Raw genomic sequence first — 41,666 nt, 5'->3', positions numbered from 1 at the left:
GACAGTTGGTCGACCATGCCGTTGAAGACCGAGGCGATCTCGCCGAGCAGGCCGTCGGCGTCCTCGGGCAGGCGGGTGCGGAAGTCGCCGTCCCGGACCGCTGTCAGCCCGCCGAGCAGCTGACGCAACTCCGACTCGCCCACCTCAGCGGGACCTCGGGCACGCTTGGCGCGTCCACCCGAACGTACGGTGCCGACCGTGGGGTCGCTCATGTCGTGTTCCTCGTTCCGTGCTCGCCCGGCATGGAAGAACTTCAACTCTGGGTAGCGGAAGAGTAGCCGCCTGCGCCCAGGCGCGCGCTAGCCCCGAAGTTAGCCAAGAATGCCCTTGCGCGTCGCCGCTCACCCGGAACGTTCGGCGGCGGCCCTGGCCGCGGCCACCGCGTCGGCGACGGTGTCGTGCACCGGGACGTGCGTCAGCACCCCGGTGATCTCCAGCAACCGGGCGGGCAGGGGCTGCACCCCCGCCAGGCGCACCGTGCCGGACCTCCCGAGCCGGTCGGTGGAGAAGGCCAGCAGGACGTGCAGGCCCGAGCTGTCCATGAACGGCACCTGGGCCAGGTCGAGCACGGCCTGCCGGCCGGGCTCCGGCCGTTCCCCGAGAAAGCTCTCGAACTGGGCGCGGTTGGTGGCGTCGAGCTCTCCGCACACGACGATCACGGTCACGCCGGGCTGCTCCCGGCACAGCAGCGTCAGGGGTGGCATCGCCGCCGCTCACCGCGCCCGCGGACAGGACGGGGCCTGCGGGGAAGGCACGCCGTCCGGCGCCTGGCCGGCACCGGCCCCGGTGAGGGCCGGGTACATCGAGAAGCCGCGTCCCGCGGGGGGCGGAGCAGTCACCCAAGCAGAATAACCTCCCGGGGTCGCCTGGGACATCCCGCCGTTCGCAGCGCGACCGGCGGGACGGCGGCGGGCGGCCGTAGGGCCTGCCCGGGGCCCGCGCGCGGTGTCAGTCGCGGCGTCAGTGGCGGTGTCAGTGGCCGTGGCCGTGGCCGACGAACGCGCCCGCCGGTCTGCCCGGAGGGACGAGCCCGAGCGAGATCACGGCCGCCGCTCCGGCGACGACCGCGCACAGCACGAGCCCCGAGGTGAAGCCGGACACGCCGGCCCCCTGCCCCAGGCTGGACGCGGCCACCGTGGACACCACCGCCACCCCGATCGAGCCGCCCAGCTCGTGGAAGGTGTTGATGACGCCGGACGCGACACCGTTCTCACCGGGCGGGACGTTGGCCATCGTGGTCGTCGTGGCGGTCACGAAGGCCGGCCCGATCCCCAGGGCGGCCAGTACGAACCCCGGCAGCAGGGTGGCGTACGCGCCGGCCTCGGGGGAGACCCGCGTCATCAGCGCCGCCCCCGCGGCGGTCAGCACGAACGCCGCCACCGCCACCGGACGACCGCCGATCTTCCCGGTCAGACGCCCGCCGAGGTGCGCGCCGAACGTGATGGCGACGGCGACGGGCAGGAACGTCAGGCCGGTCTTCAGGGGGCTGAAGCCCAGGACGTGCTGGAGATAGAGGGAGCTGAGGAAGAACAGGCCCAGCATCAGCCCGGTGGCGACGAGCATGACGAACGCGCCCGAGACGACCGGTCGCCTGGCCAGGGTCTCGATCCGCATGAGCGGGGCCCGTACGGACCGTTCGACCAGCACGAACGCGACGTAGGACACGGCGGCCCCGGCCAGCGGCAGCACGGTCCCCGTGGCGCCCCAGCCGCCGTCGCCGGCGGAGACGAGGCCGTAGATCAGCAGGGCGGTGGCCAGGGTGACGAGTAACGCGCCCCCGACGTCGACCCGCCCACGCCCTGCCCCGGCCTCAGCCGTCGAGCCGTGCGGGCCGTGCGCGGCGCGGCCCTCAAGGGCGGCCGGTACGACGGAGGGGACGGCCGCGAGGACCAGCAGGCCGATGGGCACGTTCACGAAGAACACCCACGTCCAGCCGGGGCCGTCGGTCAGGACGCCGCCGAGGAGCACGCCCAAGGCGGCGCCCGTACCGCCGATCGCGGCCCAGACGGCGAGCGCGCGTGCCCGGCGCTCGCCCTGGAAGACGGTCGTGATGACGGCCAGGGCGGCGGGGGAGAGCAGCGCCGCGCCCACCCCCTGTACGGCCCGTCCCGCGATGAGCGTGCCGCCGTCGTCGGCCAGGCCGCAGACCAGCGAGGCCGCGGTGAACAGCGCCAGCCCGGCCAGGAGCGTACGGCGGGGGCCGATCGCGTCGGCGAGCCTCCCGCCGAGGACCATGAGGCCGCCGAAACACAGCGTGTACGTGGTCACCACCCAGGTGAGCGCCTCACGTCCCAGCGCGAGATCGGTGCCGATGGTGGGCAGGGCCACCTGGACGACGGTGATGTCGATGATCAGCATGAACTGGGCCAGGCACAACAACACCAGCACCGCCCAACCCTTGCTGCGAACCGCGACGGGATCCCGCGTCCCAACGTGCTGACTCATCCCTCAACTCCTTAACTTGAACAATGGTGTTCAAGTTAAGCACAATAAAACGGTACGCCGGTAGGGTGTCGCCGGATCGGGGGCATGGCGAAGCGCGGCGTTCAGGAGGTGAGGTGACGCGCGGCGTTCAGGGCGCGCAGGGGGAGGTGGGAGGCGTCAGGACGCTTGGGTGGAGGTGAGGAGGGAGAGCATGGTGCGGGTCAGGACGGGCTCGACCTCCTCCGGGGACAGGCGGCCGGCCTCTCGTTCCTGGGCGGCGCTGTGGATGATGGCGAAGAACGTCGTCACCAGCCACTCCAGCGGCAGGTCCGTACGGAAGTCGCCGTCGTCCTGGCCGCGGGAGATGAGGCGCTCCACCCGTCGCAGCGGGCGGCTGTGGTGCTCGCGGATACGTTCGGTGGGCAGCACGCGGTCGGCGGCCAGGAACAGCCGGCGGTGCCGGTCGAGGATCTCCCACGACGATCGCAGCAGCCGGGTCATCGCCTCCGGGGCGGGAGCGGTGTCGAGGGTGTCGTCCTCAAGTACGGCGTCCGCCATGCCGACGGCGTGGTCGAGGACGGCGTCCACCAGGGCCTCGCGGGAGGGGAAGTGGCCGTACAGGGTGACGCGGCCGACCCCGGCGGCCTTGGCGATGTCGGCCACGCTCGCACCCGGGTCGTCGCTCAGCAGCCGCGTCCCGGCTTCCAGGATGGCGGCGATGTTGCGTTCGGCGTCGGCCCGGCGGGCAGGCACCGGCTGTCGGGCGGCGGTCGTCCCCATGCACCCCAGCCTACGACGCCCGCACTCGAAGATCGCCCGCACCCTCGGCGAACCACGGTCAGAGGGTGAGGGTGTGGTCAAGGAGGGATTGGAGGGTGACGGCGCCCGCAACGCGGCCCGCCTCCACGATCGCGACCAGGGGGCTGCGGGTGCGGGCCATGAGGGCGGCCAGTTCGAGCACGGTCGCCTTCGGGTCCGCCACCGGCAGCTCGCGCGGCTGCTCGGGAAGGCATTCGCGGACGGTACGCGTGCCGAGCCTGCGGAGGAACAGGTCGGCGTGGGCCTCGTCGACCACCCGGGCCAGCGCGGGATCGTCCTGGCAGTAGGCCGGTACGGCCAGCCGGAGCACCTGGGTGCCGGGGAGGATGCTGTGCGGGCGGCCGTCGCCGCCGATCACGATGAGGCCGGGGAGGTCGCGTTCGGCCAGCAGGCGGGCGGCGTCGAGCGCCGACGTGTCGAGCGAGACCGTCGGGAAGTCCGTCATGAGATCGCGTGCGCGCATGGTGTCCGTCCTCCGCGCGCCAGCCTAGCCAACACCCCCGCTTCCTGAGCGACCGGCGGCCCGCGCATGCCACGGGCCGGGTCAGGAAGGGAGGTGGAGGTGGGTGGGGGGTACGTGGTCGGTCAGCCAGACGTTGTTGGCGCTGCGGAGGAAGCGGTGGCCGGTGGCGTGCAGGTCTCCGGCGGCGACCACCAGCACCACCGGTACGCCCCGGCGCGCGCCCACCCGTACGGCGGTTTCCCGGTCGGGGGACAGGTGCACGTGGTGGCGGCCCATCGGCCGCAGGCCCTCGCGCCGGATCGCGGCCACGAAGCGGCCCACGGTCCCGTGGTAGAGGTACGCGGGCGGCTCCACGGCGGGCAGGCCGAGCTCCACCGGTACGGAGTGACCCTGGCTGGCGCGGATCCTGCCGTCCTCGAGCGCGTAGCGGCGTTTGTCGTTGGCCGCCACGACCTGGCGCAACTCGTCCGGGGTGATCGGGAAGCCGTGCGCGGAGGCGGCGGCGAGCAGGTCGTCGACGGGCACCCAGCCGGCGGCGTCGAGGGTGAGGCCGATGCGGCCCGGGTCGTGGCGCAGGTGCCTGGCCAGGTACTTGGAGACGCGGATCATGCGTTGTTCGTCCATCTGTGCCCCCATTGTGGCAGCGGCGGGCGCGCGGAGTCAGCTGGTTTGCGCCCGTACGAGGTCGTCGCCGACGCCCGTACGGCTGTAGAGGACCGAGCGCCCGGCCCGGACGCGGCCGACGAGGCCGGCGTCGAGCAGGACCTTGAGGTGGCGGCCCACCGAGCCCAGGCCCTGGCCGGTGAGCGCGACGAGCTGCGTGGTGCTCTTCGGGGCCTCCAGCAGCACCAGCACGCCCGCCCGCGCCTCGCCCAGCAGCCTGCCCAGCGCCTCCGGCGCCGCCGGCGGGCCCACGTCGGCCAGCGGCCCCGAGCACGGGTAGACGATCGCGCAGCGGCGGGAGCCGTGCCAGCTCACCCAGCCCTGCCGCGGCGTGACCGGGACGAACATCAGCCGGGCGCCCGGCAGGTCCCGAGGCGGGTTGTCGGAGGCGTTGATCTGCAGCCGGCCGTCCCCGAGCCAGCGCAGGCCGGGACGCATGCCGTCCAGGGCCGCCGCCCATCCGCCCCGGCCCAGCCGCGCGGTACGGGCCACGACGTCGGCCTCCGCGATCCGGCGGCGCCGCGCCCAGGTGGGCCGCACCGTCTCCCGCCACACCCACTCCAGCCGGGCGGCCATGCGTTCGGGCAGGTCGCGGCGGTGCAGCACGGCGGGGACGGGCCCGCCCAGCGACTCGGTCAGATCCTCGCGCGCCTGATCGGGCGGGGTCTCGCGCACGCTCGCCACCTCCTCCTCGAAGGCGGCCTCGCCCTCCCCCTCGGGCGTGGGCGTGAGGAACGTCGCGTTCCACGTACGGCCCAGCGCGGCCCGGACGAGCAGCGCCGTGATCGGGTCGGCGGCCTGCCCGGCCCGGTAGGCGGGCAGGTGGGCGGCCAGCCACGCGCCCTCGCCGGGATGGGCGGCCGTGCCGCGGTCCAGCGTCTTCAGCGCGGCGATCGTCTCGGCCAGCGGCGACAGGACGAACCGGCCGCCCGCGAGCGTGTCGGCGTCCACCTGCCAGAAACCCATGCCACCGCCCTGATCCCACCCGTTGTTCCGCCGGTACGCGAAGTCTCGCCCGTTGTTTCGCCGGTACGCGAAACAGTAACGCCCGTCGTCGCCGGTCGCGAAGACTGCCGTCCCATGCGCACATACCGGGACCTGTTCGGCAGGTCCGGATTCACCCCGCTGTTCCTGGTCTCGTCCGGGCAGGTGGCGGGGCAGACGGTGAGCGGGCTCGCCCTCGGCACCCTCGTCTACGCGGGCACCGGGTCGCCGCTGCTGTCCGGGCTGGCCATGTTCGGCCCGGCCCTGTCCCAGGCGATCGGCGCGGCGACCCTGCTGTCGGCGGCCGACCGGCTGCCGCCGCGCGCCGCGCTGACCGGGCTCTCGCTGGTGTCCGCGCTCGCCGCCGCCATCCTGGCCGTCCCCGGGCTGCCCGTGTGGGGGATGCTCGTCATCGTGCTGGCCCTCGGCGCGCTCTCCTCGCTCGGCGGCGGCGTCCGCTACGGGCTGCTGAACGAGCTGCTCGACCAGGACGGCTACCTGCTCGGCCGGTCGGTGCTCAACATGTCCTCAGGGATCGTGCAGATCGCCGGGTTCGGCGCGGGCGGCGTACTGGTGACCGTCCTGTCGCCGCGCGGGACGCTGCTCGCCGCGGCGGCCATCCACCTGGCCACCGCGCTGGCCGGGCTCGGCCTCGGCCGGCGGCGCCCGCGCGCGGCCGGGCGGCCCTCGCCCGCCGAGACCTGGCGCGACAACGCCCGCCTGTGGTCCTCCCGCCCGCGCCGGCACGTCTACCTGGCGCTCTGGCTGCCCAACGGCCTGATCGTCGGCTGCGAGTCGCTGTTCGTGCCCCTCGCGCCCGAACGGGCCGGGCTGCTGTTCGCCTGCGCGGCCGCGGGCATGCTCGCCGGGGACGTGCTGGCCGGGCGGTTCGTGCCGCCGCACTGGCGGGCGCGGCTGGTCACGCCGCTGCACCTGCTGCTCGCGCTGCCGTACCTGGCCTTCGTGGTGTACCCGTCGCCGGTGCTGATCGCGCTCGCCTCGGCCGGGTACGCCGCGACCCTGCTGCTCCAGGACCGGCTCATGGCGCTCACGCCCCCCGAGCTGAGCGGGCACGCGCTCGGGCTGCACTCCGCCGGCATGATCACCACGCAGGGCCTGGCCGCCGTGCTCGCCGGCGCCCTGGCCGAACGTACCTCGCCCGCCGTCTCCATGGCCGTGCTGGCCGCGGCGTCGGCGGCGACCACCCTGGCGCTGGTTCCCCGCCTGCGGGCCGCCCGTGTCGCAACCGCCCGGAATGCTCCGGCGAAGCTACCGTTGACCAGGGGAAATCGCCGGGGGAAGGACAGCTCATGACGCAGACGGACGACTTCGTGCTCGACGTCACCAGGATCCGCGAGCAGGTACGCCAGAAGATGGACGAGGGGCCGATCACCCAGACCTTCGGCCACGACCCGCAGAAGATCATCGAAGTCCTCAACGACGTGATCGCCACCGAGGTGGTGTGCTGGCTCAGGTACACCCGGCACGCCATCTCCGCCAAGGGCATCGACCGCGCGCAGGTGGCGGCCGAGTTCACCGAGCACGCCAAGGAGGAGCTCGACCACGCGCTGCGCGCCGCCGAACGCGTCAGCCAGCTCGGCGGCGAACCGGACTTCGACCCCGCCAAGCTCGTCCAGCGCTCCCACACCGACTACCAGGTGCCCGCCGACACCGACCTGAAGGCGCTGCTGGAGGCCAACCTGTGGGCCGAGCGCATCGTCATCTCCACCTACCAGGAGATCATCCGCTGGCTCGGCGAGGGCGACCCCACCACCCGCCGGCTCATGGAGTCGATCCTGGAAGAGGAGGAGGAGCACGCCGACGACCTCACCGACCTGCTCGGGGTCTAGAACCACGCTTGGGCCGCCGTTGGGCGGCCCGTGAGGCGGCCGGGGTAAGTGCCCGGCATGAAGAGCCTGGTCAACACGCCCGTCACGCACACTCCGCCGTACCGGGAGATCGACGTCGAGACGCTGCGCGGCCGCCTCGCCGAGGCGGTTGACGGCGAGGTGCGGTTCGACGCCGGCAGCCGCGCCGCCTACGCCAGGGACGCCTCCAACTACCGGCAGGTCCCGATCGGCGTCGTCGTGCCGCGCGACCTGGACGCCGGGGTCGCGGCGGTGGCCGTGTGCCGGGCGAGGGACGTCCCCGTGCTCTCGCGCGGCGGCGGCACCAGCCTGGCCGGGCAGTGTTGCAACGCGGCCGTGGTGATCGACTGGTCCAAGTACTGCGGCGCGGTCGAGTCCGTGGACGCCGCCGGCCGCCGGATCGTCGTCCAGGCGGGGGCCGGGCTCGACCAGGTCGATCACGAGCTGGAGCCGTACGGGCTGATGGTCGGGCCCAAGCCGTCCAGCCATGCGGCCTGCACGATCGGCGGCATGATCGGCAACAACTCGTGCGGGGCCTCCGCCCAGGCGTACGGGAAGATGTCGGAGTCGGTGCTCCGGCTGGAGATCCTCACCTACGACGGCGTGCGCGCCTGGGTGGGGCCCACCGGCGACGCCGAGTACGACCGCATCCAGGCCCAGGGCGGCCGCCTGGCCGAGATCTACCGCCAGGTGCGCGAGCTGCGCGACGAGACCATGGAACTGGTCCGCACCCGCTACCCCAAGCTGGAACGCCGCGTCTCCGGCTACAACCTGGACCAGCTCCTGCCCGAGAACGGCTTCGACCTGGCCCGCGCGCTGACCGGCAGCGAGGGCACGCTGGTGACCGTGCTGCGCGCCGAGCTGCGCGTCGTGCCGCGCCCGGCCGCCAGGGCCCTGGCCGTACTGGGCTTCCAGGACGTCTTCACCGCCGCCGACGCCGTCCCCGCCGTGGCCGCGCACGCGCCGCTCGCGCTGGAGGCCATGGACGAGACCATGTACCGGCTCGCCCGGCGGGAACACCCCGACGACCCGGCGCTTCGCGACCTGCCCGAGGGCGGCGGCTGGCTGCTGGTGCAGTTCGGCGGCGACACGCCCGAGCAGGCGCGCGAGCGGGCCGAGACGATGATGCGCGAGGTGGGGGAGCGGGCCGAGGCGCCCACGCCCACGCACGCCTTCCTCGGCGACCCGGCCAGGGAGGACCGGATGTGGCGGTGGCGCGAGTCGGGGCTCGGCGTGGAGGCGTACCCGCCGACCGGGCGCCAGACGTACGAGGGCTGGTCGGACGCGGCCGTGCCGCCCGAGCGGCTGGGCGGCTACCTGCGCGACTACGAGCGGCTGCTGCGCGAGCACGACTACCAGGAGTCCGCCCTGTACGGCCACTTCGGCCAGGGCTGCGTGCACGGCCGCCTCCCGCTCGACCTGCACACCGACGACGGCGTCGCCAAGTACCGCGCCTTCGCCCGCGAGGCCGCCGAGCTGGTGGCCTCCTTCGGCGGCTCGCTGTCCGGCGAGCACGGCGACGGCCAGGCGCTGGCCGAGCTGCTGCCCGTCATGTTCGGCGAGGAGGTCGTGGCGGTGTTCGGCCGCTTCAAGGCCATCTTCGACCCGCGGAACCGGATGAACCCCGGCAAGGTCGTCCACCCCCGTCACCTGGACCAGGACCTGGCACAGCGCCGCTTCTACCCGCACGAGCCGCGGCACACGTTCTTCCAGTACCCCGACGACCACGGGCGGTTCGGGCACGCCGCCACCCGCTGCGTCGGCACCGGCAAATGCCGCAAGCACCCCTTCGAGGGCGGCGTGATGTGCCCGAGCTACCGGGTGACCCGCGAGGAGGAGCACTCCACGCGCGGGCGCGCCCGCCTGCTGGAGGAGATGGTACGCGGCGACGTCATCACCGACGGCTGGCGTTCCACCGCCGTGCGCGACGCGCTCGACCTGTGCCTGAGCTGCAAGGGCTGCCGCTCCGAATGCCCGGTGAACGTGGACATGGCCACCTACAAGGCCGAGTTCCTGGCCCACCACTACCGGGGCCGGATCCGGCCGCGCGCCCACTACTCGATGGGCTGGCTGCCGCTGTGGGCCGCGCTCGCCTCCGCCGCCGGCGGCCTGGTCAACTCCCTCACCGCCGCGCCCGGCCTGTCGCGGCTGGTCAAGGCCGTGGCGGGGATCACGCCGGAACGCGACCTGCCGAGGTTCGCCCGCGAGCGGTTCACCGACTGGTTCAGGCGGCGTCCCGCCGGCGGGCCCGGCACGCGGGGGCGGGTGGTGTTGTGGGCCGACACGTTCACCGACCACTTCGACCCGCACATCGGGCGGGCCGCCGTGGACGTGCTCGAAGCGGCCGGGTTCGAGGTGATCGTGCCGCCGGTGACGTTGTGTTGCGGGCTGACCTGGATCAGCACCGGGCAGCTCGGCGTGGCGCGGCGGGTGCTCGCGCGTACCGTGGGGGCGCTCGTGCCGTGGGCCGAGGCCGGGGTGCCGGTGGTCGGGCTGGAGCCGAGCTGCGCCGCCGTGTTCCGCGCCGACGGGCCCGAGCTGCTCAACACCGCCGAGACCCGGCTGCTGGCGGATCGCTTCCTGACCCTGGCCGAGCTGCTGGAGACCCGCGCGTCCGACTGGCGGCCCTGCTCGGTCGGCGGCCAGGCGATCGCGCAGGTGCACTGCCACCAGAGCGCGATCATGGGGTACGACGCCGACCGGGCCGTGCTCGACCGGTTCGGCATCCGGACCAGCGTGCTCGACTCCGGCTGCTGCGGCCAGGCCGGCAACTTCGGCTTCGAACGCGGGCACCACGAGGTGTCGGCGGCCTGCGCCGAGCAGGGCCTCTGGCCGGCCGTACGGTCGGCGGAGCCGGATGACGAGCTGCTGGCCGACGGCTTCTCCTGCCGGACCCAGATCGCCGCCGCCGGCACCGGACGCCAGGGCCGCCACCTCGCCGAACTCCTCGTCACCGCCCTGGTCCGCCCGGAGTGACCCCGAAGGGACCCCGGAGTGGCCCGCCCGGGGTCAGGTGGCCAGGCTCTGGGCGAGGCGCCGGGGCAGGCCGGAGTTGCGGGGGAGGCCGACGCGGCGCACCGCCAGCTCCAGCGCCTCCCGCTGCCCCACCAGCACGACCCACGCCTTGGCCCGGGTCACCAGCGTGTACAGCAGCTTGCGCCGCAACATGATCCCCCCGGCCTCGGCCACGATCGGCGCCACCACGAACGGGTATTCGCTGCCCTGCGACCGGTGCACGCTGATCGCGTAGGCGTGCGTGAGGTCGTCGAGCTCGCCGAAGCCGTACTGGACGGTCTCGCCGTCGTCGGTGCGGACCTCGACCACGCGGTCCTGCGGCAACACGGCGGTGACCGTGGCGGTCTCGCCGTTGAAGACGCCCTTGTCGTAGTTGTTGCGGATGGGCATGACCCGGTCGCCCACCCGGAACACCGACGCCCCCGACCAGTGCTCGGGCTTGTCGTCGGCCGCCGGGTTGAGGCGGTCCTGGAGCAGCCGGCCCAGCGTCACCGCGCCCGTCTCGCCCTTGCGCATCGGGCACAACACCTGCACCTGGCCGGGCGGGACACCCTGCTTGCGGGGGATCGCCTCCATCGCCAGATGGGCCACCCGCTCGCCGACCCGCGCCGGGTCGTCGAGCTCCTCGAACCAGAACCCGCCCCGGCCCGGCGTCGCCGGCACACGACCGGCCCTGATGAGGTGGGCGGCCTCGACGATGCCGCTGCCGCCCGCCTGGCGGAAGACGTGGGTGAGCCGCACGCGGGGGATCGCCTCCACGCGCAGCAGGTCGGCCAGCACGTCGCCGGCCCCGATGCTGGGGAGCTGGTCGCTGTCGCCGATGAGCAGCAGATGGCTGCCCGGCGGGACGGCCGCCGTGAGCCGCGTGGCCAGGTGGAGGTCGAGCATCGACGCCTCGTCGACCACGATCAGGTCGGCCTGCGCGGGGGCCTCCTCGAACAGCGTCGAGGCGTCGGGGTCGGGCCGGTGGGCGAGCATGCGGTGGATGGTCATCGCGGGCAGCCCGGTCAGCTCCGACAGGCGTTTGGCCGCCTTGCCGGTGGGCGCGGTGAGCGTGACCGAGCCGCCCGACGCCCGCACGACGGCCGCCACGGCCCTCACCGTGTGGCTCTTGCCGCAGCCGGGCCCGCCGGTGATGATCGACACGGTGCTGGTCAGCGCCATGTTGACGGCCGCGCGCTGGTCGTCGTGGAGGCTTTCGTCCTCGCGGAAGGACCGCAGCGGCAACGTCGAACGGGCCCGCACGAGCCTGGTGAGCTGCTCGGTGAGCTGCTGCTCGCGGGCGTGGACGTGTTTGGCGAACGCCACCGCCCGCCCCGGCTGGGCCTCGTCGGCCTCGACCACCACCCGCCGGTCGGCCACCAGGGCGTCGAGCATCGGCTCGACCACGGCGGGATCGAGCTCGATCAGCTCGGCCGCCCGCGCCACCAGATGGGGCACCGGCACGAAGCAGTGGCCGTCGCGGATCGCGGCCGACTCCAGCCGGTCGATCAGCGCCGCCTTGATGCGCTGCGGGCTGCGCTCGGGCACCCCGCGCTGCAGCGCGATGCGGTCGGCGACGCGGAACGCGATGCCCCTGACCCGGCCGATCAGCCGGTAGGGGTCGGTGGCCAGGACCGCCTCGGCCTCCCCGCCGAACACCTGGTGGATCTTGGCCGCCAGCAGCGGGCTGACGCCGAGCCCCTGCAACGTCACCATCAGCGCGGCGATGGCCCGCTGTTCCTGCCACGCCTGGACGATCTGCGCCTGCCGCAGCGGCCCGATGTTGACGACCTCGGTGAGCCGCTCCGGCTCGGCGTCGATGACCTTGAGCGTCTCCTCGCCGAAGTGGTCGACGATCGCGTACGCCAGCCGCGGCCCGATGCCCCGGATCAGCCCCGACCCCAGGTAGACGCGGATCGCCCGGACCGTCGCCGGCACCACCCGTTCGCACCCGGCCACCGCGAAGCGCCTGCCGTGGCGCGCGTGGTGGCTCCAGTCGCCGGTCAGCCGCAACGTCTCGCCCGGCTGCGCGCCCGACAACGCCCGGCCCGTGGCCACGAAGTCGGGCACGCCCTCGGCGCTCATGCGCGCGACGGTGTATTCGTCGTCCCTGACGTAGACGAGCTGCTCGACCGAGGCCTCCACAGCAGCGATCAAACCATCTGCCACCGACACTCCGTCACATGGCGCTGGGATACGTCTCCGGCTCGACGTCGTCCCACGGCTCGGCGTGCAGCGGGTGCAGGGCCTCGGTCACGTCCAGCCAGATGAAGGCGTCGTAGCGGTCGCCGAGCACGGTGGGCACGTAGTTGCCCCGCTGCTCGCGTTCCGGCCGGTACACCACGCCGATCGCGCGGTGCCCGAGCGGCTCGTCGTACCAGCGCGGCCGCGGGCGCCGGGGCGTCACGAACAGGCCGCGCTCGCCGGCGAGGGCGTCGTGCAGCAGCGCCTCCAGTGACCCGGGCCGGGCCGGCGGGATCGGCATGACGTGCGCCCGCGCGCCCCAGTTCGCCGCGGCCACGACCGTCCCGCGGTAGCCGCCGAAGCCCACCAGGACGACGTCCTCGCCGTGCCGTTCGCGGGCGAGCTGCCCGAGGCTGGTCATGCCGGCGGCGGCCATGTCGGTGGCGCGGGCGTCGCCGACGTGCGTGTTGTGCGCCCACACCACGCCCTTGGCCTCGTGGAAGGCGGCCAGCCGGTCCAGGGTGTCGGCCATGTGCACGTCCCTGATGTTCCACGAGGCGGGGCCGCCGCGGACCATCGCGCGGTAGTAGCTCTCGGCGCCGGCCACGACCTCGGCGTTCTGCCGGGCCCCGAAGCCGCCCTCGTCGTCCGGGGCGCTCTCCACGACGGCCCGCAACATCCGTACGACCTCCTCCTCGCAGGAGTCGGGGACCAGGCGGGTCTCCAGGCCGTACCGCCGCGGGTCGTGGCCGTAGGACTCGAAGCAGTACAGGGCCTCCATCACCGTCTCCATCCGGCCGGGCAGACGGGCGGCGGCGTAGCGGCGCACCGCGCGCAGGGACTCCCACAGGCTGTAGACGTCGAGGCCGTGGAAACCGCAGCGCTCCCCGGGCGGCAGCGCGGCGTTCCAGCGGCGCAGCCAGCGGCAGAACTCCGCGACCTCCTCGTTGGCCCACATGAACGCGGGCCAGCGCTGGTAGGCGTACAGGGCGTCGAAGGGATCCTCGCCGTCGCCGGTGACGGCGCGGTTGACGCGCTCGCAGTCGGGCCAGTCGCCCTCGACGGCGACGAACCCGAAGCCCTTCTCGGCGATCAGGCGGCGGGTGAGCGCGGCCCGCCAGGTGTAGAAGTCGTGCGTGCCGTGACTGGCCTCGCCGATCAGCACGAGCGTGGCCTCGCCGACGCGGTCGAGCACCGGGTCGAGGTCCTGCTCGCCCGACAGCCGCAGGGCCGAGCGGGTGACGTCATTCATCGCCGTCCTCCTCTGGTGGCCCGAGGACGCCCAGACATTCGCGGGCGAGCTGGAGTTCCTCGCGTACCTGGACGACCAGTACGGGCACGGCGGCGCCGTCCCCGCTGACCGGGCCGTCGTCGTGCCGGTTGCCGAGCTCGGGCGGCTCGACGCCGAGCAGCCCGAGCCGGCGGCAGACCGCCTCCCGCACCTCGGGCTGGTCCCAGCCGATCTCGCCGGTGAACACCAGCGCGTCGATCCTGGGCAGTGACGTGGCGGCGGCGGCGATCTCCCGGGCGACCCGGTGGCAGAACACCTCAAGGGCGAGGGCGGCCTCGGCGTCGCCGGCGCGTTCGGCCTCGACCAGGTCGCGGGTGTCGCCCGAGCGGCCGCCGGACAGGCCGAGCAGCCCGGAACGGCGTTGCAGGCCCTCGTCCAGCTCGTCCGCCGACAGGTGGCCCTGCGACAGCAGCCACATCAGCATGCCGGGATCGACGCTGCCCGAACGCCTGCTCATGGGCACGCCGTCCAGTGGGGTGAACCCCATCGAGGTGTCCAGGCTGCGCCCGCCCGACACCGCGCACACCGAGGAGCCGCCGCCCAGGTGGGTCAGCACCAGCTCCAGCTCGGCGAGCGGCCGGCCGATCAGCTCGGCCACCCGGTCGGCGGTCCAGGCGTAGGACAGGCCGTGGAAGCCGTAGCGGCGCAGGCCGTACCGGTCGCGCCACTCGCGCGGCAGGGCGTAGACGGCGGCGGCGTCGGGCAGGCCGGCGTGGAAGGCGGTGTCGGGGCAGAGCACGTGCGGCACGGCGGGAAGCTGCTCGCGGGCCGCCTCCAGCAGCGCCAGCGCGGGCGGCAGGTGCAGCGGCGCCAGGCTCACGACGCCGCGCAGCGCCTCGGCCGTCTCGTCGTCGGCGACCGTGGGCACGCGTACGACGTCACCGCCGTGCACCAGCCGGTGCGCCGCCGCGCGCACGTCACGGTCGAAGTGGCCCCCCAGGAACGCCGCCAGCTCCTCGCGCGCCGAACCGGGGTCGGCGGCCCGCTCGGCGTGCGCGCTGTCGAGCACGCAGCCCCCCTGGACGAGGTCGAGGCGCAGGCTCGACGAGCCCGCGTTGACGGTGAGCACCGCCTCGGACTCCGTCACCTGCTCGTCGAACGCTCGTCCCATGCACCCCTCCGTGGCCCGGCTCGCGGCCCGGCTCCCCTTCCCGGCTACCCGGCGCCCGCGCGCCGACACCTGGAGGCGCGTCGGCTTTACCCCACGATGTCCGAGGCCGGGATTGTCCCCCGGGGCAGCCGGGTAGGCGAGCGCCTATGGACATCACCCTGCAGGTGAACGGCGTGCCGCACACCCTGGCCGTCGACCCCAGGATCTCCCTGCTCGACCTGCTGCGTGAGCGGCTCGGCCTGACCGGCTCCAAGAAGGGCTGCGACCACGGCCAGTGCGGCGCGTGCACGGTGCTGATCGACGGCCGCCGGGCCAACGCCTGCCTGGCGCTGGCCGTCGCGGCCGACGGTTGCGAGATCACCACGGTCGAGGGGCTGGCCAGGGGCGAGGAACTGCATCCGCTGCAGGCCGCGTTCATCGAGCACGACGCCTTCCAGTGCGGCTACTGCACGCCGGGCCAGCTCTGCTCGGCCTTCGGCATGCTGGGCGAGCCGGGGCCGAGCGCCGTCACCGCCGACCTCCTCCTCGACCCCGATCTGACGCCCGAGGAGATCAGGGAACGCATGAGCGGCAACCTGTGCAGGTGCGGCGCCTACCCCAACATCGTCACCGCGATCGGCGAGGTGGCGTCGTGAAGCCGTTCGAGTACGCCCGCGCCCGGAGCGCGTCGGACGCGGTCGGCAGGTTCGGCCCCGGCGCCATGTACCTGGGCGGCGGCACCAACCTGGTCGACCTCATGCGGCTCGGCGTGGCCGGTCCCGACCGGCTCGTCGACGTCAGCCGCCTGCCGCTGGACACGATCGCGCCCGTGGGCGACCGGCTGCGGATCGGCGCGGCCGTGCGCAACAGCGACCTGGCGGCCGACCCGTACGTCCGCACCCGCTACCCGATGCTCGCCCGCGCCGTGCTGACCGGCGCCTCCGGCCAGGTCAGGAACATGGCCACGACGGCCGGCAACCTGCTGCAACGCACCCGCTGCCCCTACTTCCAGGACGTGACCAGGCCGTGCAACAAACGCGAGCCCGGCACCGGCTGCCCCGCGATCGAGGGCGACCACACCAACCTGGCGGTCCTGGGCGCCTCGGACGCCTGCGTGGCCACCCACCCCTCCGACATGGCCGTGGCGCTGGCCGCGCTCGACGCCGAGGTGCACGTCACCGGCGCGTCGGGGGACCGGATCATCCCCATGCCCGGCCTGCACCGCCTGCCCGGCGACGAGCCCGAGCGCGACACCGTGCTCGACCCCGGCATGCTGATCACCGCCGTCGAGCTGCCCCCGCCGCCGCCGGGCGCCTCCCTGTACCGCAAGGTCCGCGAGCGGGCCTCGTTCGCGTTCGCGCTGGTGTCCGTCGCCGCCGTGCTCGACGTACGCGGGGACGGCGTGGTGGCCGGGTGCCGCATCGCGCTCGGCGGCGTGGCCCACGCGCCCTGGCGGGCCGAGCGGGCCGAACGCGCGCTGATCGGCGGTCCGGCGACCGGCGAGGCGTACCTGCGGGCCGCCGAGGCCGAGCTGGAGCAGGCCAGGCCGCTGCCGCGCAACGCGTTCAAGCTGCCGCTGGCCCGCAACCTGATCGTCCGCACGCTTGAGGAGCTCACGCCGTGAACCGCATCGAGGGGCGCGTCAAGGTCACGGGGCTGGCCACGTACGCCGCCGAGTACCCGGTCGAGGACGTCGCCTACTGCTACCCGGTGCAGTCCACGATCGCCAGGGGACGGGTGACGCGGGTGGACGCCGGCGCGGCGCTGGCCATGCCGGGCGTGCTCGCCGTGTTGTCGGTCGACGACCCGCCCGGCCTGACCGGCGACGCCGACGCCGAGCTGGCCCTGTTCGGCTCCCGGGACGTCGTCTACCGGGGCCAGCTCGTGGCCGCCGTCGTCGCCGGGACCTACGACGAGGCCCGCGCCGCCGCCGACGCCGTCCGCGTCGACTACGAGGCGCAGGCCCACGACGTACGGCTGCGCGCCGACCACCCCGGCCTCTACCGCCCGGAGGTCGTCAACCCGAACCTGCCCCCCGACACCGAGAAGGGCGACGTGGAGGCCGGGCTGGCCGCCGCCGCGGCCACCGTGGACGTGACGTACACGACGCCGCCCCTGCACAACAACCCGATGGAGCCGCACGCCGCCGTGGCCCTGTGGGCCGAGGACGGCCGGCTGCTCGTCTACGACTCCACCCAGGGCACCAGCGGCGACCGGGACGCCATCGCCAAGACCTTCGGCCTGCCACCCGAGCAGGTGCGCGTGGTGTCCAGGCACGTCGGCGGCGGCTTCGGCTCCAAGGGCACCACCAGGCCGAACGCCGTGCTCGCCGCCCTGGCCGCCAGGGCCGCGGGCCGCCCGGTCAAGGTCGCCTTCACCCGGCAGCAGATGTTCGACCTCACCGGCTACCGCACCCCCACCATCCAGCGCCTGCGGCTCGGCGCGGACGCCGACGGCCGGCTCACCGCCGTCGAGCACGTGGGATACGTCCAGAGCGGCAGACTCGTCGAGTTCGCCGAGCAGACCGCCACACCCGGCCGCGTCATGTACGCCACGCCCGCCCTGCGCACCGCCCACCGGCTCGTCCGCCTCGACGTCGCCACCCCGTCCTGGATGCGCGCCCCCGGCGAGTGCCCCGGCATGTACGCCCTGGAGTCGGCGATGGACGAGCTGGCCGAGGCGGCCGGGATCGACCCCGTCGAACTGCGCATCGTCAACGAGCCCACGTCCGAGCCGGACAGCGGGCTGCCGTTCAGCTCCCGCAGCCTGGTCACCTGCCTGCGCGAGGGCGCGCGGCGCTTCGACTGGGACCGCCGCGACCCGGCGCCGGGCCTCAGGCGCGAGGGAGAGTGGCTGGTCGGCACCGGCGTGGCCGCCTCCACCTACCCGGCCAGACGCGGTCCTTCGCGGGCCACCGTGACCGTGGACGAGGACGGCGACTTCGTCGTCCGGGTGGCCGCCGCCGACATCGGCACCGGCGCCCGTACCGTGCTCACCAGGATCGCGGCCGACTGCCTCGGTGTCGCCCCCGACCGAGTGCACGTCGAGCTCGGCGACAGCGACCTGCCCGACGCGCCCGTCGCCGGCGGGTCCATGGGCACGGCGTCGTGGGGCTCGGCCGTCGTACGGGCCTGCGAGGCGCTGCGGGCCGACGGCGGGCAGGGCACGGCCGACACCACCGAGGAGGTCAGGTCGGACGAGGAGCTGGCCCGGCACGCCTTCGGCGCCCAGTTCGCCGAGGTCAGGGTCAGCTCCGTGACCGGCGAGATCCGGGTCTCGCGGCTGCTCGGCGTGTTCGCCGCCGGACGCATCCTGGACGCCAAGCTGGCCAGGTCGCAGTTCATCGGCGGGATGACCATGGGCATGGGGATGGCGCTGATGGAGGAGACGCTGACCGACGACGAGTTCGGCGGCTTCCTGCGGCGCGACCTGGCCCAGTACCACGTGCCGGCCTGCGCCGACGTCCCGGCGGTCGAGGCGGTCTGGATCGACGAGCAGGACGGCCTGCTCAACCCGATGGGCTCCAAGGGCATCGGCGAGATCGGCATCGTGGGCACCGCCGCGGCGATCGGCAACGCCGTTCACCACGCCACCGGCAGGCGGGTCCGTGACCTGCCCATCACGCCCGCCAAGATCCTCGTCTGACTCCCGGGATCGAGGTTTCGACCGGCCTCCGCCAAGGAAGAGGAGAACATCCACCGAGGAGGCCGAGTGAAACGCGAGTCGCACGAGGAACGCGCCGACCGCAACTTCGTCGAACTGCTCCAGGGCGCCCGCGTCGCGGTGACGGGGGTGCAGGTGCTGTTCGCGTTCCTGCTGACCGTGCCCTTCTCGCCGGGGTTCGTCAAGCTGGACCAGCCGGACCGCTGGTTGTACTTCGCCGCGCTGGTCAGCGCCGCGATCGCGTCGATCTGCTACATCGCGCCGACCGCGCAGCACCGCGTGCTGTTCCGGCAGGGCCACAAGGAGACCCTGGTACGCCGGTCCAACCTCTACGGCCTGTTAGGGGCGCTCGCCCTGGTCGTGTCCATGACCACGGCCACCATGCTCGTGATCGACTACCTGTTCCACTCCACCCTGGCCCTGGTCACCGCGGGCATCCTGGCCGCACTGGCCGCCTGGACCTGGTTCGGCCAGCCCGCCCTCGACCGCGCCGGCGATCAGTCCTCCTCCTCCGGCGGCAACTCGGTCTCGTCCCGGGGCGAGTCCCGCGAGTAGGCCGCCCGCCCCACCATGTACGCCGCCACCGACACGGTGATCACCTGCGACGCCCCCACGATCAGCAGCGGGCCGGCGTTCCACCAGGTGGGCCGGTGCAGCCACATCGCGGCCAGCACCAGCAGCACGCCGAGCACCTGCGGCTTGGTGCCGGCGTGCATGCGGTCGAGCGTCGTACGGAAGCGCACCAGGCCCGCGCCCGCCGACAGCGCCAGGACGGCCCCCACAACCAGGCAGACCGCCGCCGCGACGTCCATCCCGCTCACCGCGACCGCCCCGGGAAGAACCGGGCCAGCGACACCGACCCGACGAACCCCAGCAGCGACAGCACCTGAAGCACCGGCAGGTCCGAATAGTCGTCCGTGACCACTGCGAACAGCCCCACCCCGCACATCGCCAGCGACGTCAGCACGTCCAGGGCGACCGCCCGGTCCAGCATCGAGGGCCCGCGGCCCACCCGCCACAACGCCGCCGCCGCCCCGCACCCCAGCAGCCCGACCGTCACCAGGTACACCGCCGTCACCGCAGCTCCTCCCGGTCCGCGCGGGTCCCGAACGCGGCCACGATCCGCGACTCCAGCCCGGCCACGTCCCGCCGCACCGCGTCGGGGACACCCTCTCCGGCCATGCCGAGAACGTGCAGCATCAGCTCTTTCCTGTCCATGTACGCCTCCACCACCAGGCTCCCGGGCACCGTGGACAGCGCCACCATGATCATCACGGTCATCGACTCCGAGGACGTGCGCAGCCGTACCCGGACCAGCCACGTGGGCGGATCGCCGGGCCGTACCACCCACTGCACCACCCGTACGGTCGACAGGAACAGGTCCCAGCCGAACCACACCAGGAACCGCACCAGCGGCAGCGGACGCACCCTGATCCCGGGATCGAGGACGGGCAGCGGCAGCAGCCAGGTCACCACCAGCGCTGTCGCCAGCCCGCCCAGCACGTTCCCCACGGACAGCTCGCCCCACAGCGTCACCCACACCAGCGTCAGCCACGCCACCAGCGGCAGCGGCACCCGGCGGCCGAACAGCCGCGGCGCGAGCAGCCTCTCGCTCACCGCCGTGTCCCCAGCACCGCGGTGATGTAGGTCTGGCGCAGGCTCAGCTCCGCGGCCACCCGCTGCGTCAGCGCCGCCAGCGGCCCGGCCAGCACCGTGAACGACAACCCGAGCGCCACCAGCGCCGCCGTCGCGCCCAGCAGCACGGGCGGCAGCGCGGTCGTGGTCACCACCGGCTCCTCACCCGTCTCCTCCTCGCTCTCCAGCACCTGGCCCAGCCGGTCCTCCCGGGGCTCGCGCCAGAACGCCTTGCCCCACGTCTTGGCGATCGCGTACAGCGTGAGCAGGCTCGTGAGCAGGCTGCCCGCCACCAGCACGAGCGCCGCCGGCCCGCCCTTGGCCAGCCCGGCCTGCACCAGCAGCAGCTTGCCCAGGAAGCCCGACATCGGCGGGATGCCCGACAGGTTCATCGCGGGCACGAAGAACAGCACCCCGAGCACCGGCGCGGTCTTCATCAGGCCGCCGAGCCGGCTCACCGACGTGGTGCCGGTGCGCCGCTCGATCAGCCCGGTCACCAGGAACAGGCTCGTCTGCACGGTGATGTGGTGGACGATGTAGAACACCGCGCCCGCCAGGCCCGCCACCGTCGACAGCCCCACCCCGAACACCATGTACCCGATGTGGCTGACCAGCGTGAAGGACAACATGCGCTTGATGTCGGTCTGCGCCACCGCCCCCAGCACCCCGGCCAGCATCGTGGCCAGCGCCGCCCACATCAGCAGCGTGGAGACCGGCCCGCCGGGGAACAGCAGCGCCTCCAGCCGGATGATCGAGTACACGCCGACCTTCGTGAGCAGCCCGGCGAACACGGCCGTGGCCGGGGCGGGCGCGGTCGGGTAGGAGTCCGGCAACCACGCCGACACCGGGAAGATCGCCGCCTTGATCGCGAACGCCAGCAGCAGCGTCAGCTCGACCAGCAGCTTGACCGGCTCCGGCAGCGTGCCGAACCGCTCGGCGAGCTGCGCCAGCGACAACGTGCCCGTCGCGCCGTAGGCGACCGCCAGCGCGATCAGGAACAACATCGAGGACGCCAGCGCCATCAGCGTGTACGTCGCCCCCGCCCGCGTCCGGGACTCGGTCCCGCCGAACGTGAGCAAAACGGACGAACCGCTCAGCAACATCTCGAATGCCACGAACAGGTTGAACAGGTCACCGGCCAGGAACGCGTCCGCCACGCCCGCCACCATCACCAGGAACGCCGGATGGAAGATCGCCATCGGCGCGTCGTGCTCCGCCTCGTCGTGGGCGCTGGCGATCGAGTACACCATCACACAGAGCGTCACCGCCGACGACACCACCAGCACCAGTGTCGAGAGCCGGTCGGCCACCAGGCAGATCCCGATCGGCGAGCGCCAGCCGCCCAGCTCGGTCACCAGCGGGCCGTGCGCGTCGGCGTGCGCGAGCAGCAACACCGACACCGCCAGCGAGATCCCCAGCGTGGTCACGCTGATGGCCGACTGCAGATGCCGCAGCCGGCCGCCGATCGCCAGCTTGATCCCGGCCGCCAGCAGCGGCAGCAGCACCGGCACGCACACGAGCCCGCGCAGCTCGACCAGGTCACCCATGCGCCCGCCCCGTACCGGCCACTAGTCGTCGCCCTTCAGCTCGGGATCGTGCGCGAGCGCCTGACGGGCCCGCTCCGCGCGCAGGGCCGAGCGCATCTGCCTGCGGGCGTCGCGCTGCCTGGCCCTGATCCGCTGCCGCAGCTCCTTCTCTCGGTCCTCCTGCTCGGCCCGCCGCCGGGTGTGCTCGCGCCGCAGCTCCTCGATGCGTTCCACGTTGCCCCCGGCCGGGGGCTCCTCGCGCAGCGCGGCCTCCTCGAAGCCGCGTTGCAGTTCCTCCTCCGACAGCCCCTCGGCCATCCCGTCGCGCATCCACCCCTCCAGCTCGGTGTGCACGCGGGCGATGCGCCGTTCCAGGTCGCCCTCCTCCAGCCGCTCCCGCTCGGCCTGCTCGGCCTCCAGCCGGGCCAGCTCGGCCCGCTGCTCCACGACCAGCCGCCGGTAGTCGTCCTGCCGGGCGCGCAGCGCGTGGCTCAGCTCGCCGCGCCTGGCCCGCAGCCGTACGCGCCGGTCCTCGGTGTCGTCCTGCACCTCGTCGCTGCCGGTGAGCTGCCACGTCCGGTGCACCATGGCCAGCACGAACGACGTCACGCCCAAAGTGATCACGATGGCGGTGAGCACCATCGCCTGCGGCAGCGGATCTGCCATGTCCCGCACCGGCGTGACGCCCAGGATCGGCGGGCCGCCCGCGTCGCCCCCGGCGGTGACGATCAGCAGGTTCACGCCGTTGCCCAGCACGACGACACCGGCCAGCACCCGTACCAGGCTCCGCTCCAGCAGCAGCGTCACGCCCGTCGTGATCAGCACGCAGCAGCACAGGAACGGCACCAGGGAGATCGTCACGAGCCCTCCTCGGCCTCGACCTGCCGGTCCAGCTCGGCGCCGAGCCCGCGCAGCACGTCCTGGACCATGCCGGTGACCGAGACGTACACGCCGAGGTCGAACAGCAGACCCGTGGACACGTGCAGGCTGCCGACCAGCGGAACGTGCACGTCGGCCGACAACATCTCCAGCGCCGCCCGTCCGAACAGCAACCCGGCCAGGGCGGTGGCGGTCGACATCGTCAGCCCGACGCCCATCAGCACGCCCGCGTGGACGGGGACCGCCGCGGCCAGCTCGCACCGGCCGCCGGCCAGGTAGCGCACGGTGATCGCCAGCCCGGCCACGATGCCGCCCGCGAACCCGCCGCCGACCCCGCTGTGCCCGATGAACAGCAGGAACACCGACAACACCAGCACCGTGTGGAAGGTCAGCCTGGCCGCCACCTCGAAGGCGACCGCCCGCTGCCCGCGCGGCAGCGTCGAGGCCAGCCAGCGCGTACGCTCGGCGGGCACCCGCCCGCGGTCGTCCCGCTCGATCTCGTACGTCCTGCGCCGCAGGAACACCAGGCTCGTCACGCCCAGCGTCAGCACGACCAGCACCGTGCTCTCGCCCATCGTGTCCCAGGCCCGGATGTCGAGGATGATCGCGCTGACGATGTTGCGCGCCCCGGCCGCGCGCGCCGCGGCCGGCATCAGCGACCCGACGGCCCACGTGCTGCGCGCGCTCATGGCCAGCATGCCCGCCCCGGTCACCACCACCCCCACGGCCAGCCCGAGCGCGAGCCGGAACAGGCGCGGCAACCGGGCCCTGACCGGCCTCACCGGCAGCCGCCGCAACACCAGGGCGAACACCACCAGGCTCAGCGTCTCGGCCAGGAACTGGGTCAGCGCCAGGTCGGGCGAGCCGTGCGCGAGGAACAGCAGCGCGGTGCCGTACCCGATGAGGCCGATCAGCACGGCCAGCAGGATGTAGGCGCGGGCGAACAGCGCCAGCGCCGCCGCCGCGGTGATCAGGACGGCGAGCACCGGCTGCTCCACGCGGTCCCAGGCGACGACGGGCACGTCCAGGCGGGGCAGGCCGCCGTAGAGGACGGCGAACAGGCCGACGCCGGTCGTGGCGGCCAGCGTGAGCAGCAGGTAGTCGGGCAGCGAACCGCGCTGGAGGAAGCCGGTGGCCTGGATGGCGAAGCGGTCCAGGCGGCGCACCGCCGACCAGAAGATCTGCGTCGAGTCCAGCACGTGCAGCGCCGTCCCCGCCCTGGCCACCGGCTCCCTGGCCAGGAACAGCAGCACGCCGCCGGCCAGCGCCACGGCCGACAGCAGCAGCGCGGGCGAGAACCCGGCCCAGATCGCCAGGTGCGTGTCGTGCCCCGGATCGCGGAAGGTGCCGGTGTAGCCCGACATCGCGCCGCCGAACCAGGGGGCGAAGGGCGCCAGCACGAGGCCGAGCACCGCCAGCAGCGCGGGGGGCGCGAACGTGGCCGCCGCCGGCCGGTGAGTCGGCGTGGCCGCCAGCCCCGGCTTGGCGGCGAAGGCCCCCCACAGGAACCGCAGCGTGTACGCCGCCGTCAGCGCCGACCCCGCCACCACCCCCGCCAGCACGACCGGCTCGCCCATCAGCGCCTCCAGCGCCGCCTCCTTCCCGGCGAACCCGGCGAACGGCGGCAACCCCGCCATCGACGCGCCCGCCAGCACCGCGACCGCGCACACCCACGGCATCGACCGGCCGACCCCGCTCAGCTCCCGCAGATCGCGTGTGCCCGCCGAATGGTCGACGACGCCCACGACGAGGAACATCGCGGCCTTGAACAGCGCGTGCGCGGCCAGCATGCCGGTCCCGGCCAGGGCCGCGCCGCCGTTCCCCGAGCCGAACAAGGTGATCAGGAAGCCGAGCTGGCTGACCGTGCCGTAGGCCAGCAGCCGTTTCAGGTCCGTCTCGCGCAGCGCCCGCCAGCCGCCCAGCAACATGGTCAGCACCCCGAGCGGCACCGCGACCGCCCGCCACAGCGGCACGTCCCCGAACGCCGGGCCGAGCCTGGCCACCAGGTACACCCCGGCCTTGACCATGGCCGCCGCGTGCAGGTACGCCGAGACCGGCGTCGGCGCCGCCATCGCGGCCGGCAACCACGTGCTGAAGGGGAAGATCGCCGACTTCGCCAGCGCCCCGGTCAGGACCAGTACGAGCCCGGCGGCCAGCGGCCCCGGCTGCGGCGGCCGGGCGATGACCGCCGAGATCTGGAACGTGCCCGCCGCCTGCCCGACCAGCACGAACCCGGCCAGCATCGCCAGCCCGCCCAGCGTGGTCACCACGAGGGCCTTCATCGCCGCCCGCCGGCTGGCCCGGCTCTCGGGGTGGTAGCCGATCAGCAGGTAGGAGAAGACGGTGGTCAGCTCCCAGAACACGTACAGCAGGAACAGGTTGTCGGCGGTCACCAGCCCCAGCATCGACCCGGCGAAGGCGGTCATCGCGCCGCCGTAGCGGCCGAGGCCGTCGTCGCCGGCCGGCACGTAGCGCGCGCTGTAGACCAGGACCAGCACGCCGACGCCGGTGACCAGCGTCATCATCAGCACGGTCAGCGTGTCGGCCCGGAAGGACAGCTCCAGCCCGAGCGCGGGCGCCCACCGGGTGTCCTCCCGCGCCGGCAGCCCCCGCACCGCCAGCCACACCGTGTACACGAAACCGGCGCCGGGTGCCAGGGCCAGCAGCAGGAGGGAGTTCCGGCCCATGCGCGCGGCCAGCCAGGGAGCGCAGACCGCCGCGAGCGCGTGCAGGATCAGCAGCGACTCCATGGGCTCCTCGGGCGGGAATTTCCGGCTACGTCCGCCCAATCTCTCCCGCCCGGTGGCCCGGGCCGCGCAGGCACGTCCGGGGTTGACCCGAACGTCACCAGTCCCTCACCCGCGCATGAGCGGGTGAGGGACCGGGCGCGCCTCAGACCTTCGCGCAGGCGCCGGGACCCGGCGCCCGCGCCGTGATCACGTACCGGTCGATCTGGCGGTCGAGGCAGGACGAACCGGCCTTGTACGCCGTGTGCCCGTCGCCGTCGTGGGTCAGCAGCACGCCGTTCTCCAGCTGCCCGGCCAGCCGCCTGGCCAGCTCGTACGGCGTGGCCGGGTCGCGCGTCGTGCCCACCACCACGATCGGCGGCGACCCGTGGGCGCGCACCTTCTTGGTGAAGCGCTTGCCCTTGACCGGCCAGTACGCGCACCGCTGCTCGGGATGGTCCAGGCAGTTGACCGCCGCCAGCGCCTCGGTGCTGTTGTCGTAGCTGCCGTCGGGACGGCGTCCGTGGTTGACGTCGGCGAGGGCGAGCATCGCGGTGCCGTCGCCCCTGAAGGCGAGGGTGAGCGCCTGGCGCAGGTAGGGCCAGCTGTCCTTGGCGTACATGGCCTGGTTGACGCCGGCCCGCAGGATGGCCTCGTTGACCTGCCTGCTGTCACCGTCGTTGCGCAGCGGCGCCCGGTCGGCCCGCCGGTAGAGCGCCTCCAGCCGCTTGGCCGCGGCGGCGACGGTGTGCTTGGGGAAGGGGCAGTCCTTGGCCCTGAAGCAGTCACGCAGGAACGACTCGCGCGCCACCTGGAACCCGCGCTCCTGCGCCGCGCCGAACTCGGCCAGCGTCTGGCCGGGGTCCTCGGCGCCGTCGAGCACCATGGCCCGGATCCTGGTGGGGAACAGGTCGGCGTAGCGGGCGCCGAGGTAGGTGCCGTAGGAGAAGCCGAAGTAGGTCAGGCGCGCGTCGCCGAGCGCGGCCCGCATCACGTCCAGGTCGCGGGCGACCTCGCCGGTGCCGACGTGCGCGAGGAGCTGCTTGCCGGAGTTGGCCGCGCAGCCCTGGGCGAAGATCTTCGTCCACGCCTTGGCCCGCCTGATCTCGGCGGCGTTGTCGGGGGTGGGGTCGGCGGCGAAGTAGGCGTCCAGGCCGAGGGGGGACAGGCAGCGTACCGGGGCCGAGGCGCCCACGCCGCGCGGGTCGAAGCTGACCACGTCGAAGTGCTGCCGCACGGCGGCGGACATGACGTTCTTGTCGGCCTTCAACAGGGTCGCGCCGGCGCCGCCGGGACCGCCGAAGTTCAGCACGATCGAGCCGGTCCTGCGGCCGGTGGCGGGCAGCCGTACCATCGCGATCCTGATCTGCCGGCCGCCGGGCTTGGCATAGTCCAGCGGGACGGTTAACTTCGCGCACTGGAACCCGCTGCCGCACCCCGACCAGGCCAGGCGCTGACCGTAATAGGCGTCGAGCCCGGCCGGCGTGGCCGCCCGCGCGGCGCCGGACAGTCCGGCGGCGGCGATCAGACCTGCGAGTACGGGCGAAATAATGGTGATTAAACGTCGCATAACCACAAGCTGACCGGCATGCCTTGCGAGCCCCTTTAAGCACGGTGGAACAGATCACTTGCAAGGGGCGCCCCGGGGTCAGCCGCCTTCGGAGACCCGGCGCTCGACCTCCTCGACCAGCCGGTCGAGCGAACGGCCGAGCAGCTCGCGCACCTCGCCGGCCCTGGCCCCGGAGTCGGGCTCGTCGAGCAGGGACAGATGCACGGTCACCTCGCTCGTACCGGCCGCCGAGTCGGACACCTGCAACCAGCCCGCGTAGTCGGGGTGGTCGCGGCCGCCCCACTCCACCCGGAGCTGCTCCTCCTGGGCGCGGAACAGCCCTTCGTGCCGGCCGCTCCCCGGGATCAGCTCGCCGCCCGCCTCGACCGTGCCCGCCCCGCCGTCGCCGACCCACAACCCCTGCGGCAGCCACCGGTCCATCAGATCGACGTCGGACGCGACCCCGAACACGATCATGCTGTCGGCCGGCATCGCGCGCGTCGCCTCGATCTCCGCCATCACACGCCCCCGAATCCCCCCGAATGCCGCCGTGTCGGGCGCGGACCGAGCCGCCTGCCGCGGGCAGCCGAACGCGGCGACCATACCCGTGGCATCTGCTCGCAAACCGGCCCCCGCGGGGCCCGTCTCTCCGGCTACGGTGGCTCCGGTGAAAGCGCGGTGAGAGGGGAGAGCGGGGCGATGGCGGAGCTGCCACGAGTGCCGCCGGAGATGTTCCGGTTCGCCACCACAGAGCGGGCAGACCTGCACACGGCCCTCCTCCACGTCCTCGGCACGGCCGCCGAGCGGCTGGAGCCCGAGCTGACGGCCGGCGAGCTGCGCGTCCGGCTGCGCGCGTCCGGCTGGTACGCCCCCGTCGCCGACCACGACCTCACCACCGCGCTCGAGCAGCTCGCCGGCTGGCGGCTGCTCGACGTGATCTTCAACCACGCCGCCGGCTTCGCGACCGCCGAGGAGTACGAACGCCGGAACCTGCGCTACACGCTGACCGCCCGCGGCGAGGCCGCCTTCGCCGGACTGCGGCACGCGACGCGGACCCTGACCTCGGCGGACGCGCTGCACACCGCCGTGCACACCGACGTGCTCGACGCCGTCGCCGACCGGCTGGAGGAGCTGGACGCCCTGCTGGCCGACCCCGACCCCGGCCGCGACCGGCGGGTGTTCACCTGCCTGCGGGAGCTGGAGAGCCACCTCGACGGGCTGCGGCACGACACCGTACGCCTCAACGGCGGCCTGCGCCGGCTGCTGCGCGCCGAGAGCTCGGACCTTGGCACGTTCCACGAGACCGGTACGGCCACCGTCGCCTACCTCCAGGAGTTCGTCACCGGACTGGACCAGCGCGGCGAGACCATCGCGCGGGCGCTGCGCGGCGTGGCCGGGCGCGGCGTCGGCGTCCTGCACACCCGCGCCCTGGCCGGCGCCGACCTGCCACGGCTCCCCGGCGCCGACCTCGTCACCCCCTGGCTGGCCGCCCGCACCGCCGCCTGGGACGAGCTACGCCTGTGGTTCGATCCCGACCCGGCGAGCGGCGCCGAACCCCGGCTGCGGCGGCTGCGCGAGGCCGCCCGCGCGGCCATCGTCTCCCTGCTCGAGCTCCTCGACCGCGTCACCTGCGCGGGCCGCCCCTCCTCCGGCGCCGCCGCCGACTTCCGCGCGCTGGCCCGCTGGTTCGCCACCACGCCGGGCGAGGACGACGCCCACCGGCTCTGGGACGCCGCCTTCGGGCTCGGCCCGGCCCGCCACGCCCACCTCGGGCACGCCGACGCCGAGCTCGTCCCGGCGGGGGCGTCCTGGGCCGAGGCCGGGCCGGTCGCGGTCTCGGCGCTGCTGCGTTCGCGCGGCACGACCGAGCGCATGGGCCGTACCGGGCGGGTGCGCGACGTGGCGGCCCTGCGCGCCGAGCGCCGGGCGCGGGCGGAGAAGGAACGCGCCGGGCTGGAGGCCGCCTGGGAGGCGCTGGCCACCACCGGCGCGCTGCGCCTGTCCCGGCTCGGCGCGCTCGACCACGACACCTTCGGCAGGCTGCTCGACCTGCTGGGCCGCGCCCTCGCCGCGCCCCCCGACGCCACCGGCCTGCGGCGGGCCGTCACCTCCGACGGCCGCGTCGAGGTCGTGCTGCGCGCCCCGGACGACGGCGCCGTCGCGGTGCTGCGCACGTCCGAGGGCTGGTTCCGCGGCCCCGACTACCTGCTCGACGTGCGTTCCAAGGGCGGGCACGACCACCGGAGGGCCGAGGGGACATGAGCAGCCTGGCCAACCAGCTCGTCCGGGCGGAGAAGGAGGAGATCGCCCGCGCGATCAGGACCCTCCTCGCCCGGCCGTTCCTGTCGGCGCACGACGAGCCCGCCGCCTTCGCGGTGATCGGGAAACGGCGGGAGCCGCTGACCCGGTGGTTCGACTACTTCTGCGGCTGGCGGCTGGTCGTGGAGCCGCGCGAGGGCTACGCGCGCCTGGTCAAGGTCGGGTCGCGGCCGACGGCCACCCGCCCGGCCCGCCGCCGCCGTGCCGGTGGGGCGCCGTTCGACCGCCGCCGGTACACGCTGCTGTGCCTGTGCGCGGCCGAGCTGCTCGCCTCGCCGGTCACCACGATCGGCATGCTGGCCCGGCGGGTGGTCCAGGCGGCGGCGGTCGAGCCGGGGGTGCCCGCGTTCGACCCGGTCAGCGCCGACGAGCGGGCCGCCTTCGTCGACGCGCTCAAACTGCTCGAACAGCACGGCGCGATCACCGCCGCCGACGGCGACACCGACGCCTACCTCGGCGACGAGGACGCCAAGGTGCTCTACCGCGTGGACACCACCCGCGTGGTCCGGCTCCTCGCCGCCCCCGTCCCGCCCTCCCGCCTCCCCGCCCCGACCGGCGCGACCGATCCGACCGACCTGACCGTGGAGGCCCGGTACGGCGGCGGCGAGCCGACCGAGACCCAGCGCGCTCTGTGGGCCCGCCACTCCCTGCTGCGCCGCCTGCTCGACGAGCCCGTCGTCTACCGCGACGAGCTGACCCCCGCCCAGGCCGCCTACGCCGACTCGCCGGCCGGCCGCCGGATGATCCGCAGGGCCGCCGAGGAGGCCGGGTTCGTGCTGGAGGAGCGCGCCGAGGGCCTCCTGCTCGTCGATCCCGAGGCGACCGCCACCGACACGCGGTTCCCCGACGACGGCAGCCACGCCAAGGTCGCCGCCCTGCTCCTGCTCGACCTGCTGGTCACCGCCGGTCCGCTGGCCGCCGGCCGGCTCGACGAGGAGGCCGCCGAGCTGCTGCGGCGCTTCCCCCGGTGGGCCGGGGCGTACCGGTCGGACGGGGGCGCGCCCAGGCTGGCCGCCGACGCGCTGGAGGTTCTCGCCATGTTCGGGCTGGCCCGCCGTACCGGCGACCGGGTGGCCGCCCTGCCCGCCGGAGCCCGCTACCGGGTCGATCGCGGCCCGGCCGACACGGAGGACGCATGACCCTCACCGAGCTCACGCCCGCCCCCGCCGCCCCGGGCATGGAACGGCGCTGGACCCCCGTACGCGCCGGGATCCTCAACGTGTGGCGCTACTACGACGAGGTGTTCGAGTTCCACCGGGGCAGGCTGCTGCTGCGCGGGCCCAACGGCAGCGGCAAGTCCAAGGTGCTCGAACTCCTGCTGCCGTACGTGCTGGACGCCAGCCTGAAGCCGAGCCGGCTGTCCACGTTCGGCGGCACCGAGCGGACCATGCACTGGAACCTCATGGGCGACGGCGCCACCGGCCTCACCCGCGTCGGCTACGTGTGGCTGGAGTTCCGGCACGCCGACGGCCGCTGGTTCACCTGCGGCGCCCGGCTCCAGGCCACCGCCCACACCAAGAACGTCACCGCCGCCTACTTCACCACCGGCTCCCGGATCGGCCTGCCCGGCGGCGTCCGGCTCGCCGGCGACGGCGGCCAGCCGCTGACCAGGGCCCAGCTCGGCGACGAGCTCGGCGAGGACGGGACGGTCCACGAGTCCGCCGACGCCTACCGCGAGGTCGTCCGCCACACCCTCTACGCCGCGCTCAACGAGCAGCGCTACGACTGCCTGCTCACCGCGCTGCGCCAGCTCCGCACCCCCAAGCTCTCCGAACGCCTCGACCCCGGACTGCTGTCCGACCTGCTGTCCAGCGCCCTGCCGCCGCTCGGCGAGGGCGAGATCCACGAGATCGCCGAAGGGTTCGAACGGCTCGACCGCCGCCGTGAGGAGCTGCGCCTGCTCGACCGCGACGTCGAGGAGGCCGACCGGCTCGCCGCCGCCCAGCGCGGCTACGCCCAGAAGTTGCTGCGCGCCGCCGCGGCGGCCGTCCTGTCCGCCGGTCAGGCCGTGGACACCCTCGCCGCCGAGGCCAAGGCCAAGCGCGAGGCGCTCCGGCAGGCCGACGACGAGCTGGCCGTCGCGGCCGTACGGCTGTCGGAGGAGGAGGCGCAGGAGCTGGCCCTGGCCGCGCAGCTCGACGGGCTCAAGGAGAGCCAGGCGTACCGGTCGGAGGGCGACCTGCACCGGCTGCGCACGCAGGCGCGGGAGGCGCACGAGTCGGCGGCGCGGCTGCGCGACCAGGCCGGGGCGGCCACCCGGGCCGCGTCGGCCAGGCAGGAGTCGTCGCTGCGCGCGGCGGCCGCCGCCCGCGCCGCCACCGGCCTGGCCGACCGTGCCCGCGCCGAGGCCCGCCGCGCCGCCGAACGCGCCGGGCTGCTCTCGGTCCACCTGGAGTGCGAACGCCCGGTGCCCGAGCCCGCAGGCTCGCCGGAAGAGCGGGGCGACGACGGCGAGGAGTCCGTACGCCGTGCCCGCGAGCTGCTGCGGGCCGCCGTGACCAGCCGGACCGGCCAGCTCCGCGAGGTCAGGCAGGCGGCCGTCGAGCACGAGGAGGCGATCGGCCGCCGTACCGCCGCCGAGCACGACCGCGACCGCGTCCGCGACGACCTGGCCGAGGCGATCGCCGCCCACGAACGGGCCGGTTCGAACCGCGACGAACGTGCCCGCGACCTGGCCGCCGCCCTGGAGGAGTGGGCCCGCGGCTGCGCCCACCTCCGGCTCGACGCCGAGGAGCTGGCGGCCCTGGCCGACCGGTCCGAGCAGGCCGACGAGCTGGTCGGCGCGGCCCGTACGGCGGCCGCGGTCCGGCTGGCCGCCCGCGAGCACCACCTGACGGGCCTGCGCGACCGGCTGCACGCCGAACGCTCGGAGCTGGCCCGCGAACGCGAGCGCCTGGCCGAGCGGACCGTGCTGGAGCCGCCCCCCTCGCCCGCCCGCCCCGCCTCCCGGTCCGGACGGCCCGGCATGCCGCTGTGGCGGGCACTCTCCTTCCGCTCCGGCGTCGATCCCGTCACGCAGGCGGGCGTCGAGGCGGCGCTCGAAGCCTCGGGCCTGCTCGACCTGTGGTTGCTGCCCGACGGCGGCATCGACCCCGGCGAGCACGACGCCTTCGCGGTCGCCGCGCAGGCCCGGCCCGCGCCCGGCTACAGCCTGGCCGACGTGCTGTTCACCGAGCCGGGCGGGCCGCCGTCCACCGACCGGGTGCTGGCGGCGGTCGCCTTCGCCCCCACCGCGCTCGGCGTCGACCACCCCGCCGTCGTCGGCGCCGACGGCACCTGGCGGCTCGGCCCGGCCATCGGGCGCTGGGTCAAGCCGGAGCCCTCCTACCTCGGCGAGGCCGCCCGCGAACGGGCCATGCGCCGCCGCGTCGCCGAGCTGGACGACCGGCTCGCCGACCTGGCCGGCACGATCGCCGAGTGCGACCACCTGTTCAGGGTGCTGGCGGGCGACCGCGACACGCTCGCCGCCGAGCTGCGGCGACGGCCCGACAGGCGGCCGTACGCCGGGGCCGCGCGGGCGCTGGACGAGGCCGTGGGCAAGGTCGCCCTGTTGGAGGACGAGCTCAGCGCGCACGAGCAGCGCCTGCACGAGCGGGAGAAGGAGGCGGCCAGGTCGCTGCGGCGGCTGACGGAACCGGCCGCCCGGCACGCGCTGCCCGCCGGGCGGCCCGCGCTCGACGAGCTGGAGGCGGCCCTGCGCGCCGCCGAGACCACCGGGGCCGTCTGGCACGACCGGCGCGGCGACGCCCGCGCGGCCAGGGCACGCGCCGGGCAGGCGGCCGAGACCGCCCGCGAGTACCAGGACCTCGCCGTACGCGCCATGGACCGGGCCGAGGAGTCCGCCGACGCGGCCGTCGTGCTGGCCGAGAAGCTGACTGCCGTCGAGAGCGCGGCCGGCGCCGAGCATCTGGACGTGCTCGGCCGGCTCCAGGACGTCCAGACCGCCTACCAGGGCTGCCGCCGCCTGATCAGGTCCGTCCACGACGAGACGGCCAGGCTCAACGCCCGGCTCGGCCGGCTCAGGGGCGAGCTGGGCCAGGCCGAGGAGAAACACGCCGAGGCCGGACGCGCGCGCGAGGCGGTCGGCGAGCGGTTCCGGCGCCTGCTGGCCGGCCACCTGCCCGCGGACGCCGACGTCCCGGCCGGGCTCGCCCCCGACGCCGGGGTGCGGGCGGTGCTGGAGGCGGCCGGCGACGTGGCCGTACGGCTCGCGGCGGTGCCGTACGAGCAGCGGCACGTCAGGGAGGCCGAGGCGCGCCTGCGGGACGCCTTCCACCACGCCAGGGAGATCCTGGCCGGCCGGGCCGAGCTGGAGCTGGCCCCCGACGAGGACGCGCAGGTGCTGACGGCCTCCGCCGGCGGCGTACGGGCCGGGGCCGCCGCGCTCGGCGCGGCGCTGCGCGGCGAGCGCGACGAACGGCGGCGCGACATCACCGAGGCCGAACGCGACCTGTTCGACCGAACGCTGGCCGGTGACACGCGGCGCCACCTGGCCGACCGGATCAGGCAGGCCGCCGCGCTGGTCGAGGGCATGAACCAGCGGCTCGAACGTGTCCGCACGGCCTCGCGGGTCGCGGTACGCCTGGTGTGGCAGGTCGATCCCACCCAGTCGGCGGCCACCCGGGCGGCCCGCGACCTGCTGCTGCGCGACCCGGCCGGGCTGGGCGAGGCCGACCGCGAGGCCCTGTACGCCTTCTTCAGGGACCGCGTCGAGGAGGCGCGCGCCGACAACTCCTCGGCCGGCTGGGAGGACCAGCTCATGAAGGTGCTGGACTACACGGCCTGGCACCGCTTCGTGGTACGCCTCGACCGCGGCGACGGCCAGGGCTGGCAGGACCTGACCAGGAAGCTGCACGGCGCGCTGTCGGGAGGCGAGAAGGCCATCGCCCTGCACCTGCCGCTGTTCGCCGCCGTGGCCGCCCACTACCGGACCGACCCCGGCTGCCCCCGGTTCATCCTGCTGGACGAGGTGTTCGTGGGCGTCGACCGGACCAACCGCGGCCAGGTCTTCGACCTGCTGGTCGACCTCGGCCTCGACCTCGTGCTCACCTCCGACCACGAGTGGTGCGAATACCGCGAGCTGGACGGCATCGCGATCCACCAGCTCATCACCGGCGACGGCGACGACGCGGTGACCACGGCCCGGTTCGTCTGGAACGGCTACCGTACGGTCCCCACGGAGACCCTTGATTAGAAAGGTTCTTTACTACCAGCGATCGCGTCCGTATGGTGGGGGCAACCCACGGGAGGCGGTCATGAAGATCCGCACCGCTGCGGTCGTGCTGACGACCCTGCTGGCCACGTCGGTCTCGGCGTCGGTGACCGTCTCGCCGAGCGCCACGGCGGCCGCCACCGTCGCCTTCGGGGCGATCGTGCCCGCGCCGGTGAGCGCGGTCCCGGCGGCGGGGGTGACGTACCTGATCACCGCCGCGACGGCCGTGTACTCCGAGGCGCCGGAGGTGGGCGAGCAGCTCGCGCGGCAGTTGCGCCGTTCGACCGGCTACCCGGTGCCGATCGTGACCGCCCCGCCGGCCGACGGGATCACCCTGCGGCTGGGCGAGGTGGCCGGCGGGGACGAGGCGTACCAGCTCGACGTGACCGCCACCGGCGTCGTGGTGCTGGCCAACCGGGCCGCCGGGCTGTTCAACGGGGTGCAGACGCTGCGGCAGCTGCTCCCGTACGCGGCCGACGCGGCCACCGTGCAGCCGGGGCCCTGGCCGGTGCCGGGCGGGCGGATCGTGGACCGGCCGCGTTACCCGTACCGGGGCGCGATGCTGGACGTGGCCAGGCACTTCTTCCCGGTGAGCGCGGTCGAGCGGTACCTCGACCAGATCGCGCTCTACAAGATCAATTACCTGCACCTGCACCTGTCGGACGACCAGGGATGGCGCATCGCCGTCGACTCCTGGCCCCGGCTGGCCTCCTACGGCGGCAGTACGGCGGTGGGCGGCGACCCCGGCGGCTCGTACACGAAGGCCCAGTACCAGGAGATCATCGCGTACGCCGCCGCCCGAAATATCACCGTAGTTCCGGAAATCGACATGCCGGGGCACACCAACGCCGCCCTCGCCTCCTACGGCCAGCTCACCTGCGACGGCGTCGCCCCGCCGCTGTACACCGGCACCGACGTCGGGTTCAGCTCGCTGTGCACGTCCAAGGAGATCACCTACACCTTCGTCGACCAGGTGATCGGCGAGCTGGCCGCGCTCACCCCCGGCCCGTACCTCCACATCGGCGGGGACGAGGCGGCCTCCACCGCGCCCGCCGACTACAAGGCGTTCGTGGACCGGGTGCAGGGCATCGTGGCCGCCCACGGCAAGACCGTGATGGGCTGGCACGACGTCGTCAAGGCCACCCCGCTGCCCACCACGCTCGTCCAGTACTGGGGCAGCGACCCCACGGAGACGGCGGTCTCGACGGCGGGCAGGAAGGTCGTCATGTCGCCGTCCGCCCGCACGTACCTGGACATGAAGTACAACCGGCGCACCCCGCTCGGGCAGACCTGGGCGGGCCTGATCGAGGTCAAGGACGCCTACGGCTGGAACCCCGGCGCCTACCTCCGGAGGCTCCCGCCCGAGCAGGTGCTCGGCGTCGAGGCGCCGCTGTGGACCGAGACGATCAGGACGCCGGCCGACATCGACTACATGGCCTTCCCGCGCCTTCCCGCTCTCGCCGAGCTGGCCTGGTCCCCGTACGCCACGCACGACTGGACCGCGTTCCGGCAGCGGCTCGGGGCGCAGGGCCCGCGCTGGCGCGTCATGGGGATCGCCTACTACCGCTCCACCCAGATCGCCTGGCCCTCCGGTTCTTAGGAGCCCCCTCAGGAGCTGCGCATGTCCCGATCGATCAGATGCGTCCTGGCCGTGCTCGTCGCGGCGCTCGCCTCGGGGGTGGTGAGCGCCGGCAGCGCCGTCGCGGCGGCCGGCTCGACCGAACTGGCCTCGGGCTGGGCGCTGCGCCCGGCCACCGGCCTCGCCGACGGCGGCGCGGCGATCTCCCTGCCCGGGTACGCCACCACCGGCTGGAACCCGGTCACCCTGCCCTCGACCGTGCTGGCCGGGCTGGTCGCGAACGGCGTCTACCAGAACGTCTACTTCGGCCAGAACCTCAAGAACGTGCCCGACCTGACCACCCAGGACTGGTGGTTCCGCGGCGAGTTCACCGCCCCCGCCACGGCCCCCGGGCAGGTGTACTGGCTGCGCTTCAAGGGCCTCAGCTACCGCGCCCAGATCTGGCTGAACGGTGTGCAGCTTGACGCCGCCGCGGTGGGCACGTTCGTCGCCCACGAGTACGACGCGACCGCCGCGATCAGGCCGGGCGCGGCGAACGCGCTGGCCGTCAGGGTCACCCCGCCGCGCCACGACTGCAAGGACCTGTCCGCCTGCACGGTCGACTGGAACCCCGAGGCCCCCGACATGAACGCGGGCATCTGGAACACGACCCTGCTGGACACCACCGGCCCGGTGGCCCTGCGCGACCCGTACGTCCGGACGACCCTGTCCGGCGCCGCCGCCGACCTGGCCGTCTACGTGGACGCCGTCAACGCGACCGGCGCGCCCGTCACCACCACGGTCAGCGGCACGATCACCAAGGCGGGCCGGCCGGACCTCGCCTTCTCCCAGAACGTCACCCTGGCCGCCCACGAGCGCAGGGAGATCGCCTTCGCGCCCGTCCACGTCGATGATCCGGTGTTGTGGTGGCCGTACCAGTTCGGCAGCCCCGAGCTGTACCGGCTGACGGTCAGCGCCGGCGCCTCCGACAGCAAGTCGATCGACTTCGGCATCCGCGAGGTCACCGACTACCGCACCACCGTCAACGGCACCTCCTTCGCCGGTTACAAGATCAACGGCCGGCCGATCCTGCTGCGCGGCGGCGGCTACGTGTGGGACCTGATGCAGCGCTGGGACACCCGGACGAACGCCGCCCACGTCAACTACGTCAAGGGTATGGGCCTCAACACCATCCGGCTGGAGGGCACCCTCGGCAACGAGGAGCTGTACGACCTGGCCGACAGGGCGGGAGTCCTGGTCATGCCCGGCTTCGTCTGCTGCAGCGCCTGGGAGGACGACAGCGCCTGGACCGCCGAGCAGGAGCGGGTCGCCCGCGAGTCGCTGGACAGCCAGTTGCGCTCGCTGCGCCACCACGCCTCGGCGTTCCTGTGGACCTACGGCAGCGACCAGCCGCCGACGGCCGCTCACCTGGCCGCGTACAAGAGTGTGGCCGCCGCGCTGCACTGGCAGAACCCGACCCTGGACAACGTCGCCACCTGGTCCAACGCCGACGCGGGCATGAAGATGGACGGCCCGTACGTGTGGGAGCCGCCGGTGTTGTGGTGGGACGAGAGCAAGAGCGGCGGCGCGTTCGGCAGCACGGGGGAGGAGGGCACCGAGTCGCCGCCGCCCCTGGAGACGCTGGAACGTTTCCTGGCCCCCGCCGACGTCTGGCCCATCGGCACGGCCTACAACTACCACGCGGGCAAACCCGGCAGCGTCTTCGACACCATCGCCCCCTACACCACCGGCCTGAACAAGCGTTACGGCACCGCCACCTCCGCCGCCGACCAGTCCCGCAAGTCCGAGGCGCAGAACTACGAGAACGCCCGCGCGTTCTTCGAGGCGTGGAGCGCCAGGCAGCACGTGCGCTCGTTCGGGTCGATCTTCTGGATGCTGAACAACGCCTGGCCGTCGGTGCACTGGAACCTCTACGACTACTACCTCAAGCCCGGCGGCGGCTACTTCGGCGCCAAGAAGGCCACCGAGCCCGTGCACATCGCCTACGACTACCTCACCCGGGCCGTCCACGTGGTCAACTCGACCCTGACCACGCGCTCGGGCCTGACCGCCACGGTTTCCGTGCACAACCTGCCGGACCTGGTCCGCAAGTACACCGCCTCGGCGCCGGTCACCGCGACGGCCAACGCGGGCGTCCAGGTGCTGACGGTCCCGGCGGTGACCGGGCTGTCGCGGACGTACCTGATCAGGCTCCAGCTCAAGGACGCCGCCGGGGCGACGATCAGCGACAACGTCTACTGGTACTCCACCTCGCCCGACACACTCGGCAACAAGAGCAACTGGTACCGCACCACGCCGAAGACGTACGCCGACCTGACCGGCCTGAACACCCTGCCGGCCGCGAACGTCGCCGCCACCGCCGCCCGTACCGTGTCCGGCGGCTCCGAGACGGTCACGATCACCCTGACCAACCCCGCCGGCCTGGCCTTCCTCGTACGGCCGGAGGTGGTCGCGGACGGGCGCGAGGTCGTACCGGTCCTCTACAGCGACAACTACGTCACGTTGTGGCCGGGGGAGAGCACGACGATCACGGCCACGTACCGGACGGCCGACCTCGGCGGCCACCAACCGGCACTACGGGTACGCGGCTACAACCTCCCGGCCACCACGATCCCCATACCCTGATCCCGCGCCGAGCTCATCGAACGGTGGCGAGCGCCTGGGCCCAGGGCGGGTTCGCGCCCGCCACCGAGCAGGTCAGCGCCGACACCCGGGCCGCGAACGACGCGGCGGCCACGGCGGTCTCCAGGTCGAGGCCGTCGAGCCGCCCGCCGAGCAGGCCACGCGCGCCCAGGTCGTGCAGCAGCCCGGCGGTGAAGGAGTCGCCGGCGCCGACCGTGTCGACGACCTCGACCCGCGGCGCCCGTACCTCGGCCCGCTCACCGTCGAGGGACACCAGCGCACCCGCCGCCCCCCGGGTGACCACCACGAGCCGGGCCCCCGCGGCGTGCCAGGTGTCGCAGGCCCGTTCCACGGACGCGCCGGGCATCAGGAAACGCAGGTCGTCGTCACTGAGCTTGAGTACGTCGGCCCACCGGCACCAGCGCTCGACCTGGTAGTCCTCACGGGCGGCCAGGCTGGGACGCACGTTGGGATCGACCGACACGGTGGCCCGCGCCGCGGCCCGCCGCGCGAACTCCTCGACGGCCGCCCGCCCAGGCTCCCTGACCAGCGCCAGCGACCCGGTGTGCAGGCAGGTGGCCGGGCCCAGCCTGGCCGGGTCGAGCTCCTCGGCGCTCCACTGCCAGTCGGCGGTGCCGCCGGCGTAGAAGGTGTAAGCGGCCCCGCCGTCGTCGTCGAGCGCGGCGACCGAGAGCGTACTCGGCTCGGCCGCCTCGACGGCCGCCGACAGATCCACCCCCGAGGACGTCAGCCGGTCACGGAACAGCGCCCCGAACACGTCACCCGAGACGCGCCCGAGGAAGCGGGTGGGGGTGCCGAGGCGGGCGAGCGCCACGGCCGTGTTGGCGGGGCCGCCGCCGGGCAGCACCCGCAACCCGAGCTCCCCCCGCCCGGCCTCCCCGTCCGCGCCGGTGAAACCATCGGCCACGCACTCACCCAGAACAGCGATCACCGACCCCGCCTCCCTGGAACTCACTCACTCCGACCCAAGCCCCCCGCCCCGAACCCCATCATCCCAGCCCACGCCCCACAAGATGGCGACGTGCCATCTCCTCAGAGCCGCCATCTCCTCAGAGCCGCCATCTCCTCAGAGCCGCCACGCCCGTCGCGACGCCGCGTCTTCCGGAAGAGCGCCGGTCAGGATGCGTCGTCCTCGTCGTCCTTCAGGTGGTCGGGCAGGCCGGTGGCGGGGACGCCGAACGTCCGCGCGTACTGGTCGTTGAGTTCCGACCAGCCGAAGTTCATCGCGGCGGCGCCCCGGATCGGCGGGATCGGACGGCCTTCGAGCAGCTTCTCGGCCACGTCGAGGCAGATGTGCCAGCCGGCCGCGACCTTCGGCAGCCAGTCCCGCTCCTGGACGGTGTGCCGCAACGTCAGCCGGGTGCCGGTGCCGGTCGCCGCCAGTTCCCAGCGCAGCAGGTCGGTGCCGAACGTGTGCTCCAGCAGCGTCGGCGGCTCGGCACGGACGACCTCGGCCTCCATGTCCTGGGGCTTCTCGTCGTCGATCATCGTGAGGGTCAGGCCGCCCGCCTCGGAAAGATCACGGTCGGCGCTGTACGGCGCCCACGCGGCGAGCTGCCCCGGCTCGGTCAGCGCCCGCCACACCCTCTCCGGCGGATGACGCAGATCGCGGACGAGGACGAGGGTCCAGCGGTCTCCCGCCGCCTCGCTGCCGACCTGGGCCGGCGGGCTCGGACGGTACGCGTCAGAGGTCATGACGTCTCCTCCAGGTTGTCGAGATGGCGTTCGAGAGCGTCGAGATGCCGGTCCCACAGGGCCCGATACGGCTGAAGCCAGTCGTCCAGCGCACGGAACGGGCCCGCGTGGATGCGGTAGATCCGCCGCTGCGCCTCGGTACGGCAGGTGACGAAACCGGCCTCCCTGAGCACCTTCAGCTGTTTGGACACCGTGGGCTGGCTGACGTCGAGCGCCTGGACCAGCTCGTTCACGCTGCTCTCGGCCACCCGGAGTCGATCGAGAATCCGACGCCGGGTCGGCTCGGAGAGCACGGAGAACGCATCCACGGACATGCCTTCATATTCCGCAACCGGCATATACCTGTCAAGGCATACACGCTCATCGGTGCGCCCCGCCCGAAGTCCGCCTGCCCACCTCCGGCCGCCGCCTCCACCCTGTAGTGGCATCTCGGCTCCGAGCGCCGCATGCGTGGCGCGGTGGTGGGAGGTCTCGTACTGGAGTGGGTTCCGGTCGGTCCGGGCGGGCTTTCGGGATCGCTAATGTTATCTCTTCGTGATGTGCGCTCGGGGTGGGTGATTTGTGCTGCGTGTGTTTGTGTGGAGGGATTAAGTGTCAGGATATGTCGTGTTTATGGGGAGATTTTGGGGTGGCGCTGTCCGAACATTCTTATGGTTACGATTCCTTCGTCCAGTCGTTCTGCGGAGCGGGGGGAAAGAAGGGCGCCATCGATTCCCAGGATTTGGCCGAACTCGAAAAGCGCCGGAACGATTCCGACTTCGCCGTGGCGTTCGCCAGCGTGATGCCGCCGCGCCAGCTCAAGAGCCTCCTGGCCGGTCTGCGCCGCGCTCACGCCATTCAGTCCGCCAACCTCGACAGGTTGGCCAAGGCCCTGAGCACGCTCCTCGGCACCGCCTCCCGCGCCCCCGGTCCGGCGCGGATTTCGGCCCCTTACACCCATCGCCTGCTCGAAAACCTCGACACACCGGAAACCGGTTTCGCCATCGGACAATTGCTGCGATACGGACGTTTCGACGAGCCGTTCCTCCGCGATCTCGCCGCCAAGACCTACGACTACGAACGAAGCCAGGCTCCCGGCTCCTCGTACTGGCGGAATCTCCATCCGGACTCGCAGCCGATGTGCGCCATTCCCCTGGACGAACGCGACCCCATGGCGGGCGTCATGGCCGCCCTCGCCAACCACCCCAGGGCGGCCCGCGAGTTCCTGACGGACGGGCGGCGGGACCCGCTGGAGTACCTCACCTGCGAGCGCTTCTGGCCGGGGAACACGGAGGCGTACCTCGACCGGGCGATCGACATCGCGGGGCTCTAGAAGCAATGCCGGGAAGTTAGGGCTTGCCGATCAATAACCCGTAGCATCTGCCGTTCTGGCCCGATGGGCTGGTATGGCCGTGTCGGTGGAGACTGTGGGGATGCTGGAGGCGAAGCTCGAGGCGATCTTGCCGCATCTGGACGAG

34 protein-coding genes are annotated in these 41,666 nt (G+C 73.6%); 13 read left to right on the top strand and 21 right to left on the bottom strand.

Annotation, left to right across the window (positions count from 1 at the left end):
• From DMB42_RS51335 to DMB42_RS51305, 7 genes are all read right to left on the bottom strand, one after another.
• Nucleotides 1-212 (bottom strand): HAMP domain-containing protein (locus tag DMB42_RS51335; protein WP_148109028.1); only part of this gene is annotated, 212 nt, incomplete at its 3' end.
• Nucleotides 213-341: 129 nt separating this feature from the next.
• On the bottom strand, nt 342-704 hold the full coding sequence (locus DMB42_RS51330; protein ID WP_125649219.1) for an STAS domain-containing protein: 363 nt from the start codon (nt 702-704) through the stop codon (nt 342-344).
• A 268-nt stretch (nt 705-972) separates the two neighbouring features.
• The gene (locus tag DMB42_RS51325; RefSeq protein ID WP_125649216.1) at nt 973-2,445 is read right to left on the bottom strand and encodes an MFS transporter; all 1,473 of its coding nucleotides are present in this window, start codon (nt 2,443-2,445) and stop codon (nt 973-975) included.
• A 156-nt stretch (nt 2,446-2,601) separates the two neighbouring features.
• Nucleotides 2,602-3,204 carry a TetR/AcrR family transcriptional regulator gene (locus DMB42_RS51320; protein WP_185845319.1) on the bottom strand — a complete coding sequence of 201 codons (603 nt, stop codon included), beginning with the start codon at nt 3,202-3,204 and terminating at the stop codon, nt 2,602-2,604.
• A 58-nt stretch (nt 3,205-3,262) separates the two neighbouring features.
• Nucleotides 3,263-3,706, bottom strand: coding sequence for a CBS domain-containing protein (locus DMB42_RS51315; protein WP_125649213.1), 444 nt, complete (start codon nt 3,704-3,706; stop codon nt 3,263-3,265).
• Nucleotides 3,707-3,787: 81 nt separating this feature from the next.
• Nucleotides 3,788-4,330 (bottom strand): RNA 2'-phosphotransferase, encoded by a 543-nt coding sequence (locus tag DMB42_RS51310; RefSeq protein ID WP_125649210.1) that lies wholly within the window; start codon nt 4,328-4,330, stop codon nt 3,788-3,790.
• A gap of 36 nt (nt 4,331-4,366) precedes the next feature.
• Complete coding sequence (locus tag DMB42_RS51305) at nt 4,367-5,335, bottom strand: helix-turn-helix transcriptional regulator (RefSeq protein WP_125649207.1); 969 nt, start codon at nt 5,333-5,335, stop codon at nt 4,367-4,369.
• Nucleotides 5,336-5,449: 114 nt separating this feature from the next.
• On the opposite strand from DMB42_RS51305, the gene DMB42_RS51300 reads away from it, so the two are divergent.
• From DMB42_RS51300 to DMB42_RS51290, 3 genes are read left to right on the top strand one after another with little or no spacing between them, the layout of a single operon-like run.
• Nucleotides 5,450-6,667, top strand: coding sequence for an MFS transporter (locus tag DMB42_RS51300; RefSeq protein WP_185845318.1), 1,218 nt, complete (start codon nt 5,450-5,452; stop codon nt 6,665-6,667).
• Complete coding sequence (locus DMB42_RS51295; RefSeq protein WP_125649204.1) at nt 6,664-7,203, top strand: DUF892 family protein; 540 nt, start codon at nt 6,664-6,666, stop codon at nt 7,201-7,203. Before DMB42_RS51300 ends, DMB42_RS51295 begins: the two co-directional genes overlap by 4 nt.
• 57 nt (nt 7,204-7,260) lie before the next feature.
• A complete protein-coding gene (locus DMB42_RS51290; protein ID WP_125649201.1) occupies nt 7,261-10,197 on the top strand; it encodes an FAD-binding and (Fe-S)-binding domain-containing protein in 2,937 nt (978 codons plus the stop codon).
• Between the two features lie 33 nt (nt 10,198-10,230).
• Here DMB42_RS51290 and DMB42_RS51285 read toward each other — a convergent pair whose 3' ends face one another.
• The 3 genes from DMB42_RS51285 to DMB42_RS51275 are packed head-to-tail and all read right to left on the bottom strand — an operon-like array spanning nt 10,231 to nt 14,804.
• Nucleotides 10,231-12,387 carry an ATP-dependent RecD-like DNA helicase gene (locus tag DMB42_RS51285; RefSeq protein WP_260478426.1) on the bottom strand — a complete coding sequence of 719 codons (2,157 nt, stop codon included), beginning with the start codon at nt 12,385-12,387 and terminating at the stop codon, nt 10,231-10,233.
• A gap of 10 nt (nt 12,388-12,397) precedes the next feature.
• Nucleotides 12,398-13,654, bottom strand: coding sequence for an erythromycin esterase family protein (locus DMB42_RS51280; protein ID WP_125649198.1), 1,257 nt, complete (start codon nt 13,652-13,654; stop codon nt 12,398-12,400).
• Complete coding sequence (locus DMB42_RS51275; protein WP_125649195.1) at nt 13,647-14,804, bottom strand: acetate/propionate family kinase; 1,158 nt, start codon at nt 14,802-14,804, stop codon at nt 13,647-13,649. The genes DMB42_RS51280 and DMB42_RS51275 overlap by 8 nt, the downstream gene beginning before the upstream one ends.
• Nucleotides 14,805-14,950: 146 nt before the next feature.
• Here DMB42_RS51275 and DMB42_RS51270 point away from each other — a divergent pair, with 146 nt between their 5' ends.
• From DMB42_RS51270 to DMB42_RS51255, 4 genes are all read left to right on the top strand, one after another.
• A complete protein-coding gene (locus DMB42_RS51270) occupies nt 14,951-15,439 on the top strand; it encodes a (2Fe-2S)-binding protein (RefSeq protein ID WP_125649192.1) in 489 nt (162 codons plus the stop codon).
• Nucleotides 15,436-16,407: a xanthine dehydrogenase family protein subunit M gene (locus DMB42_RS51265; RefSeq protein WP_125649189.1), complete on the top strand. Its 972-nt coding sequence runs from the start codon at nt 15,436-15,438 to the stop codon at nt 16,405-16,407. The genes DMB42_RS51270 and DMB42_RS51265 overlap by 4 nt, the downstream gene beginning before the upstream one ends.
• Nucleotides 16,404-18,428 carry a xanthine dehydrogenase family protein molybdopterin-binding subunit gene (locus DMB42_RS51260; RefSeq protein ID WP_125649186.1) on the top strand — a complete coding sequence of 675 codons (2,025 nt, stop codon included), beginning with the start codon at nt 16,404-16,406 and terminating at the stop codon, nt 18,426-18,428. The genes DMB42_RS51265 and DMB42_RS51260 overlap by 4 nt, the downstream gene beginning before the upstream one ends.
• Before the next feature lie 66 nt (nt 18,429-18,494).
• Entirely contained in the window at nt 18,495-19,001 is a 507-nt protein-coding gene (locus DMB42_RS51255; RefSeq protein WP_125649183.1) for a DUF6328 family protein, read from the top strand.
• Here DMB42_RS51255 and DMB42_RS51250 read toward each other — a convergent pair.
• The 8 genes from DMB42_RS51250 to DMB42_RS51215 all read right to left on the bottom strand — a co-directional run bounded on the left by DMB42_RS51250 (nt 18,944) and on the right by DMB42_RS51215 (nt 27,280).
• Complete coding sequence (locus DMB42_RS51250; RefSeq protein WP_125649231.1) at nt 18,944-19,258, bottom strand: monovalent cation/H(+) antiporter subunit G; 315 nt, start codon at nt 19,256-19,258, stop codon at nt 18,944-18,946. The genes DMB42_RS51255 and DMB42_RS51250 overlap by 58 nt on opposite strands.
• 5 nt (nt 19,259-19,263) lie before the next feature.
• On the bottom strand, nt 19,264-19,524 hold the full coding sequence (locus DMB42_RS51245; RefSeq protein ID WP_185845316.1) for a monovalent cation/H+ antiporter complex subunit F: 261 nt from the start codon (nt 19,522-19,524) through the stop codon (nt 19,264-19,266).
• Nucleotides 19,521-20,063: a Na+/H+ antiporter subunit E gene (locus DMB42_RS51240; protein ID WP_125649181.1), complete on the bottom strand. Its 543-nt coding sequence runs from the start codon at nt 20,061-20,063 to the stop codon at nt 19,521-19,523. Before DMB42_RS51240 ends, DMB42_RS51245 begins: the two co-directional genes overlap by 4 nt.
• Nucleotides 20,060-21,628 carry a Na+/H+ antiporter subunit D gene (locus DMB42_RS51235; protein WP_125649177.1) on the bottom strand — a complete coding sequence of 523 codons (1,569 nt, stop codon included), beginning with the start codon at nt 21,626-21,628 and terminating at the stop codon, nt 20,060-20,062. Before DMB42_RS51235 ends, DMB42_RS51240 begins: the two co-directional genes overlap by 4 nt.
• 21 nt (nt 21,629-21,649) lie before the next feature.
• Nucleotides 21,650-22,468: a Na(+)/H(+) antiporter subunit C gene (locus DMB42_RS51230; protein ID WP_125649174.1), complete on the bottom strand. Its 819-nt coding sequence runs from the start codon at nt 22,466-22,468 to the stop codon at nt 21,650-21,652.
• Entirely contained in the window at nt 22,465-25,236 is a 2,772-nt protein-coding gene (locus DMB42_RS51225) for a Na+/H+ antiporter subunit A (RefSeq protein ID WP_125649171.1), read from the bottom strand. The genes DMB42_RS51230 and DMB42_RS51225 overlap by 4 nt, the downstream gene beginning before the upstream one ends.
• Nucleotides 25,237-25,378: 142 nt before the next feature.
• The gene (locus DMB42_RS51220) at nt 25,379-26,782 is read right to left on the bottom strand and encodes an alpha/beta hydrolase (RefSeq protein ID WP_260478425.1); all 1,404 of its coding nucleotides are present in this window, start codon (nt 26,780-26,782) and stop codon (nt 25,379-25,381) included.
• Between the two features lie 78 nt (nt 26,783-26,860).
• Entirely contained in the window at nt 26,861-27,280 is a 420-nt protein-coding gene (locus DMB42_RS51215; RefSeq protein ID WP_125649168.1) for an SRPBCC family protein, read from the bottom strand.
• Nucleotides 27,281-27,460: 180 nt separating this feature from the next.
• On the opposite strand from DMB42_RS51215, the gene DMB42_RS51210 reads away from it, so the two are divergent.
• From DMB42_RS51210 to DMB42_RS51190, 5 genes are all read left to right on the top strand, one after another.
• Complete coding sequence (locus DMB42_RS51210; RefSeq protein WP_221762741.1) at nt 27,461-29,023, top strand: TIGR02677 family protein; 1,563 nt, start codon at nt 27,461-27,463, stop codon at nt 29,021-29,023.
• Nucleotides 29,020-30,219 (top strand): TIGR02678 family protein, encoded by a 1,200-nt coding sequence (locus tag DMB42_RS51205; protein WP_125649165.1) that lies wholly within the window; start codon nt 29,020-29,022, stop codon nt 30,217-30,219. Before DMB42_RS51210 ends, DMB42_RS51205 begins: the two co-directional genes overlap by 4 nt.
• The gene (locus DMB42_RS51200) at nt 30,216-34,274 is read left to right on the top strand and encodes a TIGR02680 family protein (protein ID WP_125649162.1); all 4,059 of its coding nucleotides are present in this window, start codon (nt 30,216-30,218) and stop codon (nt 34,272-34,274) included. Before DMB42_RS51205 ends, DMB42_RS51200 begins: the two co-directional genes overlap by 4 nt.
• Before the next feature lie 61 nt (nt 34,275-34,335).
• On the top strand, nt 34,336-35,892 hold the full coding sequence (locus DMB42_RS51195) for a beta-N-acetylhexosaminidase (RefSeq protein WP_125649159.1): 1,557 nt from the start codon (nt 34,336-34,338) through the stop codon (nt 35,890-35,892).
• Between the two features lie 21 nt (nt 35,893-35,913).
• Nucleotides 35,914-38,496 carry a glycosyl hydrolase 2 galactose-binding domain-containing protein gene (locus tag DMB42_RS51190; RefSeq protein ID WP_125649156.1) on the top strand — a complete coding sequence of 861 codons (2,583 nt, stop codon included), beginning with the start codon at nt 35,914-35,916 and terminating at the stop codon, nt 38,494-38,496.
• Between the two features lie 13 nt (nt 38,497-38,509).
• On the opposite strand, the gene DMB42_RS51185 is transcribed toward DMB42_RS51190, so the two are convergent.
• The 3 genes from DMB42_RS51185 to DMB42_RS51175 form a co-directional block, all read right to left on the bottom strand.
• The gene (locus DMB42_RS51185; RefSeq protein ID WP_125649154.1) at nt 38,510-39,445 is read right to left on the bottom strand and encodes a carbohydrate kinase; all 936 of its coding nucleotides are present in this window, start codon (nt 39,443-39,445) and stop codon (nt 38,510-38,512) included.
• Between the two features lie 185 nt (nt 39,446-39,630).
• Nucleotides 39,631-40,209, bottom strand: coding sequence for an SRPBCC family protein (locus tag DMB42_RS51180; RefSeq protein WP_125649151.1), 579 nt, complete (start codon nt 40,207-40,209; stop codon nt 39,631-39,633).
• A complete protein-coding gene (locus DMB42_RS51175; protein ID WP_185845314.1) occupies nt 40,206-40,523 on the bottom strand; it encodes a helix-turn-helix transcriptional regulator in 318 nt (105 codons plus the stop codon). Before DMB42_RS51175 ends, DMB42_RS51180 begins: the two co-directional genes overlap by 4 nt.
• Before the next feature lie 314 nt (nt 40,524-40,837).
• On the opposite strand from DMB42_RS51175, the gene DMB42_RS51170 reads away from it, so the two are divergent.
• A complete protein-coding gene (locus DMB42_RS51170) occupies nt 40,838-41,521 on the top strand; it encodes a hypothetical protein (RefSeq protein WP_125649149.1) in 684 nt (227 codons plus the stop codon).
• Nucleotides 41,522-41,666: the final 145 nt, after the last annotated feature.

The sequence above is a fragment of the Nonomuraea sp. WAC 01424 genome, from assembly GCF_003947315.1.
GTDB lineage: Bacteria > Actinomycetota > Actinomycetes > Streptosporangiales > Streptosporangiaceae > Nonomuraea > Nonomuraea spiralis.
This window is presented reverse-complemented; position numbering and strand designations above follow the sequence as displayed.

Bases quoted from the DNA above. Each gene is read 5' to 3' on its own strand.
- DMB42_RS51205 (WP_125649165.1), top strand. From the start codon at position 29,020: ATGAGCAGCCTGGCCAACCAGCTCGTCCGGGCGGAGAAGGAGGAGATC.
- DMB42_RS51200 (WP_125649162.1), top strand. From the start codon at position 30,216: ATGACCCTCACCGAGCTCACGCCCGCCCCCGCCGCCCCGGGCATGGAA.
- DMB42_RS51235 (WP_125649177.1), bottom strand. From the start codon at position 21,628: ATGGGTGACCTGGTCGAGCTGCGCGGGCTCGTGTGCGTGCCGGTGCTG.
- DMB42_RS51180 (WP_125649151.1), bottom strand. From the start codon at position 40,209: ATGACCTCTGACGCGTACCGTCCGAGCCCGCCGGCCCAGGTCGGCAGC.
- DMB42_RS51300 (WP_185845318.1), top strand. From the start codon at position 5,450: ATGCGCACATACCGGGACCTGTTCGGCAGGTCCGGATTCACCCCGCTG.
- DMB42_RS51315 (WP_125649213.1), bottom strand. From the start codon at position 3,706: ATGCGCGCACGCGATCTCATGACGGACTTCCCGACGGTCTCGCTCGAC.
- DMB42_RS51175 (WP_185845314.1), bottom strand. From the start codon at position 40,523: ATGTCCGTGGATGCGTTCTCCGTGCTCTCCGAGCCGACCCGGCGTCGG.
- DMB42_RS51320 (WP_185845319.1), bottom strand. From the start codon at position 3,204: ATGGGGACGACCGCCGCCCGACAGCCGGTGCCTGCCCGCCGGGCCGAC.
- DMB42_RS51250 (WP_125649231.1), bottom strand. From the start codon at position 19,258: ATGGACGTCGCGGCGGCGGTCTGCCTGGTTGTGGGGGCCGTCCTGGCG.
- DMB42_RS51270 (WP_125649192.1), top strand. From the start codon at position 14,951: ATGGACATCACCCTGCAGGTGAACGGCGTGCCGCACACCCTGGCCGTC.
- DMB42_RS51220 (WP_260478425.1), bottom strand. From the start codon at position 26,782: ATGCGACGTTTAATCACCATTATTTCGCCCGTACTCGCAGGTCTGATC.
- DMB42_RS51305 (WP_125649207.1), bottom strand. From the start codon at position 5,335: ATGGGTTTCTGGCAGGTGGACGCCGACACGCTCGCGGGCGGCCGGTTC.
- DMB42_RS51310 (WP_125649210.1), bottom strand. From the start codon at position 4,330: ATGGACGAACAACGCATGATCCGCGTCTCCAAGTACCTGGCCAGGCAC.
- DMB42_RS51225 (WP_125649171.1), bottom strand. From the start codon at position 25,236: ATGGAGTCGCTGCTGATCCTGCACGCGCTCGCGGCGGTCTGCGCTCCC.
- DMB42_RS51190 (WP_125649156.1), top strand. From the start codon at position 35,914: ATGTCCCGATCGATCAGATGCGTCCTGGCCGTGCTCGTCGCGGCGCTC.
- DMB42_RS51215 (WP_125649168.1), bottom strand. From the start codon at position 27,280: ATGGCGGAGATCGAGGCGACGCGCGCGATGCCGGCCGACAGCATGATC.
- DMB42_RS51280 (WP_125649198.1), bottom strand. From the start codon at position 13,654: ATGAATGACGTCACCCGCTCGGCCCTGCGGCTGTCGGGCGAGCAGGAC.
- DMB42_RS51195 (WP_125649159.1), top strand. From the start codon at position 34,336: ATGAAGATCCGCACCGCTGCGGTCGTGCTGACGACCCTGCTGGCCACG.
- DMB42_RS51295 (WP_125649204.1), top strand. From the start codon at position 6,664: ATGACGCAGACGGACGACTTCGTGCTCGACGTCACCAGGATCCGCGAG.
- DMB42_RS51210 (WP_221762741.1), top strand. From the start codon at position 27,461: ATGGCGGAGCTGCCACGAGTGCCGCCGGAGATGTTCCGGTTCGCCACC.
- DMB42_RS51330 (WP_125649219.1), bottom strand. From the start codon at position 704: ATGCCACCCCTGACGCTGCTGTGCCGGGAGCAGCCCGGCGTGACCGTG.
- DMB42_RS51325 (WP_125649216.1), bottom strand. From the start codon at position 2,445: ATGAGTCAGCACGTTGGGACGCGGGATCCCGTCGCGGTTCGCAGCAAG.
- DMB42_RS51275 (WP_125649195.1), bottom strand. From the start codon at position 14,804: ATGGGACGAGCGTTCGACGAGCAGGTGACGGAGTCCGAGGCGGTGCTC.
- DMB42_RS51290 (WP_125649201.1), top strand. From the start codon at position 7,261: ATGAAGAGCCTGGTCAACACGCCCGTCACGCACACTCCGCCGTACCGG.